This window comes from Streptomyces sp. SID12488 (assembly GCF_010548275.1).
Classification (GTDB): Bacteria; Actinomycetota; Actinomycetes; order Streptomycetales; family Streptomycetaceae; genus Streptomyces.
This window is the reverse complement of record NZ_JAAGLT010000021.1, coordinates 114,348-168,872: the sequence shown is the minus strand read 5'-3', so window position 1 is coordinate 168,872 and position 54,525 is coordinate 114,348. Positions and strand designations below refer to the sequence as shown.

Annotated in this window: 51 protein-coding genes and 5 pseudogenes (1 of these 56 cut by a window edge); 29 read left to right on the top strand and 27 right to left on the bottom strand. The window is 70.2% G+C overall.

The window, feature by feature from the left end; translation table 11 throughout:
- Together G3I56_RS28370 and G3I56_RS28365 are read right to left on the bottom strand one after the other, a co-directional pair.
- A pseudogene (locus tag G3I56_RS28370) lies at nt 1-204 on the bottom strand (IS5/IS1182 family transposase); the annotation flags it as partial.
- A 132-nt stretch (nt 205-336) separates the two neighbouring features.
- Entirely contained in the window at nt 337-894 is a 558-nt protein-coding gene (locus tag G3I56_RS28365) for an NAD(P)H-dependent oxidoreductase (protein ID WP_164413784.1), read from the bottom strand.
- A 117-nt stretch (nt 895-1,011) separates the two neighbouring features.
- Here G3I56_RS28365 and G3I56_RS28360 point away from each other — a divergent pair, with 117 nt between their 5' ends.
- The 3 genes from G3I56_RS28360 (at nt 1,012) to G3I56_RS28350 (ending at nt 4,708) form a co-directional block, all read left to right on the top strand.
- Complete coding sequence (locus G3I56_RS28360; protein WP_164413782.1) at nt 1,012-1,704, top strand: TetR/AcrR family transcriptional regulator; 693 nt, start codon at nt 1,012-1,014, stop codon at nt 1,702-1,704.
- Nucleotides 1,705-1,991: 287 nt separating this feature from the next.
- Nucleotides 1,992-3,038, top strand: a complete 1,047-nt coding sequence (locus G3I56_RS28355) for a LacI family DNA-binding transcriptional regulator (RefSeq protein ID WP_203690829.1) — start codon at nt 1,992-1,994, stop codon at nt 3,036-3,038.
- 224 nt (nt 3,039-3,262) lie between these two features.
- Nucleotides 3,263-4,708: a benzaldehyde dehydrogenase gene (locus G3I56_RS28350; RefSeq protein ID WP_164413778.1), complete on the top strand. Its 1,446-nt coding sequence runs from the start codon at nt 3,263-3,265 to the stop codon at nt 4,706-4,708.
- Between the two features lie 118 nt (nt 4,709-4,826).
- Here G3I56_RS28350 and trxA read toward each other — a convergent pair whose 3' ends face one another.
- The gene (trxA, locus tag G3I56_RS28345) at nt 4,827-5,204 is read right to left on the bottom strand and encodes a thioredoxin (RefSeq protein WP_164413776.1); all 378 of its coding nucleotides are present in this window, start codon (nt 5,202-5,204) and stop codon (nt 4,827-4,829) included.
- A gap of 127 nt (nt 5,205-5,331) precedes the next feature.
- On the opposite strand from trxA, the gene G3I56_RS28340 reads away from it, so the two are divergent.
- Nucleotides 5,332-6,777: an NAD(P)/FAD-dependent oxidoreductase gene (locus G3I56_RS28340; RefSeq protein ID WP_164413774.1), complete on the top strand. Its 1,446-nt coding sequence runs from the start codon at nt 5,332-5,334 to the stop codon at nt 6,775-6,777.
- A 32-nt stretch (nt 6,778-6,809) separates the two neighbouring features.
- Here the strand turns inward: G3I56_RS28340 and G3I56_RS28335 are convergent, their stop codons facing one another.
- Nucleotides 6,810-7,451, bottom strand: a complete 642-nt coding sequence (locus tag G3I56_RS28335; RefSeq protein WP_164413772.1) for a peptide deformylase — start codon at nt 7,449-7,451, stop codon at nt 6,810-6,812.
- A 218-nt stretch (nt 7,452-7,669) separates the two neighbouring features.
- Between G3I56_RS28335 and G3I56_RS28330 the strand changes: the two genes are divergently transcribed.
- The gene (locus tag G3I56_RS28330) at nt 7,670-9,094 is read left to right on the top strand and encodes a PepSY domain-containing protein (RefSeq protein WP_164413770.1); all 1,425 of its coding nucleotides are present in this window, start codon (nt 7,670-7,672) and stop codon (nt 9,092-9,094) included.
- A 76-nt stretch (nt 9,095-9,170) separates the two neighbouring features.
- Here the strand turns inward: G3I56_RS28330 and G3I56_RS28325 are convergent, their stop codons facing one another.
- From G3I56_RS28325 to G3I56_RS28300, 6 genes are all read right to left on the bottom strand, one after another.
- Complete coding sequence (locus G3I56_RS28325) at nt 9,171-9,521, bottom strand: tetratricopeptide repeat protein (protein WP_164413768.1); 351 nt, start codon at nt 9,519-9,521, stop codon at nt 9,171-9,173.
- Between the two features lie 41 nt (nt 9,522-9,562).
- Nucleotides 9,563-10,060, bottom strand: coding sequence for a winged helix DNA-binding protein (locus tag G3I56_RS28320; RefSeq protein WP_164413766.1), 498 nt, complete (start codon nt 10,058-10,060; stop codon nt 9,563-9,565).
- A complete protein-coding gene (locus G3I56_RS28315) occupies nt 10,057-10,533 on the bottom strand; it encodes a MarR family transcriptional regulator (RefSeq protein WP_164413765.1) in 477 nt (158 codons plus the stop codon). Before G3I56_RS28315 ends, G3I56_RS28320 begins: the two co-directional genes overlap by 4 nt.
- A 79-nt stretch (nt 10,534-10,612) precedes the next feature.
- The gene (locus G3I56_RS28310) at nt 10,613-11,347 is read right to left on the bottom strand and encodes a FadR/GntR family transcriptional regulator (protein ID WP_164413764.1); all 735 of its coding nucleotides are present in this window, start codon (nt 11,345-11,347) and stop codon (nt 10,613-10,615) included.
- 676 nt (nt 11,348-12,023) lie between these two features.
- Nucleotides 12,024-12,695: an enoyl-CoA hydratase-related protein gene (locus G3I56_RS28305; protein ID WP_164413762.1), complete on the bottom strand. Its 672-nt coding sequence runs from the start codon at nt 12,693-12,695 to the stop codon at nt 12,024-12,026.
- A 60-nt stretch (nt 12,696-12,755) separates the two neighbouring features.
- The gene (locus G3I56_RS28300; RefSeq protein ID WP_239135138.1) at nt 12,756-13,352 is read right to left on the bottom strand and encodes a TetR/AcrR family transcriptional regulator; all 597 of its coding nucleotides are present in this window, start codon (nt 13,350-13,352) and stop codon (nt 12,756-12,758) included.
- Between the two features lie 112 nt (nt 13,353-13,464).
- Between G3I56_RS28300 and G3I56_RS28295 the strand changes: the two are divergent.
- Nucleotides 13,465-13,816: pseudogene (locus G3I56_RS28295) on the top strand (aldo/keto reductase); the annotation flags it as partial.
- Nucleotides 13,817-14,073: 257 nt separating this feature from the next.
- Nucleotides 14,074-14,244, top strand: coding sequence for a hypothetical protein (locus G3I56_RS44130; protein WP_239135137.1), 171 nt, complete (start codon nt 14,074-14,076; stop codon nt 14,242-14,244).
- A gap of 226 nt (nt 14,245-14,470) precedes the next feature.
- On the opposite strand, the gene G3I56_RS28285 is transcribed toward G3I56_RS44130, so the two are convergent.
- On the bottom strand, nt 14,471-15,094 hold the full coding sequence (locus G3I56_RS28285; RefSeq protein ID WP_164413760.1) for a TetR/AcrR family transcriptional regulator: 624 nt from the start codon (nt 15,092-15,094) through the stop codon (nt 14,471-14,473).
- Nucleotides 15,095-15,242: 148 nt separating this feature from the next.
- Between G3I56_RS28285 and G3I56_RS28280 the strand changes: the two genes are divergently transcribed.
- The 4 genes from G3I56_RS28280 (at nt 15,243) to G3I56_RS28265 (ending at nt 18,841) form a co-directional block, all read left to right on the top strand.
- Complete coding sequence (locus tag G3I56_RS28280; protein WP_164413758.1) at nt 15,243-16,238, top strand: NADP-dependent oxidoreductase; 996 nt, start codon at nt 15,243-15,245, stop codon at nt 16,236-16,238.
- Nucleotides 16,239-16,330: 92 nt separating this feature from the next.
- Nucleotides 16,331-17,197: an alpha/beta hydrolase gene (locus G3I56_RS28275; RefSeq protein WP_164413756.1), complete on the top strand. Its 867-nt coding sequence runs from the start codon at nt 16,331-16,333 to the stop codon at nt 17,195-17,197.
- Between the two features lie 33 nt (nt 17,198-17,230).
- Nucleotides 17,231-18,037, top strand: a complete 807-nt coding sequence (locus tag G3I56_RS28270) for a strictosidine synthase (protein ID WP_164413754.1) — start codon at nt 17,231-17,233, stop codon at nt 18,035-18,037.
- A 123-nt stretch (nt 18,038-18,160) separates the two neighbouring features.
- Nucleotides 18,161-18,841, top strand: a complete 681-nt coding sequence (locus G3I56_RS28265) for an enoyl-CoA hydratase/isomerase family protein (RefSeq protein ID WP_343240072.1) — start codon at nt 18,161-18,163, stop codon at nt 18,839-18,841.
- A gap of 454 nt (nt 18,842-19,295) precedes the next feature.
- Here the strand turns inward: G3I56_RS28265 and G3I56_RS28260 are convergent, their stop codons facing one another.
- Entirely contained in the window at nt 19,296-20,009 is a 714-nt protein-coding gene (locus G3I56_RS28260; protein WP_164413752.1) for an SDR family oxidoreductase, read from the bottom strand.
- A 166-nt stretch (nt 20,010-20,175) separates the two neighbouring features.
- On the opposite strand from G3I56_RS28260, the gene G3I56_RS28255 reads away from it, so the two are divergent.
- The 3 genes from G3I56_RS28255 to lpdA all read left to right on the top strand — a co-directional run bounded on the left by G3I56_RS28255 (nt 20,176) and on the right by lpdA (nt 23,135).
- A complete protein-coding gene (locus G3I56_RS28255) occupies nt 20,176-20,778 on the top strand; it encodes a TetR/AcrR family transcriptional regulator (protein WP_164413750.1) in 603 nt (200 codons plus the stop codon).
- Nucleotides 20,779-21,104: 326 nt separating this feature from the next.
- Nucleotides 21,105-21,659, top strand: coding sequence for an enoyl-CoA hydratase/isomerase family protein (locus tag G3I56_RS28250; RefSeq protein WP_164413748.1), 555 nt, complete (start codon nt 21,105-21,107; stop codon nt 21,657-21,659).
- Nucleotides 21,660-21,722: 63 nt separating this feature from the next.
- Nucleotides 21,723-23,135, top strand: a complete 1,413-nt coding sequence (gene lpdA / locus G3I56_RS28245) for a dihydrolipoyl dehydrogenase (protein WP_164413746.1) — start codon at nt 21,723-21,725, stop codon at nt 23,133-23,135.
- A 76-nt stretch (nt 23,136-23,211) separates the two neighbouring features.
- On the opposite strand, the gene G3I56_RS28240 is transcribed toward lpdA, so the two are convergent.
- Complete coding sequence (locus G3I56_RS28240) at nt 23,212-24,177, bottom strand: pirin family protein (protein WP_164413744.1); 966 nt, start codon at nt 24,175-24,177, stop codon at nt 23,212-23,214.
- A 176-nt stretch (nt 24,178-24,353) separates the two neighbouring features.
- Here G3I56_RS28240 and G3I56_RS28235 point away from each other — a divergent pair, with 176 nt between their 5' ends.
- Entirely contained in the window at nt 24,354-25,871 is a 1,518-nt protein-coding gene (locus G3I56_RS28235) for a carboxylesterase family protein (protein ID WP_164413742.1), read from the top strand.
- Between the two features lie 26 nt (nt 25,872-25,897).
- On the opposite strand, the gene G3I56_RS28230 is transcribed toward G3I56_RS28235, so the two are convergent.
- The 4 genes from G3I56_RS28230 to G3I56_RS28215 form a co-directional block, all read right to left on the bottom strand.
- The gene (locus G3I56_RS28230; RefSeq protein ID WP_164413740.1) at nt 25,898-26,683 is read right to left on the bottom strand and encodes an SDR family NAD(P)-dependent oxidoreductase; all 786 of its coding nucleotides are present in this window, start codon (nt 26,681-26,683) and stop codon (nt 25,898-25,900) included.
- Complete coding sequence (locus G3I56_RS28225; RefSeq protein ID WP_164413737.1) at nt 26,680-27,912, bottom strand: amino acid deaminase/aldolase; 1,233 nt, start codon at nt 27,910-27,912, stop codon at nt 26,680-26,682. Before G3I56_RS28225 ends, G3I56_RS28230 begins: the two co-directional genes overlap by 4 nt.
- Nucleotides 27,909-28,739 (bottom strand): SDR family NAD(P)-dependent oxidoreductase, encoded by an 831-nt coding sequence (locus tag G3I56_RS28220; RefSeq protein ID WP_164413735.1) that lies wholly within the window; start codon nt 28,737-28,739, stop codon nt 27,909-27,911. The genes G3I56_RS28225 and G3I56_RS28220 overlap by 4 nt, the downstream gene beginning before the upstream one ends.
- Before the next feature lie 107 nt (nt 28,740-28,846).
- Nucleotides 28,847-29,818, bottom strand: a complete 972-nt coding sequence (locus G3I56_RS28215; protein ID WP_164413733.1) for an SMP-30/gluconolactonase/LRE family protein — start codon at nt 29,816-29,818, stop codon at nt 28,847-28,849.
- Nucleotides 29,819-29,991: 173 nt separating this feature from the next.
- On the opposite strand from G3I56_RS28215, the gene G3I56_RS28210 reads away from it, so the two are divergent.
- The 5 genes from G3I56_RS28210 (at nt 29,992) to G3I56_RS28190 (ending at nt 35,229) form a co-directional block, all read left to right on the top strand.
- A complete protein-coding gene (locus G3I56_RS28210; protein ID WP_164413808.1) occupies nt 29,992-30,585 on the top strand; it encodes a TetR family transcriptional regulator in 594 nt (197 codons plus the stop codon).
- A gap of 98 nt (nt 30,586-30,683) precedes the next feature.
- Entirely contained in the window at nt 30,684-31,841 is a 1,158-nt protein-coding gene (locus tag G3I56_RS28205; protein WP_164413731.1) for an alpha-hydroxy-acid oxidizing protein, read from the top strand.
- A gap of 157 nt (nt 31,842-31,998) precedes the next feature.
- Entirely contained in the window at nt 31,999-33,147 is a 1,149-nt protein-coding gene (locus G3I56_RS28200) for an ABC transporter substrate-binding protein (protein WP_164413730.1), read from the top strand.
- A gap of 142 nt (nt 33,148-33,289) precedes the next feature.
- Nucleotides 33,290-34,567: a sensor histidine kinase gene (locus tag G3I56_RS28195; RefSeq protein ID WP_164413727.1), complete on the top strand. Its 1,278-nt coding sequence runs from the start codon at nt 33,290-33,292 to the stop codon at nt 34,565-34,567.
- Entirely contained in the window at nt 34,564-35,229 is a 666-nt protein-coding gene (locus G3I56_RS28190) for a response regulator transcription factor (RefSeq protein WP_164413725.1), read from the top strand. The genes G3I56_RS28195 and G3I56_RS28190 overlap by 4 nt, the downstream gene beginning before the upstream one ends.
- A 42-nt stretch (nt 35,230-35,271) precedes the next feature.
- Here the strand turns inward: G3I56_RS28190 and G3I56_RS28185 are convergent, their stop codons facing one another.
- Nucleotides 35,272-36,333: a DUF2235 domain-containing protein gene (locus G3I56_RS28185; protein WP_164413723.1), complete on the bottom strand. Its 1,062-nt coding sequence runs from the start codon at nt 36,331-36,333 to the stop codon at nt 35,272-35,274.
- Between the two features lie 123 nt (nt 36,334-36,456).
- Here G3I56_RS28185 and G3I56_RS28180 point away from each other — a divergent pair, with 123 nt between their 5' ends.
- The 4 genes from G3I56_RS28180 (at nt 36,457) to G3I56_RS28165 (ending at nt 40,484) form a co-directional block, all read left to right on the top strand.
- The gene (locus G3I56_RS28180; RefSeq protein ID WP_164413721.1) at nt 36,457-37,641 is read left to right on the top strand and encodes a caspase family protein; all 1,185 of its coding nucleotides are present in this window, start codon (nt 36,457-36,459) and stop codon (nt 37,639-37,641) included.
- The gene (locus G3I56_RS28175; RefSeq protein ID WP_164413719.1) at nt 37,638-38,921 is read left to right on the top strand and encodes a hypothetical protein; all 1,284 of its coding nucleotides are present in this window, start codon (nt 37,638-37,640) and stop codon (nt 38,919-38,921) included. Before G3I56_RS28180 ends, G3I56_RS28175 begins: the two co-directional genes overlap by 4 nt.
- A gap of 45 nt (nt 38,922-38,966) precedes the next feature.
- Entirely contained in the window at nt 38,967-40,010 is a 1,044-nt protein-coding gene (locus G3I56_RS28170) for a hypothetical protein (protein ID WP_164413717.1), read from the top strand.
- 108 nt (nt 40,011-40,118) lie between these two features.
- Nucleotides 40,119-40,484, top strand: coding sequence for a cupin domain-containing protein (locus G3I56_RS28165; RefSeq protein WP_164413715.1), 366 nt, complete (start codon nt 40,119-40,121; stop codon nt 40,482-40,484).
- An 8-nt stretch (nt 40,485-40,492) separates the two neighbouring features.
- On the opposite strand, the gene G3I56_RS44820 is transcribed toward G3I56_RS28165, so the two are convergent.
- Nucleotides 40,493-40,627, bottom strand: coding sequence for a hypothetical protein (locus tag G3I56_RS44820; protein ID WP_275406852.1), 135 nt, complete (start codon nt 40,625-40,627; stop codon nt 40,493-40,495).
- Nucleotides 40,628-40,667: 40 nt separating this feature from the next.
- Nucleotides 40,668-41,947: pseudogene (locus G3I56_RS28160) on the bottom strand (transposase).
- On the opposite strand from G3I56_RS28160, the pseudogene G3I56_RS45110 reads away from it, so the two are divergent.
- A pseudogene (locus G3I56_RS45110) lies at nt 41,909-42,160 on the top strand (hypothetical protein); the annotation flags it as partial. The pseudogenes G3I56_RS28160 and G3I56_RS45110 overlap by 39 nt on opposite strands.
- Nucleotides 42,161-42,258: 98 nt before the next feature.
- Here G3I56_RS45110 and G3I56_RS28150 read toward each other — a convergent pair.
- From G3I56_RS28150 to rhaI, 7 genes and pseudogenes are all read right to left on the bottom strand, one after another.
- Nucleotides 42,259-42,345: pseudogene (locus G3I56_RS28150) on the bottom strand (MoxR family ATPase); the annotation flags it as partial.
- Nucleotides 42,346-42,505: 160 nt separating this feature from the next.
- Nucleotides 42,506-43,162, bottom strand: a complete 657-nt coding sequence (locus G3I56_RS28145) for a lactate utilization protein C (RefSeq protein WP_164413713.1) — start codon at nt 43,160-43,162, stop codon at nt 42,506-42,508.
- On the bottom strand, nt 43,159-44,640 hold the full coding sequence (locus G3I56_RS28140) for a LutB/LldF family L-lactate oxidation iron-sulfur protein (protein ID WP_164413711.1): 1,482 nt from the start codon (nt 44,638-44,640) through the stop codon (nt 43,159-43,161). Before G3I56_RS28140 ends, G3I56_RS28145 begins: the two co-directional genes overlap by 4 nt.
- Nucleotides 44,637-45,392: a (Fe-S)-binding protein gene (locus G3I56_RS28135; RefSeq protein ID WP_164413709.1), complete on the bottom strand. Its 756-nt coding sequence runs from the start codon at nt 45,390-45,392 to the stop codon at nt 44,637-44,639. Before G3I56_RS28135 ends, G3I56_RS28140 begins: the two co-directional genes overlap by 4 nt.
- A gap of 71 nt (nt 45,393-45,463) precedes the next feature.
- Nucleotides 45,464-46,930 carry a rhamnulokinase family protein gene (locus tag G3I56_RS28130; protein ID WP_164413707.1) on the bottom strand — a complete coding sequence of 489 codons (1,467 nt, stop codon included), beginning with the start codon at nt 46,928-46,930 and terminating at the stop codon, nt 45,464-45,466.
- Nucleotides 46,927-48,966 (bottom strand): bifunctional aldolase/short-chain dehydrogenase, encoded by a 2,040-nt coding sequence (locus tag G3I56_RS28125; RefSeq protein WP_164413705.1) that lies wholly within the window; start codon nt 48,964-48,966, stop codon nt 46,927-46,929. The genes G3I56_RS28130 and G3I56_RS28125 overlap by 4 nt, the downstream gene beginning before the upstream one ends.
- 117 nt (nt 48,967-49,083) lie before the next feature.
- Nucleotides 49,084-50,244, bottom strand: a complete 1,161-nt coding sequence (gene rhaI / locus G3I56_RS28120; protein ID WP_164413703.1) for an L-rhamnose isomerase — start codon at nt 50,242-50,244, stop codon at nt 49,084-49,086.
- Nucleotides 50,245-50,531: 287 nt separating this feature from the next.
- On the opposite strand from rhaI, the gene G3I56_RS28115 reads away from it, so the two are divergent.
- The 4 genes from G3I56_RS28115 to rhaS form a co-directional block, all read left to right on the top strand.
- Nucleotides 50,532-52,049, top strand: a complete 1,518-nt coding sequence (locus G3I56_RS28115) for a sugar ABC transporter ATP-binding protein (protein ID WP_164413701.1) — start codon at nt 50,532-50,534, stop codon at nt 52,047-52,049.
- A complete protein-coding gene (locus tag G3I56_RS28110; protein ID WP_164413699.1) occupies nt 52,046-53,086 on the top strand; it encodes an ABC transporter permease in 1,041 nt (346 codons plus the stop codon). The genes G3I56_RS28115 and G3I56_RS28110 overlap by 4 nt, the downstream gene beginning before the upstream one ends.
- A complete protein-coding gene (locus tag G3I56_RS28105) occupies nt 53,079-54,074 on the top strand; it encodes an ABC transporter permease (RefSeq protein ID WP_164413697.1) in 996 nt (331 codons plus the stop codon). The genes G3I56_RS28110 and G3I56_RS28105 overlap by 8 nt, the downstream gene beginning before the upstream one ends.
- A gap of 105 nt (nt 54,075-54,179) precedes the next feature.
- Nucleotides 54,180-54,525, top strand: partial view of a rhamnose ABC transporter substrate-binding protein gene (gene rhaS, locus G3I56_RS28100; protein ID WP_164413695.1) — the start only. It continues 737 nt past the right edge of the window; the window shows 346 of its 1,083 coding nt (coding positions 1-346); the start codon lies at nt 54,180-54,182; the stop codon falls past the right edge of the window.

The window sequence follows — 54,525 nt, the reverse complement described above, 5'->3', positions numbered from 1 at the left end:
CAACACCAGCACCATCGCCAGCCGCCCCGGTGACCAAGCAGGCTTCCCCCGCACCGGGAACAGACCGACGAACTGCTCATCGGCGAACAGAACGCCCAGCTCATCCCGGACCCGGATCGCCAGACTGTCCTTCGGGAAGGCCGCCCGTGCCACCCGCACCGTCTCCACCGGGATCTCCCCCGGCTCCCTCGGCTGCATCGACATCGGCATCCCCCCCCATACGACAACGTCGGCTCCCAAGACCACAACAAGGTCTTGGGAGCCGACGTCACGCGAGAGCCGGGATTAACCAACAGCGTCCTGTGCGGCTCCGGCCCTCCGCCATGCGTACGTCGATCAGGCGGCGGCAGGCGCGGTCTCGGCGTGAAGCAGGCCGATGAGCTCGGTCAGCTGCGCGGCGACCTCGGCGTCGTCGGAGGGGTGGGTCTCGGCGAAACGGACCAGCGAGCCGGGGATGGCGAGCTTGGCGTCGAGAACCTTGGCACCGGCGATGCCGGCGGCCTTGCGGGCCTCGTCCTGCGCCCAGACGCCGCCGAACTGGCCGTACGCGGTGCCGACCACGGCGAGCGGCTTGTCGGTGAGGGCGCCGGCGCCGTACGGGCGGGACAGCCAGTCGATGGCGTTCTTCAGGACGGCCGGAATCGTGCCGTTGTACTCGGGCGAGAAGAGCAGCAGCGCGTCGGCCGAGTTGGCGGCCTCGCGCAGTGCGACGACGGGGGCCGCCAGGCTGCCCTCCACGTCGATGTCCTCGTTGTAGAACGGGACGTCGCCGAGGCCTTCGAACAGCACGACCTCGGCGCCTTCGGGGGCGAGCTTCACAGCCGCCTCGGCGAGCTGGCGGTTGGTGGAACCGGCACGAAGGCTGCCGACGAGGGCGAGAATACGAACAGACATAAGGGACTCCACAGGGGCTGAAACGTTGTCGTCACGATCCGGACCGAAGTCCGTTTGAAGTTCTACCAGTGAAACGGACCGTGGTCCAGTTTTCTTCCGAGGCGTTACGCTGTCTTCATGTCCGACTCCCTGCCGCCCTTCCCGCAGCCCCAGCGGGGGGCCGGCGAGCACCTGCTGCTGGAACTGGGTCCCGGTGTCGGCCCCGAGGCCGTGGCCGAGGCCGGAGCCGACGAGCCGTGCCTGCGCGCCGACGCCGCACGCAACCGTGCCCGCCTGCTGGAGGCCGCCGCACGGCTGGTGGAGCAGTTCGGCGCGGCCGGCGTGACGATGGAGGCGGTGGCCGCCGCGGCGCAGGTCGGCAAGGGGACCGTGTTCCGGCGCTTCGGGGACCGCACCGGACTGCTGATGGCCCTGCTCGACCATTCCGAGCGGAAACTCCAGGCCGCCTTCCTTACCGGTTCGCCGCCGCTCGGCCCCGGGGCGCCACCCGTGGAGCGGCTGCGCGCGTTCGGTGTCGCGGTGCTGCGCCGGGCCGTCGACGAACTGGAACTGCAACTCGCCGCCGAAGGTGAACCGGGCCGCCGCTTCGCTTCCGCACCGCGCATGGTGCTGTCCGCCCACGTCACCATGCTGCTCCGCCAGGCGATCCCGGGTGCCGACTGCGAACTCCTCGCGAAAACGCTCATGGGATATCTGGATCCGGCTCTCATCCATCACCTGACCAAGCAGTGCGGGATGCCGCCGACGCGGCTCGAGGCGGGCTGGATCGACCTCGTCGACCGGATCACGGGCGCTACGCCTTCGTGTTGAGGGCGAGTTTCGGCCAACTGCTCCGGTCGCACTCCGGCGTGCGTGATTGGTCAACCGGTCGCACCTGACCGGGACTTGACTCCGCGTGTCCGGAAAGCGCGTGCACCGCGCGGCGGTGCGGGGTTCGGTCGTGAAGTGGTCGTACAACGGGCCCCGGGTCGCTGGAAACGATCTTATTAAAGCGTTTCAGTAAAGCGCTTTCCTGAAGCGCTTTCGTCAACTGCCTTTGCTATCGGGTCGATTGCGAAGTTCCCCCGGTCAAAACTGTGCCCCGAGCTTCTGCAAAGATGCCGTACGTCATGGTGCAGATACCGAATTCGGCCGTCCCGGCGACGCCTCAGCCGCGCTCCGTGCCCACGAGCGCGGATGTGGCACGCCTGGCCGGCGTCTCGCGCGCAACCGTCTCCTACGTCCTCAACAACACCAGTGCCGTCCGGATCAGCGAACCCACCCGCCGTCGCGTCCACGAGGCCGCGAAGGAACTCGGGTACGTTCCGCACGCGGCGGCCCGCAGTCTGCGGGCCGGACACAGCCGTATGGTCCTGATGCCCGCGCCGAGCGTGCCGATCGGCCCGCTCTACAGCCAGTTCATCAACGAACTCCAGTGGGCGCTCAGCCGCCTCGACTACACCGTCGTCCAGTACGCCTCCGTCGGCCTGCGCGGCGACGAGGCCGCCCGGGCCTGGGCGGAACTGCGGCCCGCCGCCGTCCTCGTGCCCGTGGGCGGGATCGGAGCCGAGGGCGTGGCAGTCCTCAAGCGCTCCGGCGCCCGGGCCGTCGTCACGCTCGGTTCCGAGCGCATCGAGGGTGCGCACAGCCTGCTCGTCGACCACGCCGGAGTCGGCCGCGTCGCGGGCGCGCATCTGTACGCCCGTGGCCGCCGCCGGATCGGCGTCGTCGTGCCCGAGGAGCCCGGGCTGAAGGTCTTCTCCAAGCCCCGCCTCGACGGGGTGCGCAGCGCGGTGGAGGGTACGGACGCCTCGGTGACCGTGCTGCCACTGGCGTACGAGGAGGAGTCCGCGGCCCGGCTCGCCGCCCGCTGGCCCGAACTCGGTCTGGACGCCGTCTTCGCGTTCAACGACGAGTACGCGATGCTCCTGATGCGGGCCCTGCAGGACGCGGGCGTCAACGTCCCGGACGACACGGCGCTGGTCGGCGCCGACGACCTGGTCCTCGGCCGGCTGCTGCGGCCCAGACTGAGCACGGTGCACATCGAACTCCCGGCCGGCCGGGATCTCGCGGAACTCGTCGACCGCGCCGTGCGCAACCCCGGTGCCGACGTCGAGACCCACCACGTCCACGGAGCGACGCTCGTCCACCGCGACTCCAGCTGAACCGTCGTCCGCGGGCGGCGACTTCGGCGGCGCGGTTCTCGTGCGGCGTGACTAGGATGTTGCACGCTCAACCAGTGGGGATGCCGTCGACCACCGGAGGCCGCGTGCTGCTCTGCCGCGCACCGGATCACCGCATCCCGCCCCGCGGCTGACGAACGGCCGCGAACCACACGGGACCCGCGTTCGCTCCGCGCGTCCCGCCGGTGACGAAACGGAGAGCCGCAATGCCGTTGCTCGACCCCAAGACCTGGCAGTCCCATGCCGCCCGACCCCTGTCGGGCCCCGAGTACACCGTCACCGAGCCCGCCACCGGCGAGGCGCTCGGCACGGTCACGCTCGCCACCGGCGAGGACGTCGCACCGGCCGCGCAGGCCGCCGGTACCGCCCAGGCCGCCTGGGCACGCACCCCGCACTTCGTGCGCGCCGGAGTTCTCCGCAGGGCGGGCGACCTGTTCGCCGCGCACGCTGACGAGCTGCGCGACTGGATCGTCCGGGAGTCCGGTTCGATACCCGGCAAGGCCGAGTTCGAACTGCACGTCGCCGCCCAGGAGTGCTACGAGGCCGCCGCCCTCGCCTCCCGTCCGGTCGGGCAGGTGCTGTCCTCGGAGGCACCCCGGCTGTCCTACACACGGCGGGTGCCCGTCGGGGTGGTCGGCGTCATTTCGCCGTTCAACGCCCCGCTGATCCTCTCGATCCGCTCCGTCGCCCCGGCCCTCGCGCTCGGCAACGCGGTCGTCCTGAAGCCGGACCCGCGCACGGCGGTCTGCGGTGGGTTCTCCCTGGCCGCGGTCTTCGCCGAGGCGGGCCTGCCCGAGGACCTGCTGCACATCCTGCCGGGCGGCCCCGACGCGGGCCAGGCACTGGTCGCCGACCCGCTGGTGCCCGTCATCTCCTTCACCGGCTCCACGGCGGCGGGCCGGGCCGTCGGCGAGGCGGCCGGCCGCCACCTCAAGCGCGCCCACCTCGAACTCGGCGGCAACTCCGCCATGATCGTCCTGGAGGACGCGGACCTCGACGCGGTGATCTCCACCGCCGCCTGGGGCTCCTTCTTCCACCAGGGCCAGATCTGCATGACGACCGGCCGGCACCTCGTCCACCAGTCGCTGTACGGGGAGTACGTCGAGCGGCTCGCGGCCAAGGCCGACTCCCTCGCCGTCGGCGACCCGCACCGCGCGCAGGTCCACCTCGGCCCGATCATCGACGGCTCCCAACTCGCCAAGATCCACGGCCTGGTGGAGTCCAGCACGGCGAGCGGCGCCAGGCTCGCGGCGGGCGGCACGCACGAGGACCTCTTCTACCGGCCGACAGTCCTCGCCGACGTCGACGACCGGACCCCGGCCTACACGGAGGAGGTCTTCGGCCCGGTCGCACCCGTACGCCCCTTCACCACCCTCGACGAGGCCGCCGCCCTCGCCTCGGCCGGCCCCTACGGGCTCTCCCTCGGCATCGTCACCCGCGACACCTCACGCGGCCTCGACCTCGCCGAACGCATCCCGACCGGGATCGTCCACATCAACGACCAGACGGTCAACGACGAGGCCGTGGCCCCCTTCGGCGGGGTCGCCGCGTCCGGCACGGGTGCGAGGTTCGGTGGGGAGTCCAACCTGGAGGCGTTCACTGACGTGCGGTGGACCACTGTGCGGGGGGACGTGGCGCCGTACCCCTTCTAGAACGCTGCGGTGCGTCGTCGCCTGCGAGTCCGTCGTGGCTGGTCGCGCAGTTCCCCGCGCCCCTGGGGGCTGCGCCCCCTGGCGGCTGCGCCCACCGGGGACGCGGGTCCCGGCCGGGCTACTCGCCCTGCTGGGCCTGCTGCTCGGCGACCGACTTGCGGACCTCGTCCATGTCCAGCTTCCGGGCCTGCCCGATGACGTCCGTCAGGGCGGCCTCGGGCAGGGCGCCCGGCTGCGCGAACACGGCGACCTGGTCCCGGACGATCATCAGCGTCGGGATCGACTGGATACCGAAGGCCTGCGCCAGCTCCGGCTGCGCCTCCGTGTCGATCTTGCCGAACACCAGGTCGGGGTTCTCCTCGGCGGCCTTCTCGTACACCGGGGCGAACTGACGGCACGGCCCGCACCAGGACGCCCAGAAGTCGATCAGCACGAACTCGTTCTCCGTGACCGTCTGGTCGAAGTTCTCCTTGGTGAGCTCCACGGTGCTGCTCATGGCCTGGTTCCTCTTCTTCCTGCTGTCGGGTCGTTGCCGGTGCGCTCGCACAACACGGCCCGGCCACCGCGTATTCCGCGCCCATACCCGTGTGGCCACGGGCCACGCCACCTACCAGACTGACCCCATGACGGAAACGGAAACCAACGTGTACGACGTCGTGGTGCTCGGTGCCGGACCCGTGGGGGAGAACGTGGCCGACCGCACCCGCGCGGCCGGCCTGTCCACCGCGATAGTGGAGAGCGAACTGGTCGGCGGTGAGTGTTCCTACTGGGCCTGTATGCCCAGTAAGGCCCTCCTGCGCCCGGTCATCGCCCGCGCCGACGCCCGGCGGGTGCCCGGCCTGCGCCACCTCGTCCAGGGCCCCCTGGACGCCGAAGCGGTCCTCGCCCACCGCGACTACGAGACCTCGAACTGGCAGGACGACGGACAGCTCGGCTGGCTGGAGAGCATCGGCGCCGACCTCTACCGGGGCCAGGGACGCCTGGCCGGCGCGCGTACCGTGACCGTGACGGGCGAGGACGGCTCGACGCGGACGCTGACGGCCCGGCACGCGGTCGCCGTGTGCACGGGCACCGGCGCCCAACTGCCCGACCTGCCGGGCCTCGCCGAGGTCGGGCCCTGGACGAGCCGGGAGGCGACCAGCGCCAAGTCGGTGCCCGGCCGCCTGATCGTGGTCGGCGGCGGTGTTGTCGCTGTCGAAATGGCCACGGCCTGGCAGGCGCTCGGCTCGCGGGTCACCCTGCTGGTGCGCGGCAAGGGCCTGCTGCCCCGCATGGAGCCGTTCGCGGGCGAACTGGTCGCCGAGGCGCTGGCGGAGGCGGGCACCGACGTCCGCACGGGAACCTCGGTCCAGTCGGTGACCAGGGAGAACGGCACCGTCGTGGCGGTCACGGACACCGGCGACCGGATCGAGGCCGACGAGATCCTCTTCGCCACCGGACGTGTCCCGCGGACCGACGACATCGGCCTCGACACGGTCGGCCTGGAGCCGGGCTCCTGGCTGTCGGTCGACGACAGCCTCCGGGTCACCGGAAGCGAGTGGCTGTACGGGGTCGGCGACGTCAACCACCGCGCCCTCCTCACCCACCAGGGCAAGTACCAGGCCCGGATCGCTGGCGCCGCCATCGCCGCCCGCGCGGCCGGCACACCGCTTCTGGAGCCCGCCCCCTGGAGCGCCCACGCGGCCACCGCCGACCACGGCGCCGTCCCGCAGGTCGTCTTCACCGACCCGGAGGCGGCGTCCGTCGGCCTCTCCCTCGCCGAGGCGGAGCAGTCGGGCCGCCGGGTTCGCGCTGTCGACGTGGAGTTCTCCTCGGTGGCCGGCGCCGGCCTGTACGCCGACGGCTACCGGGGCCGTGCGCGCATGGTCGTCGATCTGGATCGCGAGACCCTGCTCGGCGTGACCTTCGTCGGTCCCGGCGTGGGCGAACTGATCCACTCGGCGACCGTCGCCGTCGCCGGCGAGGTGCCGCTGGGACGGCTGTGGCACGCGGTGCCGTCGTATCCGACGATCAGCGAGGTCTGGCTGCGGCTGCTGGAGGCCTACCGGGACGGGAAGCAGGAGAACTAGGAACAGCACCGGCGGTCGGAGGAGGCGAGCGGTCAGAGGGGGAAGCCCAGCTCCTCGGCCGCCTGCGCCGGGGTCGGCTGGGCCCACCGCTCCGCCATGGCCGCGCTGGACGACAGCGAGCGCAGCTCCGCGCGGTCGAGATAGAGCGTGCCGTCCAGATGGTCGGTCTCGTGCTGGACGATCCGGGCCGGCCACCCCGTGAACACCTCGTCCACCGCGTGCCCGTACTCGTCCTGGCCCGTGAGCCGTACCGTCGCGGGCCGGGACACCACCGCCTGCCAGCCCGGGACGCTCAGACAGCCCTCGAAGAACGCGGCGCGGTCGGTGCCGACCGCCTCGTACGACGGATTCACCAGCACCCGGAACGGCAGCGGCACACGCCCACGCGCCACCCGCACCTCCTCCGGCACCGGCGCGGGGTCCTCGACGACCGCGATCCGCAGTTCCACCCCGACCTGCGGCGCCGCCACACCGACGCCCGGTGCGGCGTGCATGGTCTCGCGCAGCGCCTCGACGAAGCGGGCCAGCAGCTCCGGGCCGAGCTGCCCGTCGTAGGGCACGGTGCCACGGCGCAGTACCGGATCACCGGCGGCGACGATCGGCAAGGGGCCGCCGACGGCGAGGAGTCGTTCGACCCGGTCGGCAAGGGTGCTCGGGTCATGGGGAGTTGCCATGGCGCCAGGATGTCACGCACCTCCGACACCCGGCGCCCACTTGTGTGACGTACGCCACTGGCAGGGCCGGGAACTCGACGGCCCGGCGGTCCGACTACTGAACCGTCCCCACAGTCCTACCGCCGTCCAGTCGCCCACCGCCGTACACCCTTACAGCCGTGCACCCCCACTGCCGTCTTCCCCGCTCACCGTCCTCAGCCCACCGGAGAAGCCCGCCGATGTCCACCGCTCCCACGACCACGACGGACGAAGTCCCGGACGCACCGGACTCGTCGAAACCCTCCGCCCCGGCGAGACCGTCCGCAGCCGCCACCCTCCGCCCGCTCGTCCTTCGGCTGCACTTCTACGCGGGCCTGCTCGTCGCCCCGTTCCTGCTGGTCGCCGCCCTGAGCGGTGCTCTGTACGCGGCCTCCTTCCAGGCCGAGAAGATCATCTACGCCGACGAGTTCACCGTCTCCGTGGGCGACACCAAGCTGCCGATCTCCGAGCAGGTGGCCGCGGCCCGCAAGGCCCATCCCGAGGGCACCGTCGCGGCCGTACGCCCCTCGCCCGAGGACGACGCCACGACGAGGGTCATGCTGTCCGGTGTGGCCGGTGTCGGTGCGGACCACACGCTCGCCGTGTTCGTCGACCCGTACACCGCGAAGGTGGAGGGCGCGCTCGAGCAGTACGGGTCGACGGGCGCGCTGCCCCTGCGTACCTGGCTCAGCGAGTTCCACCGCAATCTGCACCTCGGTGAGACCGGCCGCCTCTACAGCGAACTCGCGGCGAGCTGGCTGTGGGTGATCGCGGGCGGCGGCCTGGTGCTGTGGTTCGCCCGCCGCCGCACCCAGCGCAAGGTGCGCGGCACCAGCGGACGCCGCCGCACCCTCGGTCTGCACGGCACCGTCGGCGTCTGGGCCTCGGCCGGCTTCATCTTCCTCTCCGCCACCGGCCTGACCTGGTCGACGTACGCGGGCGCCAACATCGACGTCCTGCGCACCTCCCTCGGCCAGTCCACCCCGTCCGTCTCGGCGGCGGCGGGCGGCGAGCACACGGGACATGGCGCGGCGGCCGGTGCCGGGAGCACCGGCGAGCACGGCGTCGGCCTCGACAAGGTGCTGGCCGCCGCCCGCGCAGAGGGCCTGGGCGACCCCGTCGAGATCGTTCCGCCCGCGGACGAGTCCTCCGCGTACGTCGTGAAGCAGATCCAGCGCAGCTGGCCGACCAAGCAGGACGCGGTCGCCGTGGACCCGTCGACCGGCGAGGTCCTCGACGTCCTCCGGTTCGCGGACTACCCGGTGCTCGCGAAACTGACCCGCTGGGGCATCGACGCGCACACCGGGGTCCTGTTCGGGATCGTCAACCAGCTCGCGCTGATGGCCCTCGCGCTCTCGCTCGTCCTGCTCATCCTGTGGGGATACCGCATGTGGTGGCAGCGCGGCCGGGCCTCCGCCTTCGGCCGCCCGATCCCGCGCGGCGCCTGGCAGCAGGTGCCCCCACTGCTCCTCGTGACGCTGATGGCGGGCGTGGCCGTAGTGGGCTACTACGTTCCGCTGCTCGGCATTCCGCTGGCCGCCTTCATCGCCGTCGACGTGATCCTGGGCGAGATCGACCACCGGCGGGGCGGGCGCACACGCGGGGAGCAGGCCGGCGCGAAGTAGAGACGAGACGGCCCGGCTCTCCTCCTTGAGCTGGGGAACCGGGCCGTCCTGTCCATCGTGTCCGTCGTGCGGGGATCTACTCGAAGTCGCCCGCGAGGGCCGAGGCGAGCTTCATGTGCGGTGCGGCCTCCTCGTGGCGACCCTGGCGCTGGAGCGTGCGCCCGAGCATCAGCCGGGCGTACTGCTCGACCGGGTCGCGCTCGACGAGGACGCGCAACTCGGCCTCGGCACGCTGAAGTTGGGCCGAGTGGTAATAGGCGCGGGCCAGCAGCAGCCGGGGTGCGGTCTGCTCCGGCACCTCCTCGACCAGCCCGTCCAGAACACGCGCCGCGCCGGCGTAGTCCTTGGCGTCGAAGAACTGCCCCGCCCGCTCCCAGCGCTCGGCGGCGGTTCCGTGGTCGTAGTACGTGTACGTCGTGGTCTCCACTCGTGCCTCCTTCGGTGGCGGTAACCGGCCGGAGCGGTCGTTCATTCCACCCCTGGTCCGGCCATGGCGGCCAGCTCCGCGTTCGCCCGCTCGTTGATCAGCGACAGCACCCGGCCGGCGGTGGCCAGATCGCCGTCCGGGATACCGGCGTAGATCCGCGCGGAGATCGGGGCGGTCTCGGCGCTCGTGGTGCCGTACAGCTCGCGTCCCGCGTCCGTGATGGTGAGCGAGGTCGTGGACTCGGCTGCCAGCAGCCGGCCCTCGACGAGTTCCGCGACGACCGAGCGCACGGCTGCCTCATCGGTCTTCAGCGCGTCGACGACCTCACCGACCAGCCGCTCGCGGTCGACGGGCCCGTCGGCGACGGCGACGAGCCTGAGCGTCACCGACTGCTGGAAGGTGGCGCCGTGCCGGGCCAGCACGTTTTCGAGGATCGCCCGCCCGGCGTAGTGGGCGAGTGCTATGACGCGGGGATTCAGCGCGGGTGCGCCGGGAGTCGCGGGCGTGGGGGCCGCGGTGGGTGCGCTGGGTGAGGTCATGACTGCTCCTTCTCGGGGTCGGCGTGGAGCGGGGTGTCGAGCAGTAGTGCCAGTTCGCGGGTGAAGTCCCGGGTGCGCTCGCTGTCCAGACCACCGAGGGGCTCCAGCAACTGCTGAAGCAGCCCCTGTACGACCTTGATCGCGCGCCGGGCGACTTCGCTTCCCTCCTCTGTGAGGGCCAGCCGCACCGCGCGGGGGTCCTGCGGGTCCCGGGTGCGTTCGAGCAGACCGGCGGTCTCCAGGGCACGGGCGAGCTTCGACACGTAGAGCGGTTCGAGGCCGGTGTGGTCGGCGAGCTGCCGCTGGCTGGGGCGCTGACCGGCGCGCCGCATGCCGTGCAGCGAGGCGACCAGTGCGTACTGCGCGTGGGTCAGCCCCAGGGGGGCGACCGCCCGGTCGACGGCCACGCGCCACTTCGTCGAAAGACGCCAGACCAGGTAGCCGGGGGTCGCGCCCTCGGATGTCGGACTCATGGTCGATACTGTACATGGCTACTATGTACATGGCTACTAAATTCCCGCGAAGCACGGTGGCGTCGACGGGCCGCGACGGTCAGGTGTCGGTGGCGGCTGTCGTCGGCGTTCGGTAGGTGAGGGGGTCGGCGGAGCGCAGGTGTTCTCTCAGCCCCTGCTCGGTGCTGCTCACATGCAGCAGGGCGGCGGCCTGGCTGAGGGAGGCGTCACGGGTGGACAGCGCCCGGTAGATCGCCTCGTGCTCGGCAAGGGTGCGGCCCGCGGCCTGGGCGTCGACCAGACCACGCCAGATGCGGGCGCGCAGCGTACGGCCGGAGATCGCCTCCAGGAGAGTGAGCAGCGTGTCGTTGCCCGTCGCCGAGACGACGGCGCGGTGGAAGGCCGCGTCGTGGGCGTTGAGCCGCTCGACGTCGTCGCGGGCCTCGCGCATGGCGTCCAGATGGCCCTTGACCTCGGCGAGCTGCTCGTCGGAGATCCGGGTGGCGGCGAGCGCGGTGGCCATGGGTTCGAGGAGCCGTCGTACCTCCATGAGGTCCTGCAGGGCGGCCGAGTCCCCCTGGAGCAGTTCCACCGCCCCGCCGAGGCCCTCGAAGAGCAACCTCGGCTGCAGACTGGTCACATATGTGCCGTCGCCCCGTCGGACCTCCAGGATCCGCGCGACGGCGAGAGCCTTGACCGCCTCGCGGGCAAGGTTGCGGGACAGGCCGAGCTGGGCGGCCAGTTCCGGTTCCGGCGGGAGCTTCGATCCGGGTGGCAGGGCGCCGGTGCGGATCAGCTCACGGATCTGTTCGATGGCCCTGTCCGTCAGTGACAACGCGAACTCCTTCCACGACCGCCCTCATCGGGCGCGTCCGACCTGATCAGTTCCTGGGCGCGAAGATCGTCCCAGAGACGAGGGGGAGCGGGTTCCGAGCGCCCGGGACCGGCGGCTCGGAGTTCCCTCTTCGGCGCACCCTTCCCCGTGGCTTCAGCGGTTGTCCCGGGCAGGGTCGGCGCGCGGAGACGATCCTGGATCTCTTCCTGAGCACGGCCGAAGAGGTCACGAGGAGTTGGCCGACTGTGGCCCAGGGTTCGTCGGCCCGTGGGACGGGGTCGTGCTTCAAGGAGTGCGAGCATACGCGGTCGAGGTGGTCGAAGTGCCCTCACCTGTACAGGATCCGGTATCGGCCGACGACCGGGAGACAGGCGGCGGAGTCCGGGTTCGGGACCCGCGACGGGGTCATCGAGCGAGGTCGTCGAAGACCCGGCCTTCGTACGGATCCGGCGCGTGGACGGAGTGCCCGTCGGATCGCGGCCGACCGGCGCGCTCATCCGGCCCGCTGCGGGGTTCCCTGCTGTCCCACGTGTGAACCGGCCGGGTCTGATGAACGCGCCGGCGACGTGTGGCCGTAGGGCGGGTCGCGCGGGTCGCGCGGTGGGCAGTGGGGGCAGCCCGCGCCCGGGGCGGAAGTGCCCAAGGGCGCGGGGTGGGCCGGTTGGCGGGGCGCTGGTCAGCCGAGCGGGTTGGTGGTGTCGCGCAGGGTGGCCAGGGCCGGGGCGTACATGCGGGCCTTGATGGTGCCGAGCGTGTCGCCGGCCTTCGCCACCTGCGTCTGGGCGATCTCGATGGCGGTGGAGCGCACGGCGTCCTCGGTGACCGACTGGTCGACGATGCCGGCCGCCGCGGCGTCGGAGCCGCCGTAGCGGCGGGCGGTGACCATGGCCTCGTGGGCGGTCTGTGGCGCCAGCCGGGACTGGATGAGGGCGGCCATGCCGGGAGTGAAGGGGATGCTGATGTCCACTTCGGGCAGGCACCAGTAGCCGCGGTCGGCGCGCATGACGCGGAAGTCGTGGGCGAGGGAGAACATCGCGCCGGCGGCGAAGGTGTGCCCCTGGAGCGCGGCCACCGTGATGACCGGCAGCGACAGCAACCGCGCGAACAGTTCATGGACCGAGACGACGTAGTCGTTGTACCGGTCGGCGTGGGCGAACAGCCAGTCCAGGTCGAGTCCGTTGGAGTAGAACTTGCCGGTGGCGGCGGTGACCAGGGCGCGGGGGCCTTCCGCCTTCTCCACCTCGTCGAGCGCGGCACCGACAGCAGTGAGCCAGTCGGGGTGGAAACGGTTCTCTCCGTCTCCGAGGTCGAGGACGAAGACGTTGTCGTGGCGGTCGAGTGAGGGCATGGGGACTCCTTCGAACTGAGCTGACTGGTGTCAAGTGGCTGCGGATCGCGGCCGGGGCCCTCATTCGGCCCTGGGGCGCTCTCGCAGGGCGTAGAGGAGCAGGTCGTGGATCTCGGCGGCGGCTGCCTCGATCGGGTCGGTGCTCTGCTCGGCCCGACACATGATCACCGCGCCTTCGACCGCGGCGATGATGAAGGAACCAAGCCTCCGACTGCGTTCCTCGGTCAGGCCGTGCCGGACGAACAGGGCCGCGAGCGCCTCCTGCCAGCGGGCGAAGACGGCGGCGGCCGAGAGGGCGAGCTGGGGTGCGTCGTCGTTGGTCTCGACGGCCACCGCCACGATCGGGCAGCCGGCCCTGAAGCCGCTCTCCACGAGCCGGTCGCGCCACAGGGCGAAGAACGCGTCGACGGCCTCCACCGGATCGTCCGACCGCGTGGCGGCGTCGATCAGACCCGAGATGAAGTCCCCCGACAGTGCCACCGCCTCGTCGATGAGCTGCGTCCGCCCGCCGGGAAAGTGGTGATAGACCGAGCCCCGAGGGGCTCCGCTGTATGCGAGCACCCGGTCGATGCTGGTCGCGCTTGCCCCGTACTCACGCAGCAGAGCGGCAGCGCTGAGGATCATCCGGTCACGGCTGTCACTCCTGCGCGGACTCATCCGCCCACCACCCTTCCCGGCGTCGAAATGGCTCGCCGAGCGAGCTACCTGCCGGTAACTTATGGGGCATGGCATAGAACATGCAAGAGGGGATCGGGTAGCGGTCTCGGCCATGACCAGCACGGTCCCCCAGGTTTCCCTCAACAACTGTGTGCATCTGCCGATCCTCGGTTTCGGTGTCTTCCAGATCCCGAAGACCAGACCCAACAGGCGGTCGAGGCTGTGCTCGAAGCCGGTTACCGCCTGCTCGACACCGCCGCGGCGTAAGAGAACGAGCGAGCCGTGGGCCGGGCCATCGCCGCCGGCGGCATCCCCCGCGACGAACTGTCATCACCACCAAGCTGTGGGTCCAGGACGACGGCCAGGACAGCGCCGAGCGCGCCTTCGACCGCTCGCTCGACCGCCTCGGTCTCGACCACCTCGACCTCTACCTGATCCACCAGCCCTTCGGCGACTACTACGGCGCCGAGCAAGTGGGCTCTCGCAGACCGCGGCACGGGCGGAAGGTCTGGACCCCGCCGAGTTCGTCGAGTGCTACGTCTCACGGGAGCATCGCGACGGGCGCGGTGATGGCTGCACCATCGCGGCCCTCAGTGGCGACGCCGCGCGTCAGCCGGCGGACATCAAAACAGAGTTCGCGGCAGGGATCGAGAACCTGCTGACGGTCCTCCGGGCCCAGGGCGACACGCCGGGGGAGGTGGACCGGGTTGCGGCCCGCGCCATGGTGATCGACATGCTCGCCCATTCGGTCGGAGCGGTCATGTTGTCGCGGGCCTGCCCGGACGGTTCTCTGCTGGCGGACGAAATCCTCGATGTCTGCCGAAAGGAAATTCTCGCGTCACTGACACACGGCAACAGTGACCAGTCGGAGGCGCGGGGCCTGGATGCCTGACCGCAGCCGACCGACGCGAGCCCAATCCTCCGGGGGCAGGCGCCGGCGCAAAGCGGCTGCGGTTCCGAGCCGTTGATGCGGCGTTCGTAGCCGTCCCTCAACTGATCTTGGCGGCACGGTGGTTCGGAAACGCGAATCGAACCGAGCAATGCCGGGAGGCCTCGGTGTCGTTGTCGTGCGTGCTCATGCCCGTCCAGTGCAACTCGGCTGCCCCACGGTGTGATCGTCATGCCGCGCGGTGGTGGGGCGCCAGGGTGGTGTGGATCTGGTCGCGGATGTCGGAGAGGACGGCTTCGTCGCTGCGGGGCAGGTGCACGGTGGCGGTGGTGCTGATGTGGATGATCGCGGTGATCACCCGCGCCAGCGTCGCCGCGTCGGCGGCATCGATGTACTCGTCGCGGGTGAGCAGGCCGGTGATGCCGTCCTCGAGGCGGTCGGCAAGGGCCAGGCCCGCTTGCCGGTAGGGCTCGGCCGGGTCGCCGAAGACGAGTTCGTGCAGGTATGTGCGGCCGTTCTCGGTGTGCTCCCTCAGGCACTCCACCACGGGACGGATGAGAGCGACGACCGGCTCCAGCACACCCTGCCCGACGGCGGCGTTCGCGGCGGCGAGGCCGACGTCGATGGAGGTGGCGAACTTCTCGTTCTGCACCATGATCAGCAACTCGGCCTTCGTGGACGCGTACAGGTAGAGGGTGCCGATCGCGACGTCGGCCCGGTGGGCGATCTGCTGCGTCGTGACCCCGCTGACGCCGTGTTCGGCGAACAGCTCGCGGGCCGCGGTCATGATGCGCTCGCGCTTGGCCTGTTTGGCCCGCTCGCGGCGCCCGATCGGCATGTGACCGCGTCCCATGGGGACCTCCCTTGACAATAATTCTGAGTGCGCTCATAGTTGAGTGTACTCGGATTGATTGAGAGGGGCGAGGCCCCGGATGTCTCGCTGAATGGCCGAGCCGGCCTTAAATACGGATAAATAGGATGAATGTAAGGAGAGGCGCCCCATGAGAGCGTTCGTCATCACCAAGTACAAGGAGCCGCTGCAGGAGGCGGACGTCCCCGAGCCCACCGTGGGGGAGCACGACGTGCTCGTCCGGGTGGAGGCTGCAGGGCTGAACCCGCTGGATGAGAAGATCCGCGCCGGTGAGTTCAAGCAGATCCTGCCCTACAAGCTGCCGCTGATCCTGGGCAACGACGTCGCGGGCACCGTCATCAACGTCGGGACGGCAGTTCGCGGCTTCAAGCCCGGAGACGAGGTCTACGGCCGGCCCGACCAGGACCGCATCGGCACGTTCGCCGAGCGCATCGCCGTCGCGGAGGGCGACCTGGCGCTCAAGCCCGCTTCGATCAGCATGGAAGAGGCGGGCTCGCTGCCGCTGGTGGCGCTCACGGCGTGGCAGGCGCTGGTGGAGCGCGGGAAGGTGCGGCCCGGGCAGAAGATTCTCATCCACGCCGGCGCCGGCGGGGTCGGTTCGATCGCGATCCAGCTCGCCGCGCACCTCGGTGCGAGCGTCACCACGACCGCCAGCGGTTCCAACGCGCACTTCGTGCGCGCGCTCGGCGCGGACACGGTGATCGATTACCGCACCCAGGACTTCGAGGAGCTCCTGACCGGCTACGACCTGGTGCTGGACAGCCTCGGTGGGGAGACTCTCGAGAAGTCCCTGCGGGTACTCAAGCCCGGCGGCAAAGTCATCGGGATCGCCGGCCCCCCGGACCCCGCGTTCGCGCGTGAGGCCGGCCTGAACCCGCTGCTGCGCCTGGCGGTCGCGGGCCTGAGCGGCAAGATCCGCAGGCAGGCGAAGAAGCTCGGCGTGACGTACGAGTTCCTGCTCATGCGCGCCAGCGGCGACCAGCTCCGCCAGATCACCACCCTCATCGACCAGGGCGTGGTGCGCCCGGTCGTGGGAAAGGTGGTCCGCTTCGACCAGACCCCCCAGGCGCTGCAGTCCCTGTCCCAGGGGGGCATCCGCGGCAAGGCCGTCATCGGCAACAGCTGACCCAGCTCACCCGCCGCAACCGCGACGGGCGACACAGAACACGCAGCGACACAAGACACACAGCGACACAGGACACACGAGGAGAATCCGTCATGAGCAGCACCGATACCCCGAACGAAGCCGTCATCACCTCCTACGCGAAGGCCCCGGCCCGCACCGTCAGTGCCGGTGGCGTCACCTACGCCTACCGCGAGCTGGGCCCGAAGGGCGGTATCCCCGTCGTCTTCTTCGTCCACCTCGCCGCGACCCTGGACAACTGGGACCCCCGCATCATCGACCCCGTCGCGAAGGGCCGTCACGTCATCGCCTTCGACAACCGCGGTGTGGGAGCGTCCACCGGCCAGGTGCCGGACAGTGTCGAGGCGATGGCCGACGACGCCTACACCTTCGTCAAGGCGCTCGGGTTCGACAAGATCGACGTCTTCTCCTTCTCCCTCGGCGGCATGGTCGCCCAGGCCCTGGTGGTCAAGCACCCCGAGCTCGTCCGCAAGCTGGTCCTCACCGGCACCGGGCCCAAGGGCGGCAAGGACATGGACAAGGTCGCCAGAGTCACCTACTGGGACATCCTGCGCGCCACCTTGACCCGGTCGGACCCCAAGGAGTTCCTGTTCTTCAACCGCAACGCCACCGGCAAGCCCGCCGCGCGCGCGTTCGTCAACCGGCTCAAGGAACGCACCGTCGACCGCGACGCGGACATCAAGACCAAGGCGTTCCAGACGCAGCTGAAGGCGATCAAGAAGTGGGGGCGCTCCACCCCCGACAACCTGTCGACGATCACGCAGCCCACCCTGATCGCCAACGGCGACAACGACCGCATGGTCCCCTCGGTCCTGTCGGAGGACCTGCACCGGCGCATCAAGGGCAGTGAGCTGATCATCTACCCCGACTCCGGGCACGGCGGCATCTTCCAGTACCACCAGGAGTTCGCCCCCGTGGCGGTCGAGTTCCTGGCCCGATGACCGCCGCCTGACCAGGAAGAGAAGGGCAGCACCATGAGCACGTCACCGGCCGCCACGTCCCTGGAAGTGAAGAAGCACCTCACCTCCTCGATCCTGCTGTGGGTGCGCACCGACCAGCCCCGCCAGAGGGGCATGGACCACTGGAAGGGCCCGCACTCAGGGATCATCTCCGCCACCCCGGGCCTGAATGAGTACCGGCAGATCCACCTCGCCGAGCACAACACGGGCCTGTGGCCGACCACCGAGGGGGTCCAGACCGCGATCCCCGCCGACCGGAAGATCGACGGCGTCGCGGAAGTCACCTTCCAGTCGGCGCTCGCACCCCTGAAAGGGCGCAAGCAGACGAAGCTGGCCTACGCCGACGAGATCAACGTGTTCCGCCGCACCCTGCTCTACACCGGCCCGCCGAACTCATCCCGCTGGTACGACGTCGCAGGCCCCGGACAGACGGTCGGCGCCCGTACTCTCGTCTACCTGCGCCGTAGAGACGGCGTCGGCGCCGGCGCCTTCCGGAAGTTCGTCAACGAGCAGCTCGCCCCCGCACTCGCCGGCACCGGAGTGCTGAAGGAGCTGCGCACGCAGACGTTCCTGCCCTGGATCGAAAAGCTCTGGGACACCCCGGACGTCGCCCACGACAACCCCCACGACCAGCACTTCCACGCCTCGGTCAGCCTCGGGTTCACCGACACCGCGGCACGGGACGCCTTCTTCACCGGCGACGTGATCGAGGACCTGTCCAACCGGCTGGCACCGCTGGTCTCCGCGATCCACGCCTACGACGTCACCGCCGCCCTCACCTACGTCAAGAACGGCGAAATCCTCCCGCGTTACGAGGAGTGAGCGGCGCGCAGATGGGACGCGGGACCGCCGGATCCGCTCGGCAATCCATCCGCCACGGCTTCCTGGCCCTCCTCGCGCCCCGTCGCCGTCTGATACCCACCATGCATCTGGAACCAGCCATGGGTGAGCTTCGACCTGGCCGCCGCCGACTTCCCCGCCCCCGAGGACCCGGACGCGGTGCCGGCATGGACGAATCTGGTCCTGGAACTCTCCAGAGCGCCGTACATCACCATCGCGGCCATCCGTGGACGCACCCGCGGCGGCGGGAACGAGCTCGCCCTCGCCCTCGATCTGCGCTGCGCCAGCCGGGAGAAAGCGATCTTCGGGCAGCCGGAGGCCGGTAGTGGACTGCTGCCCGGCGGTGGCGGCACCGAACGTCTGCCCCGCGCCATCGGACGCGACCGCGCCCTGGAAGCCATCCTCACCAGCGACGACTACGACGCAGACACCGTCGAACGCTGGGGCTGGATCACCCGCGCCCTCCCCGACAGTGAACTCGACGCCTTCGTCGGCACCGTCGCCGCCCGGCTCGCCGCCTTCGACCGCACTTCACTCGCCTCAGCCAAAGCCCAGATCAACCGGGCATCCCTGCCCCCGGACGCGGACCTGGTCGCCGCGTACGGCGAGTTCACCCGATCCCTCACCCTCCCCGGGTTCCTCACCCGCGCCGCCGGCACGCAGGCCGTCGTCGAACAGGCCGTCGTCGAACAGGCCGTCGTCGAACAGGCCGTCGTCGAACAGGCCGGCATCGACTTCGAGTACCGGCTCGGGCACTACATCGGCATCGCCAACCGGCAACGCTGACACCCGTCAAGCAGCGAGCACGGACGCAGCAGATGCCGCGGCTGTCCTCGCTTGTCGCGGGGCCCACCCGGTTTCCGACGTCAGCCTGTACCTGCCGCCAATGCCGCGAGTGGTGTCAGGGGGAGTGCCCTGGCGGTCGCTGGACGAACTGCACCGGATGATGCTCGGCGACGTGCTCGCCGAGCATCATCCGGTGTGACCGAGTTCACCGACAACGGAGCGGGCCGAACCCGCGGCCCCTGGTACCGCCTGAGCCCGTGGTCCGGGAGCCGCGATGGTCTGTCACCACGGTGGGGCCCCGCTGCTGATCGGGCCGCTGCTGGATCGACCGTCGATATCATCGGCGGCTCGGCGACCGCGACGGTGCACGCCTCCTCGACGCCGGCCTACCGTTCGAACGCCATGGACCACGGGTCCCGGCGTGAGGAGATCACGTCGGGACCGAAGAACAGGCTCAGGCGTTCGTGCTGCGCAGGTCCGGGTAAAGCGCCTCGACCGGGCCGCTCAGAGCCGCCTTGACCCCCTGGGTCAACTCGTCGGCCAGGACCTCGTACTCGTCGGCCTCGACGGCGTCGTAGACCGTCGTCACCAGCTGCGTCGGCGGCATCTTCGGGCCGTCGGCGTGCGCGGCCATACCGGTGTCGACGTAGCCCATGTGCACACCCGTCACGTGGACGCCCATGGGTGCGAACTCGATGCGCAGCGAGTTGGTGGCCGACCACAGTGCGGCCTTGGACGCGCTGTAGGCGCCACCGAAGGCATACCAGCTGGCAACGGAGTGCACATCGATGAGGATTGACCCCTTCTTGGCGGCGAGGATCGGTGCGAAGGCGCGGGCGAGGAGGACCGGTCCGAAGAAGTTCGTCTCCATGTTTGCCCGGATGTCCGCCTCGGTGACGTCCAGCAGGCTCGCGCTCGGCGGGTTGGCGCCCGCGTTGTTGACGAGGACGGTGACGTCCGACGCGGCGGTGGCGGCGGCGGCGATCGACGCGGGGTCGGTGACGTCGAGGGTCAGGGGGACGATGCGTTCGTCGTCCCAGGCGCGGGGGGTACGGGCGGTGGCGTAGACCTTGGCGGCGCCGCGCGCCAGGGCGTCGTGGACGAAGTGGGTGCCGATCCCGCCATTGGCGCCGGTGACGAGGACTACTGCTCCATCGAGAGAGGGCATGGTGTTTCTTCTTTCCAGGGGGTGTGAGGTGCGTGGCAGCGAATGGACGGACCAATGACTGCCCGGCCCACCATGGGAGAATGAGCGGAGCCACATCCGAGCCCACGCGATTCTGACTGTCATCATAACTGAGTACAGTCAGAATCTATTCCTGGAGGACACCGCCATGTCTGTCGCCCCCCAGTCGGTCGGACGGCGCGAGCGGAACAAGCAGGAAAAGCTCGACCGCATTGTCGCTGCCGCCGGCGAACTGTTCGCCGAACACGGCGTCGATGAGGTCACGACCCAGCAGATCGCCGACAAGGCCGACATCGGCACCGGGACCCTGTTCCTCTATGCCAAGACCAAGGGTGAACTCCTCCTGCTTGTGCAGAACGCCAAGTACGCCGAAGCGCTCGAGCGGGGCCGGGCGGACGCCGAGACCGTCCCAGGCGTGCTGGATGCGGTGCTGACGATCGTCCAACCGATCGTGGAGTGCAACCGCACCCAGATCGACAACGGACGCACCTACCTGCGAGAGATGGCCTTCGGCGACCCCGAGGAGCCCCGGCACAGCGAAGCACTCGCCATCGTCGCGCAGACAGAGGAGGCCATCGCCGCCGTGCTGCGCCGAGACGAGCGGGTCACAGAGGGCGACGCCGTGACGCTGGCACACATCGTGTCCGCCGTGATGTTCCTCAGCATGGCGGCGAGCGTGAACATCGGCTTGAGCGTCGAGGAGATCGCGCAGGACATCCGGGGGCAGATCGAGGTCCTGCTGCCTCGCTGAAGCGCGGCCCAGCCGCAGACCCGGGCGATCATCGGAGTGATCTTGCCAAGGGGACGGTCGGCAGCCTTGCACGATGAGTTCGACCTGGAGCCGGGGGTGCCGTCGGCGTACCCGTACGAGGGCGGGTGTGGCGAAGACGGTGCCGAAACCGTCGGGGGCGCTGACGCGCACCGTACCGTGCACAGACGGCGAGTCCTGACCCGCCACGGTGTCGGCGACGCGGTCGACGGCCTCCTCGATCGCACGCGCGTTCTCCGAGACGGCTCTCCCGATGTCCGTCAGCGCCCATCCCTCCGGGCCGCGCTCGATGAGGCGCAGGCCGAGCGGTGCTGGCGGTGCCCGAGACCGGGATCGGGTTCTTTCCGGATGCCGGAGCCAGCTACTTCCTGCCGAGGCTGCCCGGCGCGATCGGCATGTACCTGGGACTGACCGGTCACCGGCTCGACGCGGCCGACGCGCTGTACACAGGGCTGGCAACGCACTTCGTCCCCGCGCACGACCGTTCGCTCCCCGGACTTCCTGGAGGGTGTCCGTGCTGCCCTGGTCGACAAGGACCGCATCCCCAGCTGGCAACGTGCGCCGCTCGGCTGACGGACACTGTCGGCCTGAGCATGTCCGCCGGTGAGCAGGGCATGGCCTCGCACAGGGAGCTGGTCGTGCAGGAGGGAGCGCGTGATGTGATTCTTCGCGCAGGTCCCCCTGCGCGCTCGTCGGTCGCGTGCGGCCGGGGTGATGGGCTGGTCGTGACGCTGCCGACCGGGTATGGAAAAGTAAATTCCGGTGGGATTGGGAGTGACCCATATGGGTGCCTCTCTTCTGCACCGGCTCCCCTGAGGCGGGCGGTGGCGGATGCCGCCGCTGTCTTTTTGATGAACAGGTAGTTCGATCGGGAGCGAGCCGGCCCCTCGCGGGAGCCGGTGGCCCCAGTGGAAAGGAAGCCGTCCATGGACGAGCAGGGTGAGCGCTTCGACGTCGTCGTACTCGGCGCGGGCCCCGGCGGGTACGTAGCCGCCATCCGGGCCGCCCAACTGGGCAAGAGCGTCGCGGTCGTCGAGGAGAAGTACTGGGGCGGCGTCTGTCTGAACGTGGGCTGTATCCCCACCAAGGCCCTGCTGCGCAACGCCGAGCTCGCGCACATCTTCACGCGCGAGGCGAAGACCTTCGGCATCAAGGTCGAGGGTGAGGTCTCCTTCGACTACGGGGAGGCCTTCCGCCGCAGCCGGAAGGTCGCGGACGGCCGGGTCAAGGGCGTCCACTACCTGATGAAGAAGAACAAGATCACGGAGATCAGCGGTCGTGGCACGTTCCTCGACCCGCACACGCTCCAGGTGGCCGACTGCGAAGGCAACACCCGCACCATCGGCTTCGACGACTGCGTCATCGCCGCCGGGGCGAGCCCCAAGCTGCTGCCCGGCACCCGCCGTACGTCGCGCGTGGTGACGTTCGAGGAGCAGATCCTCGCCGAGGACCTGCCGCAGTCGATCGTGATCGCGGGGGCCGGTGCGATCGGTGTCGAGTTCGCGTACGTGCTGCACAACTACGGCGTGAAGGTGACGATCGTCGAGTTCCTGGACCGGATCGCCCCACTGGAGGACGCCGAGGTCTCCGCCGAACTGGCCAAGCAGTACCGGAAGTTGGGCATCGACGTCCTCACCTCCACCCGCGTCGAGTCGATCGACGAGTCCGGCCCGCAGGTCCGGGTCACGGTCACCGGCAAGGACGGCGCCCAGCAGATCCTGGAGGCCGACAAGGTCCTGCAGGCGATCGGCTTCGCGCCGAACGTCACCGGTTACGGCCTGGAGAAGACCGGCGTGCGGGTCACCGAGCGCGGCGCGATCGACGTCGACGGCCGCTGCCGCACCTCCGTGCCGCACATCTACGCCATCGGGGACGTCACCGCGAAGCTGATGCTCGCGCACGCTGCCGAGGCGATGGGCGTGGTCGCCGCCGAGACGATCGCGGACGCGGAGACCATGGAGCTGGACTATGTGATGATCCCGCGGTCCACCTTCTGTCAGCCGCAGATCGCCAGCTTCGGCTACACCGAGGCCCAGGCGAGGGAGAAGGGCTTCGACGTCCAGGTGGCCAAGTTCCCGTTCACCGCGAACGCCAAGGCCCACGGACTGGGGGATGCGACCGGCTTCGTGAAGCTGATCAGCGACGCCAAGTACGGCGAGCTCCTCGGAGCCCACCTCATCGGCCCCGACGTCACCGAACTCCTCCCCGAACTGACCCTGGCCCAGCAATGGGACCTCACGGTCCACGAGGTCGCCCGCAACGTCCACGCCCACCCCACCCTGGGTGAGGCCGTCAAGGAAGCGGTCCACGGCCTCGCCGGCCACATGATCAACATGTAGCAGGCCAACAGGTCGAGCGGAGGATCGACGACTCCTGGCCCGGACGGCGGGCCTGGTTGGAGTGCATTTCGCCTGGTCAGCGCACCCTTCCCCGTGGCTTCAGCGGCGTTTCGGGCAGAGTCGGTGCGTGGAGCGGGGCGCCGTCGTAACCCTTCACCTCGCCGAACCGGGTCCCCTTCGCCCAGTCCTCGCGAGCCTGCACGATCTCCTCCTGGGTCCGCCCGACGAAGTTCCACCACATGATCAACTCCTCCTCGAACGGCTCACCGCCCAGGAGCATCACGCTCGCGTCGGACGCGGCGCGCAGCGGGAGTTCGGTGCGACCGCAGCCGAGATAGAGCATCGAGCCCGGCAGCACCGGCACCCCGTCGACGTGCACCTCCCCGGACATCGCCAGCACCCCGTACTCGAAGTCGGGTACGAGCGGGAGGCGTACGTCGGCGTCGGCGGCGAGTGTCAGGTCGGCGCCGACGATGGGGGTGTACGTCGTGCCGGGCGAGGTCGCGCCGTCGAGGTCGCCCAGGATCACGGTCGCCGTCACGCCGGGTGCCGTGACCGTGGGCAGGCCGGCGTGGTGTTCGAAGTGCGGGTCGGTGTGGCGGTGGCCGTCCGGCAGGGCGACCCACAGCTGCGCCCCGTGCAGGAACCGCGCGTGGGACGCGGGGCTCTCCTCGGAGTGGCTGATGGCCCGGCCGGAGGTCATGAGGCCCAGTTCGCGCGGGCGGATCGTCTGGAGGCTGCCGGTCGAGTCACGGTGCAGCACCTCGCCCGCGTGCAGCCAGCTCACCGTCTGGAGGCCCATGTGGGGGTGCGGCGGCACCTGCATGCCGGGCTCGTCGGCGATGTCGTCCGGCCCGTAGTGGTCGACGAAGGCCCACGCGCCGATCATGCGCCGGCCGAGGTTCGGCAGCAGCCGACGTACTTCGGTGCCCTCCCCGAGCCTTACGCGCCGGGGGCTCAGCAGCTCGCGCACGGGTTCGGCGACGACGAATCCGCGGCCGCCACAGACACTGGGTACGGGCGCGCGGTCAAGGTTGCTCATGGCGCACAACCTAGTCCGGGACCAAGCCTGTACGCACGGGAGCGGTGCCCTTCGGCCCCCCTCGTGCCGACGCGGTGGCACGTGCCTTATCGCTCTCGTTCGTCTAGTGAAAGTAAATTCACCTCGGCTACCGTGCCGTGGACCGCCATCGGCAGGCGTTTCCTGAGGAGTCGACGATGAGTACAGGCGAGTTTCCCGAGGTCAGGACGGCCGCAGGTAGGGTCCGGGGGCGCCGGGAGGGCAGCCTCGCGGTGTTTCGCGGGATTCCGTTCGCGCAGCCGCCGGTCGGGGAGTTGCGGTTCGTGGCGCCCCGGCCGGCGGACCACTGGGACGGGGTGCGGGAGGCCTTCGCGTTCGGGCCGCCTCCTCCGCAGGAGGTGATGGGTCCCGACGCCTCGCTCACCGGCGACGACTGGCTGACCGTCAACATCTGGTCACCCGACGCGGATCCGGCGGCGCGTCGGCCGGTGATGGTGTGGATCTACGGCGGTGCCTACAAGCTGGGCTCCGCCGACGACCCCAGCTTCGACGGCGGCCGTCTCTCCCGCGACGGAGACGTCGTCGTGGTCACCCTCAACTACCGGGTCGGCATCGAGGGGTTCGCCCGGATCGAGGGTGCCCCGGCCAACCGAGGGCTGCTCGACCAGGTCGCCGCCCTGGAGTGGGTGCGCGAGAACGTCACCGGGTTCGGCGGCGACCCCGGCCAGGTCACCGTCTTCGGGGAGTCGGCGGGCGCCGGGTCCGTCGCCGCACTGCTGGCCATGCCGAGGGCGCGCGGACTCTTCCAGCGGGCCATCGCGCAGAGTGTGCCCGGCACGTACTTCTCGGACGCGCTGGCCGGGGACATCGCCGAGGCGCTGGCCGGAGAGCTCGGGCTGCGTCCGACGGTCGCCGACCTGTCCGGTGTTGATCCCCGCAAGCTGCCCGAGGCGGGGGCCGCGCTCGCCCCCCGGATGCGTCAGTACGTACCCAGGTGGGGCGCGGTCGCCCTCACGCCCACCCCGTTCTCGCCCGTCGTCGACGGCGACGTCCTGCCCACAGCCCCATGGGAGGCGCTGGCGGGCGGCGCCGCGCGGGACGTGGACCTGATCGTCGGACACACCCGGGACGAGTACCGCCTCTTCCTCATGTTCGGCGGGCTGTTCGGCCGCGTGGACGAGGAGATGGCGGCGGCGGTTCTGCGCACGTTCGGACCCGGGCCGGACCCGGAGCAGGCCTACCGCGCCGCGTTCCCGGACGCCTCGGCGAAGTACCTGTTCGAACTCGTCCAGTCCGACTGGCTGTTCCGCATGCCGTCGCTGAACCTGGCCCAGGCCCAGGTGGCCGGCGGCGGCCGGGCCCACATGTACGAGCTGACCTGGTCCGCCCCGGTGAACGGCGGAGCCCTGGGCGCCTGTCACGGCCTGGATGTGCCGCTGACCTTCGGCAACTACGGCGATGCCGTCGGCGGCCTCGGCGGCATGCTGCTCGGGCCCACGCCGCCGCCCGAGACCGAGGCACTGTCCGCCCGCTTCCGCTCCGCCTGGACCTCCTTCGCCACCACGGGCGACCCGGGCTGGCCCGCGTACGACAGCGAGCAGCGCCTCGTCCAGCTCTTCGACGCCGAACCGGCCGTCGCCGCCTACCCGGAGGAGGCCTCCCGGCGCCTGTGGCAGCGGCACACTTTCGGCGCGCTGCCACTGACGACGGCGTAACGGATCGGCGGTCCCCGCAAGGGCCGCTACCGCGCGGCCAGCAGCCGCAGCACCCGGTCGGAGACCGGCGTGGGCAGGGCACGCAACGTGCGGACCAACGCCGTTGTCTGCCAGGGGAAACAGGCCTGCGCCGGTTCCCGCTCCAGGGCGCGTACGACGTACTGGGCCGCGCGCTCCTGACTGACCTGGAAGGGCTTGGGCAGGCCGTCCGCGTCGACCCGGTCCGTGCCTACGAAGCCCGGGTGGATCGAGGTGAACCGGATGCCCCTGGGCGCCAGTTCGACGCGCGCGGTGTCGATGAGGGTGCGCACGGCCGCCTTCGCCGCCGAGTACGGGCCCTGGCGGGGGATGCCCATCAGCCCCGCCAGGGAGTTGGTCTGGGCGATCAGACCGCCGTCCCGCTGCTCGCTCAACTGCCGGATCAGCGGGACCAGGTAGTTGACGACGACGTCGTAGTTCAACGCCATGATCCGTGACACGTCCGCCGTGCTCACCCGGTCCATGGCCATGTCCGGCCCCTGACCGGCGTTGAGCAGCGCGATGTCGACGGAGCCGAACTCCGCGACGGCCGCCGCCACGACCCCGGCCGCCGCATCCGGGTCCAGGGCGTCGGCAGTGATGTCGAGGCAGGCGCTGCCCGCCGCCCGTACCTCCTGGGCCACGGCGGCCAGTTCGGGGGCGCGCCGGGCCGTGAGGACGAGCCGGTTGCCCGCCGGGGCGAGCCGCCGGGCCACCGCGGCCCCTATTCCGGACGAGGCGCCGACGATCAGGACAGTCCGGCCGGTGATGGTGGTCGTGGCTGTGGCGGTCACAGGAAGTGGTGGCCCTCACCGCGGAAGGTGGGCACGGTGTCGACCACCGCGCCGCCGCTGACCAGGTGCAAGTCGCCGATGCGCTCGCACAGTTCACCGGCCTTGGCGTGCCGCAGCCACACCCGGTCCCCGATGTTCAGCACGCTCGCGGCTTTGCCCACCAGCGGGGTCTGCACCTCCCCGAAGGACTCGGTGGCGGTGACGCGCAGCCCGGGCGGCCAGGCCAGCGTGGGCAGTCGGTCCTTGCCGAGCGGCCCGGACGCCACCCAGCCGCCGCCCAGGAGCGTCGCGACCGACGACGACGGACGTCGTACGACGGGCAGTACGAAGTACGCGGCCGGGACGGGACGGAAGGCGCGGTAGAAGTCGAACAGCCCCGGACCGTACAGGCCGGAGCCCGCCGCGAGTTCGGTGACGGAGTCCTCGCGTGTCGTGGTCTCCAGGCTGCCCGTGCCGCCGCCGTTGACGAACCGCAGCGATGTCACGGCCCGTACGGCCGCGACCGCGGCTTCCCGGCGATGGCTCAGTTCCTCGACCGAGGAACGCTGCATCGCCCGGACCACGGCCCGCTTGATGGCGTTGCCGGGCTGGTTGTCGCCCATACCGGCGACCTGACCCTCGTACCCCATGATGCCCGTCAGCTCGAAGCCCGGACGGGACACGATCTCGCGCGCGAACGCCTCCGCCTCCTGCGGGGTGTGCACCGGGGACCGGCGCGGCCCCAGGTGGAGCCGGCCGCCCGCGAGGCGCAGGGCCGCGTCCAGTTCCAGGCAGACCTGGATACGGGTCTCGCGGGGCCCGGTGGCGGCGTCGATCAGGTCGAGGTGCTCGACGCAGTCCACCATCAGCGTGATGCGGGACGCGAGCCGCTCGTCGGCGGCCAGTCGGCGCAGCGCCGTGCGGTCGGCGGTGGGGTAACCGACGACGATGTCGTCGAACTCCTCGGCCAGCCACAGGGCTTCGGGCAGGGTGAAGCCGAGGATGCCGTCGAATCCCGGGCGGTCCAGGGCTCGTCGGATGAGGGCGCGGGAGCGCAGCGACTTGCTGGCCAGCCGGATCGGCTTGCCGCCCGCACGGCGTTCCAGATCGCGGGCGTTGGCGTCGAAGGCGTCCAGGTCGATGACGCCGAAGGGAGGTTCGAGGCCGGCGGTCGCCGCCCGCAGGCTGTCGAAGTGGCTTTCGGTCGCGGGAGCCGAAGTGGCTCTGGGGGTGGTGGTGTTGACGGTCATCGGTAGGTGTCTCCCTGTTCGGGTACAGCCGCGGGGGCCGGGACGAGGCCCGTGCTGCGGCGCTTGGCCATGGCTGCCACCTTCGGGATCACGAAGCGCATCAGCCGGGGAAACACACCGGCGACCCGCTGTACGCGTCCGCCGATGGCGGGGTGGACGATTTCGACCGGCTTCTTCACGATGGCGTCGACGATCACCGAGGCGACCTTCTCGGGGGTGAGCGGCTTCTCGGCGAAGGTGATGACCGAGCTGGGATCGGCCATCTCCTGCTCCAGCATGGGGGTCCGGGTGCCGGGCGGATGGATGATGCTGAAGGTCACGGGCCCGTCGCGTTCCTCGATGGCCACACTGTGGTGGAAGGCGCGCAGCCCGTGCTTGGTCGCGCCGTAGGTCGTGTAGCCGGGCAGCGGCATGAACGAGCTCATGCTGCAGATGGTGATGATGTGCCCGTGGCCCTGGGCCCGCATCCGGGACAGGGCGGCCAGCATGCCGTTGATCGGACCGAGCAGGTTCACCTCCACCATGTGCCGGTGCTCGGCCGACGACAACTGGCGCGCGTACCCGGTGTGGATGATCCCCGCGTTGTTGACGAGCACCTCGACCGGGCCGAGTTGGTCCGCCACGGCGTCCAACGCCACCTCCCACGCGGCCTCGTCGCGGATGTCCAGCTCGAACGCGCGGGCGGCAGAGCCCAATTGATCGGCGACCCGGGCCGCGCCGGGGAGGTCGATGTCGGCGAGGGCGACCTGGTGGCCCCGGCGCACCGCCTCGCGCGCGGTCGCCGCACCGATGCCGCTCGCGGCGCCGGTGATCAGGACGACGCTCACCGCGGACTCCCGTCATGGGCGCCCCTGGGCGGGGGAGGGGCGCCGTCCGTTCGCTGTCGGTGCATGGGAACTCCCGGGAAAGTGGGCCGAGTTGATGATGGGCATGCTCAGGATGGCAGGACGTACGCCTCCAGCCGCGCCCCATTGAGACCTGCCGCGCGCTCCGGATCGTCGGTCGGTGTGGTGGCCGCGTACAGGGTGTTGCCGTCGGGTCCGGCGACCAGGCAGCTCAGCGTCTGCTGGCTGGTGGCGACGCGGTCCAGGATCGCGCCGCCGGGCCCGACCCGGACGCACTCGCCGCGTAGCGCGTTGGCGACCCACGCCGTGCCGTCCCGGCCCGGTGCGATGCCGTCGGGGGCGATGGGGCTGGCGGAGCGGGCCGCGATCGCCGGGTGGTCGAGGAGGGCGGAGACACGCCGGGTGGCGCGGCCCAGCAGTCCGGGGTGGTTGAGGGCCCGCCACAGGGCGGACGGGATCAGCGGAGCCCAGGGCCGGGGCGGTCCGAGGCGTCCGTCGGGCAGTACGGGGAGTGCGGTCAGGCGCATCGCCAGGGTCTCGGCGACCAGCAGCGTGGACTCGTCGAGCAGGAACAGGCCGTTCGGGAACACCAACGGCTCGCTCAGGCCCAGCAGTTCACCCTCGGGGGAGAAACAGGCGAGGGGGGTTCGGGGCGGTCCCGGCGGAGCGTAGAGCATTGAGTTGGGCTGCCGGCGGACGAAGCCGTGGTAGTCGAAGCCGAAGTTGCCCACGTAGGCGCGGCCCAGCCGGTCGACGAACATGTCGTTGACGGGACCCCCGGCGATGTCCTTGAGGTCGGCGTGCACGATCAGGGTGCCGTCCGGTTCCCGCCGGTACACACAGTGCCCGTCCATCGAGACGACCAGCATCCGCCCGTCGGGCAGCCAGCCCAGACCCCCGGCCCGGCCAGGGACCTCCGCCACCGTCTCCGGCTCGCCCCGGGTGTCCCAGCGGTGCACCGTCCCGTGGGCGAGGTCGCAGAACCACAGGGCGTCGTCGTGCCAGCGCAGCGACTCAAGGACGCCGAATCCGTCCAGAACGACTGTGGCTCTCGGTCGCACCCCTGCCTCCTGAGGCTGCTCTTGCCAACGTTCGGTTCACGCTACGGTGGCCCAAAGCAGAGAAGTAAGTCAAGCGTCCTGGACAACTGACTTACTTTTCCTCGCCCGGTTGGTTATCCTGACGGACGAACCCACAGGTGGGACCGGTGCGGAGAGGAGAACGCGTGCCCCGCATGGCGGCGAGCGACCGGAGGGCGGAGCTCCTGGAGGCGGCGATCCGGGTCATGGCGCGCGACGGCGTGGCCAAGGCCACCACCCGCGCGGTGGTCACCGAGGCGGACATGACCCTCGGGGCCTTCCACTACTGCTTCGAGTCCAGGGCGCAACTCCTCGAACTCGTCACCGAGACCCTCACCGAGCGGTATGTCGCCGAGGTCCGCGGCCTGTTCGCCCCGCACAAGGACATCCGCGACAGCGTCCTCGACAGCCTGCACGCGTTCTGGAAAGGCTTCGAGGCCAACCCCGGCGAGCACCAGATCAGTTACGAGCTCACCCAGTACGCTCTGCGCAACCCCGGCTTCGAGGACGTCGCCGGGAAGCAGTACGAGATCTTCCTGCGCGCCTTCGTCGGTCTGCTCGAACTCGCCGCGGACAACGCCGGAATCGAGTGGACCGAACCCGTGCCGGTGCTCGCACGGTACGTCCACTCGACGATCGACGGGCTCAACATGACCTGGCTCGTCGACCGCAACACCGCCGACAGTCAGGCCGCGCTGGAACTGCTCGCCGATCACCTCCTCCTGCACGCCCGGCCACGAGCCGTCTGAGCCATGACCTGTCCGGGCCGTGAGCCGTCCGAGCCACGAATCGCCTGAGCCGTGAGTCGCGAGTCGTGAGCCGCCCGAACTGAGCGAAAGGGTGCCGAATGGCGTTCGCCGACTACCAGAACGAGATCTACCTCAACGGGCTGGGCGGTGTCCTGCCCTCCTTCCCCATGGAGTTCGCCGAGCTGGCGGACCGGGCCCGGGCCGCGCTGCCGCCGTCCGTCTGGTCCTACGTCGCCGGGGGCGCCGGCGACGAGCACACCCAGCGGGCCAACGTCGCCGCCTTCACCCGCTGGGGCCTGATCCCGCGCATGTTCGTCGGCGCCGCCAGACGCGACCTGACCGTGGAGATGTTCGGGATGACATTCCCGTCGCCGGTGTTCCTCGCCCCGATCGGTGTCATCGGCCTGTGCGCCCAGGACGGACACGGCGATCTGGCAACGGCCCGCGCCGCCGCCCGTACCGGAGTCCCGATGGTCGCCTCCACCCTGTCCGTCGACCCGCTGGAGGACGTGGCCGGCGAACTCGGCGACACCCCCGGCTTCTTCCAGCTCTACACCCCGACCGACCGGAGCATCGCCGAGAGCCTCGTCCACCGGGCCGAGCAGGCCGGGTACCGGGGCATCGTCGTCACCCTCGACACCTGGATCACCGGCTGGCGCCCGAGGGACCTCGCGACCGCCAACTTCCCCCAGCTGCGCGGGCACTGCCTGGCCAACTACACGAGCGATCCTGCCTTCAGGGCAGCGCTCGGCCGACCGCCCGAGGAAGATCCGCAGGCCGCGATCCTCCGCTGGACCCAGGTCTTCGGCAACCCGCTCACCTGGGCCGACCTGGACTGGCTGCGCTCGCTCACCGACCTCCCGCTGATCGTCAAGGGCATCTGCCACCCCGAGGACGCGCGCCGGGCCCGCGACGCGGGAGTGGACGGCATCTACTGCTCCAACCACGGCGGCCGGCAGGCCAACGGCGGCCTCCCCGCCCTCGACGTCCTGCCCGCCGTCGTCGAGGCCGCGGGCGAGCTGCCCGTCCTCTTCGACTCCGGCGTCCGCAGCGGCGCCGACATCGTCAAGGCCCTCGCTCTGGGCGCCACGGCGGTCGGTATCGGCCGTCCGTACGCCTATGGCTGCGCCCTCGGCGGCACCGACGGCATCGTCCACGTCCTGCGCGCCCTGCTCGCCGAGGCGGACCTGATCATGGCCGTCGACGGATATCCGTCCCTCAAGGATCTCGTCCCCACCGCGCTCCAGGCCGTCTGACCGCCCGGCCACCCTGTTCGACTGGTTCAACCGATCGGTTGAACGGGGATTCATCCGGCAGCTCTCCAGGTCGCTCCGAACAGCCGACGCGGGGAACCTCTCGCCCGCGTCAGGATCGAACCCCCAGCACAGCTCCCCCCATCGAGAGGCCCGCAGAGTGTCCAGTTTCCTCAGCCGACGACGTGTACTCGCCACCGGAGCCGGAGCGGCGCTCGGGGTCGGCGCGCTCGGCGCCACCGGCACTCCCGCCGCCGCGGCCTCGTCCACCGGATCCCACCCGGCAGCGGGCGCCGAGGAGACCCGGACCCTCGACGAGCTGTACCAGGCCGCCCTGGCCGAGGGCGGCAAGCTCGTCATCTACTCGGGCGGCGACGTCGACAGCCAGGGCAACGGCATCCGCAACGGCTTCGCGGCCCGCTTCCCGGAGATCGACCTCAAGGTCGTCGTGGACTACAGCAAGTACCACGACGTCCGCGTCGACAACCAGTTCGCGACCGACACCCTCGTCCCGGACGTCGTCCAGCTCCAGACCCTCCAGGACTTCACCCGCTGGAAGGGACAGGGCCGCCTGCTGTCCTACAAGCCCGCGGGCTTCTCCAAGGTGTACGACGCTCTCAAGGACCCGCACGGCGCCTGGACCGCCGTCGCCGTGATCGGCTTCAGCTACTCGTACAACGTCGCCGCGGTCGGCGCCGACGTTCCGAAGTCCCCGCTCGACCTGATCGACCCGAAGTGGAAGGGGCAGATCGCGTCGTCCTACCCGAACGACGACGACGCCGTCCTCTACCTCTTCAAGCTGTACGTCGAGCACTACGGCTGGGACTGGGCCGCCAGGTTCGCCGCCCAGGACGTCCAGTTCGCGCGTGGCACGAACACGCCCGGGCTGGCCGTCTCCAGCGGACAGAAGGCGCTCGGCGTCGGCGGCTCGGGCTCGCTCGTGGCGCCGTCCACGGCGGCCTCCCGGTGGGCCGTCGCCGAAGGACACCCCTTCATGGCCTGGGGCCAGCGGGCGGCGATCCTCAAGCAGGGCCGCAACACCACAGCAGCCAAGCTCTACCTCAACTGGCAGCTCTCCACCGCCCAGCAGCAGAGCGCGTTCAACGGCTGGTCGGTACGGACGGACGTCACCCCCGCCGGTGGCCTCAAGCCCGTCTGGAAGTACCCGAACGCGAACCTCGACGGCTTCCCCCGCTTCATGGCGGACCGTGCGGAGATCGAGCGCTGGAAGCAGACCTTCGCGCTGTACTTCGGTGAGGTGAAGGGGGATCCGACCCCCGGGTGGCTGGGACTGCACCCCGGGGCGTAGCCGAGAGGCGGAGGGGTCGGGAGGGGGCTGCTGGTCCCTCTCCCGACCCCTCTGTTTCCTTGCATCTTCACACAAGTCATACAGGCGGTCGCTAGACTCGGGGCTCTGTCCGATTGGATCAGTCTGCCCAAGGGGATCTGCCGTGTCCGACCGTATCCCCGTCCGTTCATCGCTGACGGTTCGCGGCGGTCGGTTCACCCGGGAACACGTGTCGCATCTGGCGTTCTTCGTCATCGTGGCGTCCGCGTTGCTGCAACTCGTGCGACTCAACAGCGAGTTGTGCTGGTACATCGCGGCGGTCAGCGGGTTGCTCGCGCTCACCTACACGGGCGGAGTGATGCTGTGGGACCGGCTCGGGGCGGTGGGGCGGGCGGCCTGGATTCCGGTTCTGCTCGCACTGTGGGGCCTCCTTCTCTTCGTCGTGCCGGCCGCGCTGGTCTCCGCCTTCGTGTGGTGTGCCCTGCCCTTGGCGTGCGCTGCGCAGCGCGTGCTCGGCCGCCGGTCCGCGACCGCTGCGCTCGCCCTGATCACCCTTGTCCTCGTCACGGCACTCGTCGGGGCCGACGGCCGGTTCGTGATCGACAGCGTGCTGGTACCCGTGGCGGCCGTCTGGGGCACCGTCGCCCTCTACCGCGCCCAGCAACGGGACGCCGAGGCGCGCCGGCGTCTCGTCGAGGAGCTGCGCGACACACGTGACCTCGTCGCCCGACAGCAGCGCCGGGCGGGTGTGTTGGCGGAGCGGACGCGCATCGCCCGCGATCTGCACGACACCCTCGCCCAGGAACTCGCCGGCGGGCTGATGCTGCTCCAGGCTGCCGACCGCGACTGGGACGACCGGCCAGACGTGGCCCGTACTCGCGTGCGAGCGGTCGCCGACGGACTGGGCACCAACCTCGCCGAGACCCGCCGCATGATCGGGGACCTCACCCCGTCCGCCGTGGCCGAGACCGGCCTCGAAGGCGCGCTGCGCGTCCTGTGCGCCCGCTCCCAGGCCGACGGGACCGCGGCCCAGGTCCGGTTCCGGTCGGTCGGCGACCCCCAGCCCGTCCTCGACGAAAACGCCGCCACCACCCTGTTCCGCGTCGCGCAGAGCACCCTGGCGAACGTCCGCGAACACGCCCACGCGGTGAACGTGCAGGTCACCCTCAGCAGGCGGCAGTCCGACCGGGTGGCCCTCGAAGTCAGCGACGACGGCGTCGGGTTCGACCCGGCCGAGGTGCTCGCCCGTACATCGACGGGCCTCGGCCGCGGCTTCGGACTGCCAGCGGCGCGGGCCAGGTTGCGTGAGTACGGCGGTGACCTGGACGTCAGCGGCGCGCCGGGCCGTGGCACCCGCATCCGGGCCACGGTCTCCGCGCGGCCCCGGCCGCAGACGGCTGCCGGACCCGTAGCCCCCGTCCCCACGGCGACGGCCCGATGACCACGGACCCGCCCGGCGCGGCCGAACCGCTGCGCCTCCTGATCGCGGACGACCACGCCGTCGTACGGGCCGGACTGCGCGCGCTTCTGGAAGGTGAACCCGACATCGAGGTGATCGCCGAGGCAGGCAGTGGTGAGGAGGCTGTCGCTCTGGTCGCCCGGATGCTTCCCGACGTCGCGCTGATGGACCTCCGGTTCGGGAGTCCGGGGGGCCGGATCGACGGGATCGAGGCGATCCGCCGGCTCGCCGCCGAGGCGCCCGGTGTGGCGGTGGTGATGCTGACCAGCTATGCCGGACGGGCCGATGTGGTGCGGGCGTTGGAGGCGGGTGCGCGGGGCTATGTACTCAAGGCGGGGCCGCCCGAGGAACTGTTCCGCGCGGTGCGCGGGGCCGCCGCCGGGGCGCTGGGGCTGGCACCGGAGATCGTCGGGGAACTCGTCGGACAAGTGGTCAACCCGGAGCAGGAGTTGAGCGGACGCGAGGTAGAGGTCGTACGGCTGATGGCCGAGGGGCTCAGCAACCGGGCCATCGCCGGGGCCCTGTTCCTGAGCGAGGCCACCGTCAAGACGCATCTCGTGCGCGTCTACCGGAAGTTGAAGGTCGACAACAGGGCGGCGGCGGTCTCGGAGGCCGTGCGCCGGGGCGTACTCGAACTGACCTGACGCGGAGGGGGAGTTGGAGGAGTATGGAGTGCCGTCCGGACGTCATCCCCGGGCGGTGAGCCAGTCCTCGTCCGCCCAGGTGGCCGTCTGCGGGATGTGTGATCCGTAGTCCGTGGCCCCGTCGACCCGGGCGCGGACGCTCGCGTGCACCTTGGCGTGCGGGGGCAGTCGGCGGCGCCGGTAGGTCAGCAGGGCCCAGACCCAGCCCATCCGGTGCACCTTGCCCAGCGCGTACGTCGGGCGGACAGTCACCTCGCGCCGGTACGCCCCGGGCTTCAGCAGGAGACCCTTGTCGTCGGGGGCCAGGGCGCCGTCCACGACCCACTTGAGGGCGATGGTGGCGAGACGGTGGTCGTCCTCGAAGGTGCCGCCGACGTCCGAGTGGACCCCCGCGAACCACACCTGCTCGACCCCGTCCGGCAGCGCAGGCTGCTCGCCCGGCGTGACCAGGTACTCGCGGTAGGGAGTGCGCTTCTCGTCGATGGAGACCGCGTGCCGGGCGCTGAGGGCGTTGGGGATCTGGCGGGTGTGCGGCCAGCGCAGGTTCCAGCGCAGGATGCCGGCCGCCTTCACGGAGTCCCACATGCCCAGGTACTCGACCGGGATACCGGTCCGGGCCTCCACCGTGATGCTGAACGTGCCCGCGAAATGGTGGAGTTGGACCCAGTCGTCGGCGCTGAAGGTCTTGTTCCTGGCGTAGACGGACACGGCGTACGGGACCAGGTTCTCCAGCCCGGGCCGCAGCAGACCGACCGCCTTGAGCATGCCGGTGAGCGCGCGGGCCGTGTACGCGCCCCGGCTGAAGCCGAACACGTAGATGTGGTCGCCCGGTTCGTAGTGCCGCATCAGATACGTGTACGCCTCGGCGAGGTTGGCCCTGATCCCGGAACCGAGGGCGAGCCCGAAGAGCTTCGACAGCCGACGGCCCACGGCCGTCCAGGCGCCCGCCGCGGAGAACGTGCCGACACCGGGGTCGTAGTACGCGATCTGCCGGGCAGGGTCGGAGAGGTCCAGCATCTCGTAGAGCCGCACGACGTTCGTGTTGCCTTTCGCCTTCAGCTGGTTGCCCGTGCCGTCCAGACAGATGACGAGGTTCTTGGCCATGGCGGGCCTCACCTTCACTGGCGTATGCCAGGACATACAGGGTGTTAAGAAATATAGTAGGAGAAATATAGGAGAAGTGCTTCCAATGGGCATGCTCGGGAGCGGTGGTGTTCCGGAGGATCCATGGCCGGTTCAGTGATCCATCTCGAAGAGGCGGCCGACCCGCCACGCACCCACGCGCTGGTCGTCGGAGTCGGCAGATACCCGCACCTCGCCGGCGGCGAGTCACCCGTCGCCGACTCCGACGGGATGCGTCAGCTCAGCTCACCCCCGCTCTCGGCCCGCGCCTTCGCCGGCTGGCTGCTCGCCGAGTACAACGACCCCGAACGCCCGCTCGGCAGCGTGGCCCTGCTGCTCAGCGAGGAGCATCCGACGCCGTTCACCGACCCCCGCACGCGAACCGAGCACGACGTCGACGAGGCGACCATCGACAACCTCGTCGCCGCGGTCGCCGACTGGTACGACCGGGGCGACAGCCATGTCGACAACCGGCTCCTCTTCTACTTCTGCGGCCACGGCATCTCCCAGGGCGAGGACATGGCGCTGCTCGCCGCCGACATCTTCGCCGACCACCACAACCCCCTCAACGGAGCACTCGACTTCGCCGGCCTGATGAACGGGCTCAAGCGTTGCAAGGCCGGCCAGCAGGTGTTCTTCGTCGACGCCTGCCGCTCCAACTCCGATGTCCTGATCGAGAGTTCGGGCACCCGGTTCGCCGGCCGCACCCCGCTCGGCGCCGGCGCGCGCCCGCTGGACCTGCCCCGGCGGTTCCACATCCCGTACTACGCCACCCTGGCCGGCGACCGCTCGCACGCCCGGCCCGGACAGGTCAGCCTGTTCACCGAGGCCCTGCTGAAGAGCCTCGCCGGGGCCGCCAGTGACGACCCCGAGGGCGACTGGCAGGTCAACACCTCCCAACTCCTCACAGCCATCGACCACTTCATGCACCAACCGCGCTTCGCCGGCGCCGTCGCGGGTGTCCAGGTCCCATCGGTCGGTGAACTGCCCGTCTTCGTCCTGCACCAGCTGCCCGGCGCCCCGGTCGTCCCGGTGTACGTCGGCTGCGACCCGGCCGAGGACAACGCCGAGGCCGAGTTCGTGTGCCGGGAGGACGGACAGGGCGGCCGGGAACGGCTGCGTCGGCCGGCCGACGACATCGACGCGAGCGACCCCGAGTGCGAGTGGGCCATCGAACTCGGCTTCGGCAACTACGTCTTCGAGGCACACCTCGGCGACGAGGAGGTGCGGACCAAGCCGGTCACCGTGCGGCCGGTGTTCCGGCGCGTGCAGTTGGGCAAACCGTCATGAGCACCGGCCTGCGGATCACCGTGACGCTGAGCCTCCACGAGTCCGACCTGCCCGACGGGGCGAAGGTCGTCGGCGACATCTACCCGGCCGACGGCACCGGCAGCGCGCACCGGGGCGTCCTCTTCCCCTGCGGGACCTCGGCACCGGCGGCCCGCTACGAGGTCGACCCCGGGCGTTACCTCGTGTCCGCCACGCTGCCCTCCGGCGTCGTGCTGTCCAAGGACGCCGAGGCGAGCGAGGGCCGGGACACCCACGTGACGCTGTGCACCGCGCGCTCGCCCTACGAGTCGCACTCCTGGCAGTACCTGATGGGCAACATCGAGCCGTACGGCGCCTATCACGACGACGAGACGATCCCGGTGCCCCGGTCCCGGGGGTCGCGCTCCGGGGTGTGGACGACGGGCGGGGTGGTGCCGCCGGGTAACGCGGTCTGGGTCGGCGATCCGAAACCGGAGAGCTGGCACTTCGCCCCGCTGCTCGCCCTGACCGAGGGCCCGTCACCGGAACCGATCGCTCTCGACCTGGCCCGCTCGGCGCCGCACACCGTGCCCAGCCTCGACCTGGGCGACGCCACCGCCCGCCTCTACCGCTTCGGCCCGCACGGCCCGCTCGACGAACAGGGCACGTCCACCCTCCAAGGGCCCACGGGCAGAAGGCAGTTCCTCGTCGTCTCGCTGACCGGCGCCGAGTACGTCGTCACCCTGCCCGCACCCTGGGGGAACGCGCAGATCGAGGTCCTGGTCAACGAACGCCAGAGCCCGACCGGCAGCACCGTTTCGGTCGCCGTCCGAGACAGCCGGGTGGGGCCCGCCCTCGGCTATATGGCCCGGGGCGCCTTCGACACGGCGGCGGCGCTGGTCAAGGACGCCGAGGAACTGCTCTACGCCAAGATGGAGAACCCCCTCGCCGCGGTGGCCGGCGCCTATGTCCTGGTCGGCAGCGAGCTCACCGAACGACGGCACCGCTGGGACGCCTGGCTCGACCATCTGCGCCGCGAGTTCGACTGGCTGAGCGACGGCTCACTGCTGTGGGGCATGCGCCATCTGCGCCGCGCCCACACCGAGACCGAGCTGCGCGCGGCGCGGGACGCGCTCGTCGAGGCCTTCGACCGTGGCGTCCCGGTGTTCACCCTGGGCCTGAGCCGCCTCATCCACGGCCTCTCCGAGTTCCCCGACGACCCGGAGTGCGTCACCCGCCTCGACCAGGCCCGTCTGCTGTCCTACCGCGTGGACATGCGCGAGCCGTTCGTGATCGTCGGGCTGCGAGGAGTGCCCCAGTAGTGCCAGAGACCCGGCGACAGACGAGACCCGGTGAGGGAGGCCGTCATGATCCGCTTCACGATGATGCCCGGCGAGGACGGCGACTGCCTGCTCCTGGAATACGGCGACGACACGTTCGTCCGGCGGATCCTCGTCGACGGCGGTCGCGCGGGCACGTATCCGCTGATCAGACCGGTGCTCGCCCGGCTCGACGGGCTGGTCGACGTCCTCGTCGTCACGCATGTCGACCAGGACCACATCCTCGGAGTGCTCGCCCTGCTGGACGATCCGGAGCGGTCGGTGGAGATCGGGGACGTGTGGTTCAACGGCTTCGACCACCTGCTGGACACCGAGGGGTTCGGCGCGCAGGACGGCGAGAAGCTCACCAGTGCGCTGTTGGCGCGGAAGGTGCCCTGGAACGACGCGTTCGGCGGGCGAGGCGCCGAGGTCGGGCGGCAGCTCGGGTGGTTCGACGACGGGTCCACGATGGAGGTGCTCTCGCCCGACCGGCGGCAACTGGCGCGGCTGGCCCCGGTGTGGGTGAAGGAGTGCGCCGCGCACGGGCTGATCCCGGGCCGGGACCCGGACGAGCAGCCCGTCGTCCCCGGCTTCGAGCACTTCGGCGGCGCCGTGGACGTGGAACGGCTCGCCGCGACACCGTTCAAGGCGGACACCTCGCCGACGAACGTCACCAGCATCGGGCTGCTCTTCGAGTTCGAGGACCGGCGGATCGTCCTCACCGGCGACGCGGACGACCGCCGGCTCGTCGACTCGATACGGCCCCGGGCCGAGGCGGCGGGCGGGCGGCTCCACATCGACGTCCTGAAGGTCGCCCATCACGGCAGCGGCCACAACCTCTCCAACGATCTGCTCGGCCTCCTCGACTGCGACCGCTATCTGATCTCGACCAGCGGCGCCCGGCACGACCACCCCGACGACATCGCCATGTCCCGGATCCTCCAGCACGGGGGAGCCCGCAAGGAGATCGTCTTCAACTACCGCGACCGTGCCGCGCTCTGGGACGTCACCTCCCTCAAGAACCGCTTCGGCTATACGGTGACGGCGCCGGAACCGGGCGCGACGGACGGCTTCGTGACCTTCGAACTCTGACCCCGGAGGTCGCTCGGATGGCGGCCCCGGCTTGACAGGCGGACGATGGAAGGGAGTGGAAGGAAACAGGGGGCCGACAGCCATGGAGGGGAATGGGAGGCAGCGGACATGCTGGAGATCAAGACGGTCGAGAAGCCGGACGAGCGGCGTGATTTCCCCCGGGGACACCTCGAAGCCGTACACATGACAGGCCTCGACTTCGCCGTGGGAACCTTCGAACCGGGCTGGCGGTGGTCCGAGTGCGTCGGGCCCGTCGTGGGCACGAAGAGCTGCGAGATCCACCACAACGGTTACGTCCTCCAGGGCCGGATGGGAATCCGCATGGACGACGGCGGCGAGGGCGAAGTCGGCCCCGGCGACGTCTTCGTGTGTCCGCCCGGGCACGACGCGTGGGTCATCGGCGACGAACAGGTCATCGTCCACGACTTCGCGGGTGGCATGGCACAGGAGTACGCGAAGGCACCGGGAAGCTGACCGCTGGCTTACACCGGGAGCAACCGGCCGATCAGTGCGCCGAGTTGGAGGGCATTGCGGCACTCGCACATCTCCACCAGCTCGGCGTACGCGGGCGCGGCCGAGTCGCCGGTGCCCCACTGCGACCGTGCCTCGGGGTTCAACCATTGAATACTCTCCTGGCTGAGGCCAGGAGATTCCTGCTTACCTTGCGGTAGCGGGCTTGACGCGCTTCGCACGCCTGACGACTGCCCTCCCGGCAGCCGGGAGGAGCGCGAGGCCCATCTGGTACAGGTGCAAGACGTTCCGGGCCGCGTTGTGGTCGGCATTGCCCGACCAGCCGCAGTCCGGGTTCTTGCACACGAACACGGCCTGGGACTCCCGGCTGCCGGGCGTGGTGGAGCCACACGCCGAGCAGCGCCGGGAGGTGCCGGGAGCGGGGACCTTGACCACGGTGCCGCCATGCTGGGCGGTCTTGTACGTCAGCATGGTGACGGTACGGCCCCATGCCTCGCCGCTGATGGAGCGGTTCAGTCCGGATTTCTGGGCCACGTTCTTCCCTGGCTCTTCAACCGTTCCCTGGCGGACTTGACCATGTTCGTGATGGTGAGTGCTTCGACCACGACCGTGCCATACGTGCGGGCGATGTCGGTGGTGGTCTTGTGCTGCCAGTCCAGGGCCCGACGCTTGGCTTTCGCGCGCAGTCCTGCGATCCGGTCGTAGGTGTGGTGCAGTCGGCGGCTGGTGCGCTCGCCGGGCTTGCGGTGCCGCTTACGCTGCGCGGCGCGCTGCTCCAGGTCCAGGAGCCCGGCCTTCTCCTTGCCGGTCAGCCACTCGCCGTGCTCGTACGTTTCGCCGTCCGAGAGGGCGACGGGCACGGTGACGCCCACGTCGACGCCGATGTCGGGCCTCTGGTGGGGATCGGGCCTGACCTGAAGGGTCTGGACACGGAAGGCGATGTGCCAGCCGAGCGCGTCCTTGATCAGACGTGCCCCGGTGATCCGGTTCTCCGTGTCGGCACGCTTGCCCACGGGCAGGTCCTTGGTCCACCGGAATCGGACCCGGCCCACCTTGGGAATGTTGACCATGCCCCACCGGCGATGCACGCGGGTGATGTTCAGGTCGCGGCCCTGCGGAATGTCCACGGACATCACCGTACGGAACCGGCCCTTGAAGTCCGGGGGCCCGGCACGGCCCTCCCAGCAGTTCTTCCACGCCTGGAAGTACGTCTTGAGCACCGCTTGCGCGGCCTGCGCGGGCAGAACGGCGAGAGAGCCGATCTCCTCGCGAGCCTGGCGAATCGCGGCGTCGGCGTTCGCGAGAGTTCGCTCCTCCTTCGGCATCATCCGCCACCACGCGTGCAGCAGGTTCCACATCGTGCGGGCCGCGTGCGCCTGATCATCCGCTGCGCGAACCCCGGCTGGTGACAGCGAAAGCCGGGCGCGGTGCCCGAACTGCCGTTTGACCAGGGTGTCTTGACTCACAAGCGGGGAACCTGGCATTGGTTTACGTCACCGCGCTGGAACCCTCATCCCTGTGGCAGAACCGTTCGCCATATTGTCCATAACTTGCGTGTTCGCTTGGTTTTTGTCACCAAGTGCAGGCGGAGGGCGTTCGCCGACGCCATGCTGACCCGCACCGAAGAGGACATGCGGGAGGTCTGCGCCGGCTTCGAGGCAGAGCGGAAACTGTTCAACGCCGGACAGGGCCATGTCCATCCGCTAGTGCACTACCCGCCCGAGTCCAGCCCTCCGAACTGGTCAGTTCACTTGAGGGCGTGTTCCGTGAACTCGCCCAGGAAGACCGTGGTGGCGACGGCGGCCGAGGCCAGATACCCGGTCTCGGCGAGGCGTGCGGAGACGTCGTCGACGGATGTGAACAACGGGGCCTCCAGCGCCGGCGCGAACGGGTTCCAAGCTACTATCTAAGCGCTTGCTCACCGCTTGTGTCACGCATGAATCCGCACGACGGCACTCACGACGGCACTCCGGAACGGGGCCGGCCACCGAAGTGCCCGACCCCTCAAGCCCGTTCACGTCCGTTCAGACGGGGCCTTCGCCGCTCACCAGGACCACCTCCAGGGTGCGCGGACCGTGCACCCCCTCGACCCGGTCGAGTTCGATGTCGCTGGTCGCGGACGGACCGGAGATCCATGTCAACGGCCGCGCCGGGTCCAGGTGTTCAAAGGCCTGGGGCACGGAGGAGACGACCTGGTCGGGCACGCGGACGACGCAGATGTGGTGGTTGGGGACCAGGGTGATCCGGCGGCGGCCCTGGTCCGGGCCGCCGTCCAGGACGATGGTGCCGGTCTCGGCGATCGCGAGGGCGCAGGCCGTGACGACGCTGTCCACCTCGTCCAGGTCGTACGCGGTGCTCACCGCGCTGTCCTCGACCCGGGCGGTGTCCGCGGCGGACAGCCACTCCGGCGGGAGCCCCGGCGGTACGACCACCGACGCCGAGCCGTGCGCGGCCAGTATCCCGGCGAGCACTCCCGGAAGTTCGCCAGCAGTGCAGCGGTGCACGATCGCCCGGTAGTCCGCCAGGTTCTCGGCCAGGAGTTCGACCGTCTCCTCGACGCTGCGGTTTCCGTGCTCGCGCACATAGTCGCGGTCGACGGCCTGGTCGTACGGTGTGTCGTCGCGGGGCACGTCGGAGAGTGCGCGGCGCACCCGGCCGAGGATCAGATCGCGGCTGTTCACTTGCTGGTGTCCTTTCCGCCGTTCGTGCGCTGCCACCAGTCGCGGAACGGCTCCGCCGGTACGGCGGGCAGATCGCGGGTGCCGCTCCAGGCCCTGCCGGGGCCGGGCAGGGTACGGGGGTGGAAGCGCCGGGTACGGGAGGCGAGGCGCTGGCCGGTACGCAGGGCGCCGGGATGGCTGAACGCCCAGCGGGCGGCACGCATCGCGGCCCGCTCGGCGGCGTGGCCCTTCGCGGGCTTCAGGACGACCTTGTTGCCCTCCCGAGTGGCCGGTCCGCCCTCGACGACGCGTTCCCGCAGGTGCACCAGCACCTCGGGGATGTCGATGGCGACCGGGCAGACCTCGTAGCAGGCCCCGCACAGCGAGGAGGCGTACGGGAGTGAGGCGTCGATCTCGCTGGCGGTGCCCCGGAGTTGGGGGCTGAGGATCGCGCCGATCGGGCCGGGATAGACGGAGCCGTAGGCGTGGCCGCCGGCGCGCTCGTACACCGGGCAGACGTTCAGACAGGCCGAGCAGCGGATACAGCGCAGGGCCTGGCGGCCGACCTCGTCGGCGAGGGTGTCGGTGCGGCCGTTGTCGATCAGGACCAGATGGAAGGTCTGCGGGCCGTCCCCGTCCGTCGTGCCGGTCCAGGTCGACGTGTACGGGTTCATGCGCTCGGCGGTCGAGGAGCGGGGGAGGGTCTGGAGGAAGACCTCCAGGTCCTGCCAGGTCGGCACGATCTTCTCGATGCCGACGACCGAGATGAGCGTCTCGGGCAGGGTCAGGCACATCCGCCCGTTGCCCTCGGACTCGACCACGACCAGGGTGCCGGTCTCGGCGACCATGAAGTTGGCGCCGGAGACGCCCACCTTGGCGCGCAGGAACTTCTCCCGGAGGTGGAGTCGTGCCGCCTCGGCCAGTTCGGCGGGGGTGTCGGTGAGGCCCTCGGGGGCCGGGCGGCCCCACTCGCTCATCTCTCGCGCGAAGATGTCCCGGATCTCACCCCGGTTGCGGTGGATCGCCGGGACGAGGATGTGCGAGGGGCGGTCCTTGCCCAACTGCACGATCAGCTCGGCGAGATCGGTCTCGTAGGCCGCGATGCCCTCGGCCTCCAGGGCCTCGTTCAGCCCGATCTCCTGGGTGGCCATCGACTTGACCTTGACGACCTCGGACTCACCGGTCATCCGCACCAGGTCGATGACGATCCGGTTGGCCTCGTCGGCGTCGACGGCCCAGTGCACGACACCGCCTGCCGCCGTGACCGACTCCTCCAACTGGACGAGATAGCGGTCGAGATGGCGAAGCGTGTGGTCCTTGATCCGCTTGCCCGCCTCGCGCAGCTCGGCCCAGTCGGACACCTCGGCGACGGCTTTCGCCCGTTTGCCGCGGATCGTGTGGGTGGCGTGGCGCAGATTGGCGCGCAGGGTCTTGTTGTTGACCGCCTCGTGGGCCGCCTCCGGGAAGGCCGGCATCCCGACGAACGTACCGCCGCTCATACGCTCGGCTCCTCTTCCGTGCTCGCCAGGATCTCCGCGATGTGCACCGGCCGCATACCGGTGCTCAGCCGGGTCATGGTCCCGCCGATGTGCATGAGACACGAGTTGTCGGCGGCGCACAGCACCTCCGCCCCCGTCGACTCGGCGTTGCGCACCTTGTCGGTGCCCATCGCCGCCGAGACATCGGCGTTCTTCAGCGCGAACGTCCCGCCGAAGCCACAGCACTCGTCGGCCCCGGGCAGCTCGCGCAGCTCAAGACCCTTGACGGCCTGGAGCAGCCTGAGCGGCCGGTCGGCCAGCCCGAGGCTGCGCAGCCCGTGGCACGTCGGGTGGTAGGTGACGGTGTGCGGGTAGTAGGCGCCCACGTCCGTCACCCCCAGCACGTCCACCAGGAACTCCGTCAGCTCGTACGTCTTCGGGACCACGGGCGCCAGCGTGGCCGCGAGCCCGTCCCCGCGCCCCTCGGCCCGCGCCCGCTCACCCATCCGCGGATACAGCTCGCGCACCATCGCGCCGCACGACCCGGATGGCGTCACGATCGCCTCGTACTCCCCGAATACATCGGAGAAATGCCGGGCCAGCGGCTCGGCCTCGTGCCGGTACCCGGTGTTGTAGTGCGCCTGCCCGCAGCAGGTCTGCGCCATCGGGAAGTCGACGTCGACACCCAGCCTGGTCAGCAGTTTCACCACGGCGCGGCCCGTGTCCGGATACAGCGTGTCGTTGACACAGGTAAGGAACAGTGCGACACGCATCGCGGCTCCTAGCGATCGATCATCGGATGAGTGCAGAGTACGCGGAGGTCACGCGCCGGGGAATCCCCGGCTCACCGGACTTCGGTGAGCCGGGCCTCGGCCGCGCGCCAGGCCGCCGGGTCACCTGACGGCTCGTAGCGGGTCAGCGGCTGGGTACGGGCGAGCAGCCGGCGCATGTCCGTACGGTCGCCGACGAGTCCGTGGGCCCTCGCCTGGACGAGGACGTTGCCGAGCGCGGCGGCCTCGGCGGGACCCGCCACCACCGGCAACCCGCAGGCGTCGGCGGTGAGTTGACACAGCAGCGCGTTGCGCGTCCCACCCCCCACGATGTGTACGGCGTCGACGGCATGCCCGGCGAGCCGCTGGGCGTCCGCCACCGCCCGCCGATGGGCGAGGGCGAGGGAGTCGAGGATGCAGCGGGTGATCTCGCCCGGAGTCCCGGGCACCGGCTGCCCGGAAACCCGACAGGCATCGGCGATCCGCTCCGGCATCCGCCCGGGCGCCAGGAACGACGCGTCCCCCGCGTCCACCACGGACCGCAGCCCCGGCGCCTCGGCCGCCGCCCGCAGCAGATCGCCCAGGTCCGGGTTCCCCCAGGCCCGTACACACTCCTGGAGCAGCCACAGCCCCATGATGTTGCGCAGATAGCGGACCGTGCCGTCGAGCCCCAGCTCGTTGGTGAAGTTGGCGGCCCGGCTCTCCTCGGAGAGGACGGGCGCTTCCAGCTCCAGGCCGGCCAGGGACCAGGTGCCGGTGCAGATGTAGGCGAACCGCTCGTCCACTGCCGGAACGGCCGCCACCGCGGAGGCGGTGTCGTGCGACCCGACCGTGGTCACCGGCACCGGCCCGGCGAGCCCGGTCTCCTCCAGCACCTCGGCCCGCAGCACGCCCGCCGGATCACCGGGCTGGCGCAGCGGCGCGAACAGCCCGAGGTCGATGTCCAGTCTCCGCGCGATGTCATGGGCCCAGTCGCGGGTGCGGGGATCGATCAGCTGGGTGGTGGAGGCGTTGGTCAGCTCGGTGCCGGCCTCGCCCGTGAGCCAGTACGTCAACAGGTCCGGGATGAGCAACAACCGCTGGGCGGCGGCCAGTTGACGTGTGTCACGGGCCGCCGTCAGCTGGTAGAGGGTGTTGAAGGGCGCGTACTGCAACCCGGTCGCCGCGTACAGCTCGGCGGCCGGGACACTCGCCCACATCTTCTCCGCGACACCCTCGGTGCGGGCGTCGCGGTAGTGCACCGGGTTGCCCAGCAGGGCGCCGTCGGCATCCAGCAGCCCGTAGTCCACGGCCCAGCTGTCGATGCCGACGGAGTCGAGTTCTCCACCGCAGTCGGTACCCGCCGCCCGGAGCCCGTCGAGCACACCCCCGTACAGCGCGAGAACATCCCAGCGCAGCCCCTCGGGCACCCGCACGGGCCGGTTCACGAACCGGTGCGCCTCGGCCAGCTCCAGCGTGTCGGGCCCGACCCGGCCGACCATGACGCGCCCACTGGAGGCGCCGAGGTCGACCGCGGCGTACGACTTGACGGTCAGGCTCATCGCAGGAAGGCCGCGGCGACGCCGGCGTCGACCGGTACGTGCAGCCCGGTGGTGTGCGTCAGCTCGCCGCCGGTCAGCGCGAACACGGCGTTGGCGACGTGCTCGGGCAGTACCTCGCGCTTGAGGATGGTCCGCTGCGCGTAGAACTCGCCGAGCTTCTCCTCCTCGATCCCGTACGTCGCCGCACGCTGGGCACCCCAGCCGGCCGCGAAGATCCCGGAGCCGCGCACGACACCGTCGGGGTTGATGCCGTTGACCCGGATGCCGTGCTCGCCCAGCTCGGCGGCCAGCAGCCGCACCTGGTGCGCCTGGTCGGCCTTGGTCGCGGAGTAGGCGATGTTGTTCGGCCCGGCGAAGACGGCGTTCTTGGACGCGATGTAGATGATGTCGCCGCCCAGCTCCTGCGCGATCAGCACGCGCGCCGCCTCGCGAGAGACGAGGAACGAACCGCGCGCCATGATGTCGTGCTGCAGATCCCAGTCCCGCGCCGAGGTCTCCAGCAGCGGCTTGGAGATCGAGATCCCCGCGTTGTTGACGACGAGATCCACCCCGCCGAACGCCAGCACGGCGGCCCGGAACGCCTCGGCGATCTGCTCCTCGCTCGTCACATCGACGGTGACGGCGACGGCCTTGTCCGCCCCGCCCAGCTCCTCCGCCACAGCCTGGGCGTTCTCCGCGTTGAGGTCGGCGACGACGACACAGGCGCCCTCGGCGACCAGCCGTTCGGCGATCGCCCTGCCGATCCCGCTACCCGCACCGGTGACGAGAGCGACCCGAGTGGCCAGCGCCTTCGGCTTCGGCATCCGCTGGAGCTTCGCCTCCTCCAGGGCCCAGTACTCGATGCGGAACTTCTCCGACTCCTCGATCGGCGCGTACGTCGAGACCGCCTCGGCCCCGTGCATCACGTTGATCGCGTTGACGTAGAACTCACCGGCCACCCGAGCGGTCTGCTTGTCCTTGCCGAAGCTGAACATGCCCACGCCGGGGATCAGCACGATCGCCGGGTCGGCGCCGCGCATCGCGGGGGAGTCGGGCAGGGCGTTGCGCCCGTAGTAGGCCGCGTACTCCTCGCGGTACTCGGCGTGCAGCTCCTTGAGCCGCGCGATCGCCTGGTCGAGGGGCGCGGAGGCCGGCAGATCGAGGACGAGCGGCCTGACCTTGGTGCGCAGGAAGTGGTCAGGGCAGGAGGTACCAAGGGCCGCCAGCCGCGGGTGCTCGGCGCGTGACACGAAGTCCAGCACGACGTCCGAGTCGGTGAAGTGCCCGACCTGCGGCTTGTCCTGCGAGGCGATGGCCCGCACATACGGGGCGAGCGCGGCGGCACGCTCACGCCGCTCCTCGGGCGCGAGGGCCGCGTACCCGTCGAGAACCGGGCCGAACGGCTCGGCCTTCCCGCGCTCGGCGAGGAACGCCTCGGCCGTACGGATGATGTGCAGCGAGTTCTTCTCGCACTCCTCGGCGGTGTCGCCCCAGGCGGTGATGCCGTGCCCGCCGAGGACGCATCCGATCGCCTGCGGATTGGCGGCCTTCACGGCGGCGATGTCCAGGCCGAGCTGGAACCCGGGGCGCCGCCACGGCACCCACACCACGCTGTCCCCGAAACACTCGGCGGTCAGCTTCTCCCCGTCGGCCGCGCAGGCGAGCGCGATACCGGAGTCGGGGTGGAGGTGATCCACGTGCGCGGCGTCGACGAGCCCGTGCATCGCGGTGTCGATGGACGGTGCCGCCCCACCCTTGCCGTGCAGGCAGTAGTCGAACGCGGCGACCATCTCGTCCTCGCGCTCGACGCCCGGATAGACCCCCTTGAGCGCGTGCAGCCGGTCCAGCCGCAGCACGGCCAGCCCACCCTCGGTCAGGGTCCCCAGGTCACCCCCGGACCCCTTGACCCACATCAGCTCGACATCACCCCCGGTGACGGGATCGATATCGGTCCCCTTCGCGGACGTGTTCCCACCCGCGTAGTTGGTGTTCCGGGCGTCAGCACCAAGCCGACGAGACCGTGCGATGAGGGCGGCGGCTTCGGGATGGATAGCCATGCGAGTCAATCCTTACGTGATGTGTGGCGCCCCTATAGGGGCGCGGGGAACTGCGCGACAAGCCACAACGAGCTGATGGTCCGCGACGAACCGAACCTGGCAGACGAGACCCGGAAGTCACGCCCCCCAACCGGCCTGCTCCCCACCAACCCGCTCCGCGGCGATCTTCGAACCCCACCCGGACCGGGCATACGCGGCGATCGGATCCCCGTCCAACCCCAGCTCCTCCCGAACCTCCACGAGCAACGGCCGCACATCCGTGTTGTACGCGTCCATCAACACCGCGTTGGCGGCCAGCACATCCCCGGCCCGCTGAGCAGCACCCAACGCCGACGCGTCAACAAGGAGTGCCTTCGCCGTCGCCTCCTGAACGTTCATCACCGACCGGATGATCGCCGGAATCTTCGCCTCGATGTTGTGGCACTGGTCCAGCATGAACGCGACCTCGGGCACGAACCCGCCGCCCCGGATCACCTCGTACATGATCCGGAACAGCTGGAACGGGTCCGCCGAGCCGACCATCAGGTCGTCGTCCGCGTAGAACCGCGAGTTGAAGTCGAACGCGCCGAGCTTCCCCTCGCGCAGCAGCGTCGCGACGATGAACTCGATGTTGGTCCCGGGCGCGTGGTGCCCGGTGTCGACCACGACCTGTGCCTTCGGGCCGAGCTTGAGGCAGTGCGCGTACGCCGTGCCCCAGTCCGGGACGTCGGTCGCGTAGAAGGCCGGCTCGAAGAACTTGTACTCGAGGAGCATGCGCTGGTCGTCGCCGAGCCGCTCGTACACCGCGGCCAGGGCCTCGGAGAGCCGGTCCTGCCGCTCACGGATGTCGTCCTGACCGGGATAGTTCGTCCCGTCGGCGAACCACAGCTTGAGGTCCTTCGACCCCGTCGCGTCCATGATGTCGACGCACTCCAACAAGTGACCGAGCGCCTTGCGGCGCACCACCGCGTCCGGGTGGCAGATGCTGCCGAGCTTGTAGTCGTCGTCCTGGAAGGTGTTCGAGTTGATCGCGCCCAGCTTCAGGCCGCGCTCCCCGGCGTACTTGGCAAGAGCCGCATAGTCCTCGACCTTGTCCCACGGAATGTGCAGGGCGACGGTCGGGGCCACACCGGTGAGGGCGTGCACCTGGGCCGCGTCGTCCAGCTTCTCGAAGGGGTTCCGGGGGACGCCGGGCTGGGCGAACACCTTGAAACGGGTCCCCGAGTTCCCGTACGCCCACGACGGCGTTTCGATGGCCTGGGTCTTGAGAGCGGCCTTCACCGCGCTGAGGTCGGTCACTTCAGGACTCCTGTGGCATCGGTCGGAACGACTGCTGGGAATCAGCACGCGGAACGACGGTCTGATGAAACGATTCAGAACGGGAAGCTATGAGCAGCCCGAAGGGGTGTCAAGTCCTCTGACCGTTTCGGCCTACCGTGACTTGCCTGTGACCTTCGACTATCGAAAGAATTTCGACACATACCCATTGACGTGACATGTCTCCCGTGTCTAACGTCCCGGCAACCCAGTTGAAACCTTTCACGACGTCGTGAGGCCAGTCCCACCGGCGTCGTCGAGGAGCCCTCATGACCCACCCGTCCGACCCGGGGCCGGCCCCTGTGCTGGCACTCAAGGACATCTCGAAGTCCTTCGGTGCGGTGCGTGCCCTGCGGGACGTCTCCATGCAGCTGTTTCCCGGCGAAGTGCACGCACTCGCCGGTGAGAACGGCGCCGGTAAGTCCACCCTCATCAAGACGCTCGCCGGCGTGCACCGACCGGATGCCGGCCAGGTGCTGCTCGACGGCGCGCCCGTCGTCTTCCACGGCCCCGGCGACGCCCGCGACGCCGGTATCGCCGTCATCTACCAGGAGCCCACGCTCTTCCCGGACCTGTCGATCGCCGAAAACATCTTCATGGGTCGCCAGCCCCGGCGCGCCCTCGGCCGGATCGACCACAAGGCCACCCACGCGGCGACCGCCGCGCTGATGAGGCGCCTGGGCGTCGAACTCGACCCCGACCGCCCCGCACGCGGCCTGTCCATCGCGGACCAGCAGATCGTCGAGATCGCCAAGGCGCTCTCCTTCGACGCCCGCGTCCTGATCATGGACGAGCCGACCGCGGCCCTCACCGGCAGCGAGGTGGCCCGCCTCTTCGGCGTCGTCCGCACCCTGCGCGAACAGGGCGCCGCCGTGCTGTTCATCTCGCACCGGCTGGAGGAGATCTTCCAGATCTGCCAGCAGGTGACGACCCTCCGCGACGGTGCCTGGATCGCCAGTGAGCCGATCGACGGCATGACCGAGGACGATCTCGTACGCCGGATGGTCGGCCGCGACCTCGACGAGCTCTACCCGAAGCAGGACGTGGAGGCCGGCGAGGTCGCGCTCAGCGTGCGCCGGCTGACCCGCGAGGGTGTCTTCACCGACGTCTCCTTCGAGGTCCGGCACGGCGAGATCGTGGGCCTCGCCGGACTCGTCGGCGCCGGCCGCACCGAGGTGGCCCGAGCCGTCTTCGGCATCGACCGCTGGGACGCCGGCGAGGTCGAGGTGGACGGCACGCTCCTGACGAACGGAGCGCCCTCCACGGCCATGGCCGCCGGGCTCGCCCTCGTCCCCGAGGACCGCCGCGCCCAGGGCCTGGTGATGGACATGTCCATCGAGCGGAACATCGGCCTCACGGGTCTTCGCACGACCGTCAAGGCCGGGCTGATGGACCGGGGCGCCGAGCGCAGCCGCTCCCTCGACTGGGCCGTGAAGCTCCAGGTGAAGTACGCCCGCATCGCCGACACCGTCAACACGCTGTCCGGCGGCAACCAGCAGAAGGTCGTCCTGGCCAAGTGGCTCGCCACCGGGCCCAGGGTGCTGATCGTCGACGAGCCCACCCGTGGCATCGACGTCGGTACCAAGGCCGAGGTGCACCGCCTGCTCAGCGAGCTGGCCGCCGACGGTGTGGCCGTGCTGATGATCTCCTCCGACCTGCCCGAGATCCTCGGAATGGCCGACCGCGTGCTCGTGATGCACGAGGGCCGCCTCGCCGCCGAGATCCCGCGCTCCGAAGCAACCGAGGAAACGGTGATGGCCGCAGCCACCGGGAGGGCCGCCGCATGACGGTGACCGCCCCCAACCCCGCCCCCGCCGCCGAGGTGCCCAAGTCCAGCGGCACCCGGCTGGTGGACCGCGTGTTCAAGATGCGCGAACTCGCCATCCTGGTCGTCTTCCTGGTGATGATCGCCGTCACCCAGGCCGGCAACAGCGAGTTCCTGTCCGAGCAGGGCATCAAGGACCTGCTGCTGAACGCGACGATCCTGGTCCTGGTCGCCACCGGCCAGTCGCTGGTGGTCATCACCCGCAACGTCGACCTGTCGGTCGGCTCCACGCTCGGCATCAGCGCCTTCGCCGCCGGCCTCTACCTCCAGGACGGCGGAAACCCCGTCGTGGCCATCGCCCTGGCCGTCCTCCTCGGCATCGGCTTCGGACTCCTCAACGGACTGCTCGTCAGCTTCGGCCAGGTACCCGCTCTCGTCGTCACCCTCGGCACGCTCTACATCATCCGCGGCATCGACTCCATCTGGGTCGGCTCACGGCAGATCACGGCGGCCGACCTCCCGGACGGATTCGTCGACTTCGGGTCGGGTGGCATCACGGCGGTTCCCTATCTCGCGCTGATCGCACTCGCCGTCCTCATCGCCACCGCCTACTACCTCCGGCAGTACGGCAGCGGCCGTGAGCTGTACGCGCTCGGCTCCAACCCCGAGGCCGCCCGGCTCGCCGGTATCCCCGTACGCAAGCGGATCCTCACCGCGTACACCTTCTGCGGCGGACTCGCAGGACTCGCCGGCGCGCTCTACCTCGCGCGGTTCGGCAACGTCGACTCCAGCACCGGCAACGGGTACGAACTCACCGTCGTCAGCGCGGTCGTGGTCGGCGGTGTGGTCTTCACCGGCGGCTCCGGCAGCGTCTACGGGGCCGCGCTCGGCGCCCTGCTGCTGACCTCCATCAACAGCGTGTTGCCCGCGCTCGGCGTCAGCTCCGTGTGGGTCATGGCCATCAACGGCATCCTGCTCATCCTCGCCATCGCGGTCGACCGGATCGTCGCCCTGCGCGTGGCGTCCGCCCTGAAGAAGAGGAACGCCCGCCATGGCTGACTCGTCGCTCGCGCGCGCCATGCGCGGGGCCTCCCTGAAAAGGTGGGACTCCGCCGTCGGTGTCCTCCTCGTCGTCGTCCTGCTGCTGTCCTTCGGGTTCGTGGACGGGTTCGGCAACGGGCTCAACCTGTCCTTCCTGATCGGCAACACCCTCCCGATCGCGCTCATCGCGCTCCCCATGACCCTCCTCGTCGTCTCCGGCGAGATCGATCTGTCCGTCGCCTCCACCGCCGGACTCTCCGGCGCCGTGATGGGTGCCCTGTGGAACCAGGGCCTGACGATCGAGGTGATCATCCCGATCTGTCTGCTCCTCGGAGTCGTCTGCGGGCTGGTCAACGGGCTGCTCGTCACCCGCCTCGGGCTGCCCTCGCTCGCCGTCACCATCGGCACCATGGCCGCCTACCGGGGTATCGCGCAGATCGTGCTCGGCTCCGACGCGGTGACCGACTTCCCCACCCAGTACCTGGACTTCGCCGCCGGACGCATCGGGGACACCTTCATCCCGTACGCCCTGCTGCCCTTCCTCGTGCTGCTCGCGATCGCCGTGGTCGTGCTGCACGCCACCCCGTTCGGCCGCTCGCTGTTCGCGATCGGTGCGAACGAGGAGGCGGCCCGCTTCGCCGGCCTCCGGGTCAAGCGGCAGAAGCTGATCCTGTTCGCGGTGACCGGTCTCACCGCCTCACTCACCGGGATCTTCTGGGCGCTGCACTACGCCAGCGCTCGCTATGACAACGCGACCGGGCTCGAACTCTCCGTCATCGCCGCCGTGTTGCTGGGTGGCATCGACTTCGACGGGGGCAAGGGGACGCTCGGTGGCGCCATCGCCGGGGTGTTCTTGCTAGGCGCGCTACAGAACGTGATGAGCCTGCAGGATGTTTCGGCCCAGTCGCAGATCGTCGTCACCGGGATTCTGCTGGTTCTGTCCGTGCTTGGACCTCGGGTCGCTCGGCAGGTCTCACTGGCCAGGGCGTCTCAAAGGCTCACGTAAGTAAGGCCGTTCGTTTGCTGCGGGCCGGCTGTGGCTGGTCGCGCAGTTCCTCGCGCCCCTGAAAACGGGGCGCTCCTCCTCACCCTCTGTTTGTAAGGAACCCTCATGCGCAAGTCATCCGTCCGCCGGGCCTCCGCGGCTCTCGCCGCTGCCACCTCGCTCGCTCTGGCGCTCACCGCCTGTGGCGGCACCACCAAGAACGACGTCAAGGACGAGGGTGCCTCGGCCGCCGTGACCGGCAAGGCCGACCCGAACGCAGCCACCAAGAAGGGCCTGACCGTCGGCTTCCTGCCGAAGCAGGTCAACAACCCGTACTTCACCTCCGCCGACAAGGGCGGCGAGACCGCGCTGAAGGCGCTGGGCTCCAGCTACAAGGAGGTCGGCCCCAGCAGCGCCACCGACACCTCCGGGCAGGTGTCGTACGTCAACACGCTCACCCAGCAGCAGGTCG

Bases quoted from the DNA above. Each gene is read 5' to 3' on its own strand.
- G3I56_RS28110 (WP_164413699.1), top strand. From the start codon at position 52,046: ATGACGGTGACCGCCCCCAACCCCGCCCCCGCCGCCGAGGTGCCCAAG.
- G3I56_RS28320 (WP_164413766.1), bottom strand. From the start codon at position 10,060: ATGACCTCACCCAGCGCACCCACCGCGGCCCCCACGCCCGCGACTCCC.
- G3I56_RS28105 (WP_164413697.1), top strand. From the start codon at position 53,079: ATGGCTGACTCGTCGCTCGCGCGCGCCATGCGCGGGGCCTCCCTGAAA.
- G3I56_RS28210 (WP_164413808.1), top strand. From the start codon at position 29,992: ATGGCGGCGAGCGACCGGAGGGCGGAGCTCCTGGAGGCGGCGATCCGG.
- G3I56_RS28280 (WP_164413758.1), top strand. From the start codon at position 15,243: ATGAGAGCGTTCGTCATCACCAAGTACAAGGAGCCGCTGCAGGAGGCG.
- G3I56_RS28335 (WP_164413772.1), bottom strand. From the start codon at position 7,451: ATGGCAACTCCCCATGACCCGAGCACCCTTGCCGACCGGGTCGAACGA.
- trxA (WP_164413776.1), bottom strand. From the start codon at position 5,204: ATGAGCAGCACCGTGGAGCTCACCAAGGAGAACTTCGACCAGACGGTC.
- lpdA (WP_164413746.1), top strand. From the start codon at position 21,723: ATGGACGAGCAGGGTGAGCGCTTCGACGTCGTCGTACTCGGCGCGGGC.
- G3I56_RS28355 (WP_203690829.1), top strand. From the start codon at position 1,992: ATGCCGTACGTCATGGTGCAGATACCGAATTCGGCCGTCCCGGCGACG.
- G3I56_RS28135 (WP_164413709.1), bottom strand. From the start codon at position 45,392: ATGCGTGTCGCACTGTTCCTTACCTGTGTCAACGACACGCTGTATCCG.
- G3I56_RS28285 (WP_164413760.1), bottom strand. From the start codon at position 15,094: ATGGGACGCGGTCACATGCCGATCGGGCGCCGCGAGCGGGCCAAACAG.
- G3I56_RS28360 (WP_164413782.1), top strand. From the start codon at position 1,012: ATGTCCGACTCCCTGCCGCCCTTCCCGCAGCCCCAGCGGGGGGCCGGC.
- G3I56_RS28275 (WP_164413756.1), top strand. From the start codon at position 16,331: ATGAGCAGCACCGATACCCCGAACGAAGCCGTCATCACCTCCTACGCG.
- G3I56_RS28255 (WP_164413750.1), top strand. From the start codon at position 20,176: ATGTCTGTCGCCCCCCAGTCGGTCGGACGGCGCGAGCGGAACAAGCAG.
- G3I56_RS28180 (WP_164413721.1), top strand. From the start codon at position 36,457: ATGGCCGGTTCAGTGATCCATCTCGAAGAGGCGGCCGACCCGCCACGC.
- G3I56_RS28235 (WP_164413742.1), top strand. From the start codon at position 24,354: ATGAGTACAGGCGAGTTTCCCGAGGTCAGGACGGCCGCAGGTAGGGTC.
- G3I56_RS28170 (WP_164413717.1), top strand. From the start codon at position 38,967: ATGATCCGCTTCACGATGATGCCCGGCGAGGACGGCGACTGCCTGCTC.
- G3I56_RS28205 (WP_164413731.1), top strand. From the start codon at position 30,684: ATGGCGTTCGCCGACTACCAGAACGAGATCTACCTCAACGGGCTGGGC.
- G3I56_RS28350 (WP_164413778.1), top strand. From the start codon at position 3,263: ATGCCGTTGCTCGACCCCAAGACCTGGCAGTCCCATGCCGCCCGACCC.
- G3I56_RS28190 (WP_164413725.1), top strand. From the start codon at position 34,564: ATGACCACGGACCCGCCCGGCGCGGCCGAACCGCTGCGCCTCCTGATC.
- G3I56_RS44130 (WP_239135137.1), top strand. From the start codon at position 14,074: ATGGTGATCGACATGCTCGCCCATTCGGTCGGAGCGGTCATGTTGTCG.
- G3I56_RS28130 (WP_164413707.1), bottom strand. From the start codon at position 46,930: ATGAGCCTGACCGTCAAGTCGTACGCCGCGGTCGACCTCGGCGCCTCC.
- G3I56_RS28270 (WP_164413754.1), top strand. From the start codon at position 17,231: ATGAGCACGTCACCGGCCGCCACGTCCCTGGAAGTGAAGAAGCACCTC.
- G3I56_RS28165 (WP_164413715.1), top strand. From the start codon at position 40,119: ATGCTGGAGATCAAGACGGTCGAGAAGCCGGACGAGCGGCGTGATTTC.
- G3I56_RS28315 (WP_164413765.1), bottom strand. From the start codon at position 10,533: ATGAGTCCGACATCCGAGGGCGCGACCCCCGGCTACCTGGTCTGGCGT.
- G3I56_RS28305 (WP_164413762.1), bottom strand. From the start codon at position 12,695: ATGCCCTCACTCGACCGCCACGACAACGTCTTCGTCCTCGACCTCGGA.
- G3I56_RS28225 (WP_164413737.1), bottom strand. From the start codon at position 27,912: ATGACCGTCAACACCACCACCCCCAGAGCCACTTCGGCTCCCGCGACC.
- G3I56_RS28365 (WP_164413784.1), bottom strand. From the start codon at position 894: ATGTCTGTTCGTATTCTCGCCCTCGTCGGCAGCCTTCGTGCCGGTTCC.
- G3I56_RS28140 (WP_164413711.1), bottom strand. From the start codon at position 44,640: ATGAGCGGCGGTACGTTCGTCGGGATGCCGGCCTTCCCGGAGGCGGCC.
- G3I56_RS28300 (WP_239135138.1), bottom strand. From the start codon at position 13,352: ATGAGTCCGCGCAGGAGTGACAGCCGTGACCGGATGATCCTCAGCGCT.
- G3I56_RS28260 (WP_164413752.1), bottom strand. From the start codon at position 20,009: ATGCCCTCTCTCGATGGAGCAGTAGTCCTCGTCACCGGCGCCAATGGC.
- G3I56_RS28330 (WP_164413770.1), top strand. From the start codon at position 7,670: ATGTCCACCGCTCCCACGACCACGACGGACGAAGTCCCGGACGCACCG.
- G3I56_RS28240 (WP_164413744.1), bottom strand. From the start codon at position 24,177: ATGAGCAACCTTGACCGCGCGCCCGTACCCAGTGTCTGTGGCGGCCGC.
- G3I56_RS28125 (WP_164413705.1), bottom strand. From the start codon at position 48,966: ATGGCTATCCATCCCGAAGCCGCCGCCCTCATCGCACGGTCTCGTCGG.
- G3I56_RS28340 (WP_164413774.1), top strand. From the start codon at position 5,332: ATGACGGAAACGGAAACCAACGTGTACGACGTCGTGGTGCTCGGTGCC.
- G3I56_RS28115 (WP_164413701.1), top strand. From the start codon at position 50,532: ATGACCCACCCGTCCGACCCGGGGCCGGCCCCTGTGCTGGCACTCAAG.
- G3I56_RS28185 (WP_164413723.1), bottom strand. From the start codon at position 36,333: ATGGCCAAGAACCTCGTCATCTGTCTGGACGGCACGGGCAACCAGCTG.
- G3I56_RS28175 (WP_164413719.1), top strand. From the start codon at position 37,638: ATGAGCACCGGCCTGCGGATCACCGTGACGCTGAGCCTCCACGAGTCC.